Origin of the sequence: Cupriavidus sp. YAF13 (assembly GCF_052113425.1) — a bacterium.
In the GTDB taxonomy this organism is placed as follows: domain Bacteria; phylum Pseudomonadota; class Gammaproteobacteria; order Burkholderiales; family Burkholderiaceae; genus Cupriavidus.
Genome location: NZ_JBFRDD010000021.1, coordinates 57672 through 113264 on the forward strand (window position 1 = coordinate 57672; position 55593 = coordinate 113264).

The 55593-nt window shown below is 67.4% G+C and carries 54 protein-coding genes (2 of these 54 running past the window's edge); 30 read left to right on the forward strand and 24 right to left on the reverse strand.

The features are described from left to right. Together AB4061_RS18175 and AB4061_RS18180 are read left to right on the forward strand one after the other, a co-directional pair. Positions 1–161 carry the 3' portion of a hypothetical protein gene (locus AB4061_RS18175; RefSeq protein ID WP_441636150.1) on the forward strand. Its footprint begins 397 nt before the window's first position, so only the last 161 of its 558 coding nucleotides appear in the window; its start codon lies beyond the left edge, outside the window; its stop codon occupies positions 159–161. A gap of 113 nt (positions 162–274) precedes the next feature. Next, positions 275–1087 carry a DUF3047 domain-containing protein gene (locus tag AB4061_RS18180; RefSeq protein ID WP_441636152.1) on the forward strand — a complete coding sequence of 271 codons (813 nt, stop codon included), beginning with the start codon at positions 275–277 and terminating at the stop codon, positions 1085–1087. 79 nt (positions 1088–1166) lie between these two features. On the opposite strand, the gene AB4061_RS18185 is transcribed toward AB4061_RS18180, so the two are convergent. The 5 genes from AB4061_RS18185 to AB4061_RS18205 all read right to left on the reverse strand — a co-directional run bounded on the left by AB4061_RS18185 (position 1167) and on the right by AB4061_RS18205 (position 4844). Further along, on the reverse strand, positions 1167–1373 hold the full coding sequence (locus AB4061_RS18185) for a FitA-like ribbon-helix-helix domain-containing protein (protein WP_441636154.1): 207 nt from the start codon (positions 1371–1373) through the stop codon (positions 1167–1169). A 165-nt stretch (positions 1374–1538) separates the two neighbouring features. Further along, entirely contained in the window at positions 1539–2321 is a 783-nt protein-coding gene (gene pcaD, locus AB4061_RS18190; protein WP_441636156.1) for a 3-oxoadipate enol-lactonase, read from the reverse strand. A 7-nt stretch (positions 2322–2328) separates the two neighbouring features. Further along, the gene (locus AB4061_RS18195) at positions 2329–3315 is read right to left on the reverse strand and encodes a tripartite tricarboxylate transporter substrate binding protein (protein WP_183037122.1); all 987 of its coding nucleotides are present in this window, start codon (positions 3313–3315) and stop codon (positions 2329–2331) included. A 91-nt stretch (positions 3316–3406) separates the two neighbouring features. Further along, complete coding sequence (catC, locus tag AB4061_RS18200) at positions 3407–3685, reverse strand: muconolactone Delta-isomerase (protein WP_416051144.1); 279 nt, start codon at positions 3683–3685, stop codon at positions 3407–3409. A gap of 37 nt (positions 3686–3722) precedes the next feature. Further along, positions 3723–4844 carry a muconate/chloromuconate family cycloisomerase gene (locus tag AB4061_RS18205; protein WP_043352961.1) on the reverse strand — a complete coding sequence of 374 codons (1122 nt, stop codon included), beginning with the start codon at positions 4842–4844 and terminating at the stop codon, positions 3723–3725. A 116-nt stretch (positions 4845–4960) separates the two neighbouring features. Between AB4061_RS18205 and AB4061_RS18210 the strand changes: the two genes are divergently transcribed. Both AB4061_RS18210 and AB4061_RS18215 read left to right on the forward strand, forming a co-directional pair. Beyond that, positions 4961–5857: a LysR family transcriptional regulator gene (locus AB4061_RS18210; protein ID WP_441636159.1), complete on the forward strand. Its 897-nt coding sequence runs from the start codon at positions 4961–4963 to the stop codon at positions 5855–5857. A gap of 106 nt (positions 5858–5963) precedes the next feature. Further along, positions 5964–6548, forward strand: coding sequence for a hypothetical protein (locus AB4061_RS18215; RefSeq protein ID WP_441636161.1), 585 nt, complete (start codon positions 5964–5966; stop codon positions 6546–6548). 66 nt (positions 6549–6614) lie between these two features. Here AB4061_RS18215 and AB4061_RS18220 read toward each other — a convergent pair whose 3' ends face one another. Next, positions 6615–7319, reverse strand: a complete 705-nt coding sequence (locus tag AB4061_RS18220; protein WP_441636261.1) for a FadR/GntR family transcriptional regulator — start codon at positions 7317–7319, stop codon at positions 6615–6617. A gap of 426 nt (positions 7320–7745) precedes the next feature. Here AB4061_RS18220 and AB4061_RS18225 point away from each other — a divergent pair, with 426 nt between their 5' ends. The 14 genes from AB4061_RS18225 to AB4061_RS18290 all read left to right on the forward strand — a co-directional run bounded on the left by AB4061_RS18225 (position 7746) and on the right by AB4061_RS18290 (position 22827). Beyond that, positions 7746–8993 carry a branched-chain amino acid ABC transporter substrate-binding protein gene (locus tag AB4061_RS18225; RefSeq protein ID WP_441636163.1) on the forward strand — a complete coding sequence of 416 codons (1248 nt, stop codon included), beginning with the start codon at positions 7746–7748 and terminating at the stop codon, positions 8991–8993. Between the two features lie 117 nt (positions 8994–9110). Further along, on the forward strand, positions 9111–10052 hold the full coding sequence (locus AB4061_RS18230; protein WP_441636164.1) for a branched-chain amino acid ABC transporter permease: 942 nt from the start codon (positions 9111–9113) through the stop codon (positions 10050–10052). Between the two features lie 2 nt (positions 10053–10054). Beyond that, on the forward strand, positions 10055–11350 hold the full coding sequence (locus AB4061_RS18235) for a branched-chain amino acid ABC transporter permease (RefSeq protein WP_441636166.1): 1296 nt from the start codon (positions 10055–10057) through the stop codon (positions 11348–11350). Continuing rightward, entirely contained in the window at positions 11347–12105 is a 759-nt protein-coding gene (locus AB4061_RS18240; RefSeq protein ID WP_441636167.1) for an ABC transporter ATP-binding protein, read from the forward strand. The genes AB4061_RS18235 and AB4061_RS18240 overlap by 4 nt, the downstream gene beginning before the upstream one ends. Continuing rightward, on the forward strand, positions 12102–12836 hold the full coding sequence (locus AB4061_RS18245) for an ABC transporter ATP-binding protein (protein ID WP_441636169.1): 735 nt from the start codon (positions 12102–12104) through the stop codon (positions 12834–12836). Before AB4061_RS18240 ends, AB4061_RS18245 begins: the two co-directional genes overlap by 4 nt. Continuing rightward, the gene (locus AB4061_RS18250) at positions 12833–13657 is read left to right on the forward strand and encodes an SDR family NAD(P)-dependent oxidoreductase (RefSeq protein ID WP_441636171.1); all 825 of its coding nucleotides are present in this window, start codon (positions 12833–12835) and stop codon (positions 13655–13657) included. The genes AB4061_RS18245 and AB4061_RS18250 overlap by 4 nt, the downstream gene beginning before the upstream one ends. Before the next feature lie 58 nt (positions 13658–13715). Beyond that, on the forward strand, positions 13716–15905 hold the full coding sequence (locus AB4061_RS18255; protein ID WP_441636173.1) for an alpha-ketoacid dehydrogenase subunit alpha/beta: 2190 nt from the start codon (positions 13716–13718) through the stop codon (positions 15903–15905). A gap of 45 nt (positions 15906–15950) precedes the next feature. After that, positions 15951–16436 carry a VOC family protein gene (locus tag AB4061_RS18260; RefSeq protein ID WP_441636175.1) on the forward strand — a complete coding sequence of 162 codons (486 nt, stop codon included), beginning with the start codon at positions 15951–15953 and terminating at the stop codon, positions 16434–16436. Position 16437: 1 nt separating this feature from the next. Continuing rightward, a complete protein-coding gene (locus AB4061_RS18265) occupies positions 16438–17682 on the forward strand; it encodes a pyruvate dehydrogenase complex dihydrolipoamide acetyltransferase (protein WP_441636177.1) in 1245 nt (414 codons plus the stop codon). A gap of 10 nt (positions 17683–17692) precedes the next feature. Continuing rightward, positions 17693–19093, forward strand: a complete 1401-nt coding sequence (gene lpdA / locus AB4061_RS18270) for a dihydrolipoyl dehydrogenase (RefSeq protein WP_441636179.1) — start codon at positions 17693–17695, stop codon at positions 19091–19093. Between the two features lie 14 nt (positions 19094–19107). Next, complete coding sequence (locus AB4061_RS18275) at positions 19108–19848, forward strand: SDR family NAD(P)-dependent oxidoreductase (protein WP_441636181.1); 741 nt, start codon at positions 19108–19110, stop codon at positions 19846–19848. A 138-nt stretch (positions 19849–19986) separates the two neighbouring features. Further along, entirely contained in the window at positions 19987–21435 is a 1449-nt protein-coding gene (gene gabD / locus AB4061_RS18280) for an NADP-dependent succinate-semialdehyde dehydrogenase (RefSeq protein WP_441636183.1), read from the forward strand. A gap of 112 nt (positions 21436–21547) precedes the next feature. Beyond that, entirely contained in the window at positions 21548–22384 is an 837-nt protein-coding gene (locus AB4061_RS18285; RefSeq protein ID WP_441636185.1) for a shikimate dehydrogenase family protein, read from the forward strand. A gap of 140 nt (positions 22385–22524) precedes the next feature. After that, positions 22525–22827 carry a HigA family addiction module antitoxin gene (locus tag AB4061_RS18290; protein ID WP_441636187.1) on the forward strand — a complete coding sequence of 101 codons (303 nt, stop codon included), beginning with the start codon at positions 22525–22527 and terminating at the stop codon, positions 22825–22827. A 276-nt stretch (positions 22828–23103) separates the two neighbouring features. Here AB4061_RS18290 and AB4061_RS18295 read toward each other — a convergent pair whose 3' ends face one another. From AB4061_RS18295 to AB4061_RS18340, 10 genes are all read right to left on the reverse strand, one after another. Further along, positions 23104–24261, reverse strand: a complete 1158-nt coding sequence (locus AB4061_RS18295; RefSeq protein ID WP_441636189.1) for a CaiB/BaiF CoA transferase family protein — start codon at positions 24259–24261, stop codon at positions 23104–23106. Positions 24262–24394: 133 nt separating this feature from the next. Further along, the gene (locus tag AB4061_RS18300) at positions 24395–25150 is read right to left on the reverse strand and encodes a lipoyl protein ligase domain-containing protein (protein ID WP_441636191.1); all 756 of its coding nucleotides are present in this window, start codon (positions 25148–25150) and stop codon (positions 24395–24397) included. 65 nt (positions 25151–25215) lie between these two features. Then, on the reverse strand, positions 25216–25992 hold the full coding sequence (locus tag AB4061_RS18305) for an SDR family NAD(P)-dependent oxidoreductase (RefSeq protein ID WP_441636193.1): 777 nt from the start codon (positions 25990–25992) through the stop codon (positions 25216–25218). A gap of 132 nt (positions 25993–26124) precedes the next feature. Further along, entirely contained in the window at positions 26125–27237 is a 1113-nt protein-coding gene (locus tag AB4061_RS18310) for an acetoin dehydrogenase dihydrolipoyllysine-residue acetyltransferase subunit (protein WP_441636195.1), read from the reverse strand. Then, a complete protein-coding gene (locus tag AB4061_RS18315; RefSeq protein ID WP_441636197.1) occupies positions 27237–28253 on the reverse strand; it encodes an alpha-ketoacid dehydrogenase subunit beta in 1017 nt (338 codons plus the stop codon). The genes AB4061_RS18310 and AB4061_RS18315 overlap by 1 nt, the downstream gene beginning before the upstream one ends. Before the next feature lie 60 nt (positions 28254–28313). Continuing rightward, the gene (locus tag AB4061_RS18320; RefSeq protein ID WP_150992308.1) at positions 28314–29318 is read right to left on the reverse strand and encodes a thiamine pyrophosphate-dependent dehydrogenase E1 component subunit alpha; all 1005 of its coding nucleotides are present in this window, start codon (positions 29316–29318) and stop codon (positions 28314–28316) included. An 11-nt stretch (positions 29319–29329) separates the two neighbouring features. Further along, positions 29330–30454 (reverse strand): ATP-NAD kinase family protein, encoded by a 1125-nt coding sequence (locus AB4061_RS18325; protein ID WP_441636199.1) that lies wholly within the window; start codon positions 30452–30454, stop codon positions 29330–29332. Positions 30455–30715: 261 nt separating this feature from the next. Then, positions 30716–32740: a sigma-54-dependent Fis family transcriptional regulator gene (locus tag AB4061_RS18330; RefSeq protein WP_441636201.1), complete on the reverse strand. Its 2025-nt coding sequence runs from the start codon at positions 32738–32740 to the stop codon at positions 30716–30718. A gap of 263 nt (positions 32741–33003) precedes the next feature. Beyond that, a complete protein-coding gene (locus AB4061_RS18335) occupies positions 33004–33777 on the reverse strand; it encodes a haloacid dehalogenase type II (protein ID WP_441636203.1) in 774 nt (257 codons plus the stop codon). A 27-nt stretch (positions 33778–33804) separates the two neighbouring features. After that, complete coding sequence (locus tag AB4061_RS18340; protein WP_441636205.1) at positions 33805–34770, reverse strand: aldo/keto reductase; 966 nt, start codon at positions 34768–34770, stop codon at positions 33805–33807. A gap of 310 nt (positions 34771–35080) precedes the next feature. Between AB4061_RS18340 and AB4061_RS18345 the strand changes: the two genes are divergently transcribed. Further along, on the forward strand, positions 35081–36652 hold the full coding sequence (locus AB4061_RS18345) for a methyl-accepting chemotaxis protein (protein ID WP_441636207.1): 1572 nt from the start codon (positions 35081–35083) through the stop codon (positions 36650–36652). Positions 36653–36780: 128 nt separating this feature from the next. On the opposite strand, the gene AB4061_RS18350 is transcribed toward AB4061_RS18345, so the two are convergent. Further along, positions 36781–37563, reverse strand: coding sequence for an AraC family transcriptional regulator (locus tag AB4061_RS18350; RefSeq protein ID WP_441636209.1), 783 nt, complete (start codon positions 37561–37563; stop codon positions 36781–36783). A 115-nt stretch (positions 37564–37678) separates the two neighbouring features. Between AB4061_RS18350 and AB4061_RS18355 the strand changes: the two genes are divergently transcribed. The 3 genes from AB4061_RS18355 to AB4061_RS18365 all read left to right on the forward strand — a co-directional run bounded on the left by AB4061_RS18355 (position 37679) and on the right by AB4061_RS18365 (position 39874). Then, positions 37679–38557, forward strand: a complete 879-nt coding sequence (locus tag AB4061_RS18355) for an EamA family transporter (RefSeq protein ID WP_441636211.1) — start codon at positions 37679–37681, stop codon at positions 38555–38557. A 187-nt stretch (positions 38558–38744) separates the two neighbouring features. Beyond that, positions 38745–39332 (forward strand): helix-turn-helix domain-containing protein, encoded by a 588-nt coding sequence (locus AB4061_RS18360; protein WP_441636213.1) that lies wholly within the window; start codon positions 38745–38747, stop codon positions 39330–39332. 14 nt (positions 39333–39346) lie between these two features. Beyond that, positions 39347–39874 (forward strand): GNAT family N-acetyltransferase, encoded by a 528-nt coding sequence (locus AB4061_RS18365; protein WP_441636263.1) that lies wholly within the window; start codon positions 39347–39349, stop codon positions 39872–39874. A gap of 31 nt (positions 39875–39905) precedes the next feature. Here AB4061_RS18365 and AB4061_RS18370 read toward each other — a convergent pair whose 3' ends face one another. After that, positions 39906–40922, reverse strand: a complete 1017-nt coding sequence (locus AB4061_RS18370; protein WP_441636215.1) for an LLM class flavin-dependent oxidoreductase — start codon at positions 40920–40922, stop codon at positions 39906–39908. An 81-nt stretch (positions 40923–41003) separates the two neighbouring features. Here AB4061_RS18370 and AB4061_RS18375 point away from each other — a divergent pair, with 81 nt between their 5' ends. Next, complete coding sequence (locus AB4061_RS18375) at positions 41004–41663, forward strand: TetR/AcrR family transcriptional regulator (protein WP_441636217.1); 660 nt, start codon at positions 41004–41006, stop codon at positions 41661–41663. 15 nt (positions 41664–41678) lie between these two features. Here the strand turns inward: AB4061_RS18375 and AB4061_RS18380 are convergent, their stop codons facing one another. After that, entirely contained in the window at positions 41679–42119 is a 441-nt protein-coding gene (locus AB4061_RS18380) for a YbaN family protein (protein ID WP_441636219.1), read from the reverse strand. 309 nt (positions 42120–42428) lie between these two features. Between AB4061_RS18380 and AB4061_RS18385 the strand changes: the two genes are divergently transcribed. The 3 genes from AB4061_RS18385 to AB4061_RS18395 all read left to right on the forward strand — a co-directional run bounded on the left by AB4061_RS18385 (position 42429) and on the right by AB4061_RS18395 (position 44494). Then, the gene (locus AB4061_RS18385; protein ID WP_006157644.1) at positions 42429–42707 is read left to right on the forward strand and encodes a metal/formaldehyde-sensitive transcriptional repressor; all 279 of its coding nucleotides are present in this window, start codon (positions 42429–42431) and stop codon (positions 42705–42707) included. 99 nt (positions 42708–42806) lie between these two features. Further along, positions 42807–43766 (forward strand): CDF family Co(II)/Ni(II) efflux transporter DmeF, encoded by a 960-nt coding sequence (dmeF, locus tag AB4061_RS18390; protein ID WP_441636222.1) that lies wholly within the window; start codon positions 42807–42809, stop codon positions 43764–43766. Positions 43767–43981: 215 nt separating this feature from the next. Continuing rightward, entirely contained in the window at positions 43982–44494 is a 513-nt protein-coding gene (locus AB4061_RS18395) for a MarR family winged helix-turn-helix transcriptional regulator (RefSeq protein WP_441636224.1), read from the forward strand. A gap of 7 nt (positions 44495–44501) precedes the next feature. Here the strand turns inward: AB4061_RS18395 and AB4061_RS18400 are convergent, their stop codons facing one another. Further along, positions 44502–46766: a molybdopterin cofactor-binding domain-containing protein gene (locus AB4061_RS18400; protein ID WP_441636265.1), complete on the reverse strand. Its 2265-nt coding sequence runs from the start codon at positions 46764–46766 to the stop codon at positions 44502–44504. A 162-nt stretch (positions 46767–46928) separates the two neighbouring features. Between AB4061_RS18400 and AB4061_RS18405 the strand changes: the two genes are divergently transcribed. Further along, positions 46929–47681, forward strand: a complete 753-nt coding sequence (locus tag AB4061_RS18405) for a TetR/AcrR family transcriptional regulator (protein WP_441636226.1) — start codon at positions 46929–46931, stop codon at positions 47679–47681. A gap of 44 nt (positions 47682–47725) precedes the next feature. Here AB4061_RS18405 and AB4061_RS18410 read toward each other — a convergent pair whose 3' ends face one another. Genes AB4061_RS18410 through AB4061_RS18425 form a run of 4 tightly spaced genes read right to left on the reverse strand, consistent with a single transcriptional unit; the run spans position 47726 to position 51123 of the window. Further along, positions 47726–48367 (reverse strand): N-carbamoylsarcosine amidohydrolase, encoded by a 642-nt coding sequence (locus AB4061_RS18410; protein WP_441636228.1) that lies wholly within the window; start codon positions 48365–48367, stop codon positions 47726–47728. After that, positions 48360–49460, reverse strand: a complete 1101-nt coding sequence (locus AB4061_RS18415) for a 2,5-dihydroxypyridine 5,6-dioxygenase (RefSeq protein WP_441636230.1) — start codon at positions 49458–49460, stop codon at positions 48360–48362. Before AB4061_RS18415 ends, AB4061_RS18410 begins: the two co-directional genes overlap by 8 nt. Before the next feature lie 39 nt (positions 49461–49499). After that, the gene (locus AB4061_RS18420) at positions 49500–50342 is read right to left on the reverse strand and encodes an alpha/beta fold hydrolase (RefSeq protein WP_441636232.1); all 843 of its coding nucleotides are present in this window, start codon (positions 50340–50342) and stop codon (positions 49500–49502) included. Positions 50343–50370: 28 nt separating this feature from the next. Beyond that, entirely contained in the window at positions 50371–51123 is a 753-nt protein-coding gene (locus AB4061_RS18425) for a maleate cis-trans isomerase family protein (RefSeq protein ID WP_441636234.1), read from the reverse strand. A 381-nt stretch (positions 51124–51504) separates the two neighbouring features. Between AB4061_RS18425 and AB4061_RS18430 the strand changes: the two genes are divergently transcribed. From AB4061_RS18430 to AB4061_RS18440, 3 genes are all read left to right on the forward strand, one after another. Continuing rightward, on the forward strand, positions 51505–52659 hold the full coding sequence (locus tag AB4061_RS18430) for an FAD-dependent monooxygenase (protein WP_441636235.1): 1155 nt from the start codon (positions 51505–51507) through the stop codon (positions 52657–52659). A gap of 82 nt (positions 52660–52741) precedes the next feature. Next, entirely contained in the window at positions 52742–53248 is a 507-nt protein-coding gene (locus AB4061_RS18435; RefSeq protein ID WP_441636237.1) for a (2Fe-2S)-binding protein, read from the forward strand. Next, positions 53245–55593 carry the 5' portion of a c-type cytochrome gene (locus AB4061_RS18440; protein ID WP_441636239.1) on the forward strand. 708 nt of this gene lie beyond the right edge of the window, so the window shows 2349 of its 3057 coding nt (coding positions 1–2349); the start codon lies at positions 53245–53247; its stop codon lies off the right edge, out of view. The genes AB4061_RS18435 and AB4061_RS18440 overlap by 4 nt, the downstream gene beginning before the upstream one ends.

The following is a 55593-nucleotide window of genomic DNA, read 5'->3' on the forward strand; positions in this document are numbered from 1 at the left end:
CCGGGCATAGCTACGTGATGCAGATCGCCCGCGCCGAGTTCGACGCGATGCTGGCCCAGGGCTTTGCCTTGGGCAAGCATCTGGACGCGGGCTACCGCTACTACGCCGAGATCTTCGGCAATGCGCCGGCCGGCGCGCAAGGGCCGCAGGCAGCGCCCTAGTCACCAGGTGCGCCGCTAGCGCGAACGGCAACACGTCGCGCACACAAAGGCCCGGGCCGCTGCCTACAATGGAGACAATAAGAACAATGACGGCGACCATCGGGCAATCGATCATGACCCCCCATCTGGCTTTGGCGCATTCCACCCGCTCGGTGGCGCCGCGCGCTCACGGGCTGGCCGCCCTGCTAGCGTGCGGCCTGCTGCTGGCGCACGCTGCGCCGGCCCAAGCGCAGGCATCGGCAGCATCGGCGCCGGCCCCCGCCGCCCCCGGCGCCGCCTTCTCCGCCGGCACGCCCGGCGGCGCGTTGCCGGCCGGGTGGAAGAACCTGCCGGTGGCGCACGGCAAGACGTTGACCCATTACAGCCTGGTGGCGGAGGACCACGCCACGGTGCTCGAAGCCGACGCGGCCGCCTCCGCCTCGGCGCTGATGCACAAGGGCAACAACCTGGACCTGGAGGCCACCCCGCAGGTCAGCTGGCGCTGGAGGGTGGAACACCCGATCGATGCGGCCGACAACAGCGTCGCCGCCAAGGAAGACGCGCCGGCGCGCCTGGTGTTCATGTTCGATGGAGATACGGACAAGCTATCGCTGGGCGAGCGCACCGCCATCAAGCTCGCCAAGATGCTGGCGGGCGAGGAACTGCCCTATGCCACGCTGATGTACATCTGGTCCAACACCGCGCCGGTCGGCACGGTCATCGACAATCCCCACACCTCGCGGATCAAGATGATCGTGGTGTCAGGCGGGCCCGACGCCGCCGGCAAGTGGCTCGCGCTGAGCCGCAACGTGGAGCGGGACTTCGAGCATGCCTTCAAGGAAAAGCCCGGCAAGCTGATCGCCTACGGCCTGCTCACCGATACCGACAACACGGGAGGGAACGCGCGTGCCTGGTATGGGGATATCCGGTTCGGGGCGGCAAAGTAGTGAAAACGAGGGCCACCGCGTCAGGTCCGCCTTGGCCCTCGCCAACGTCACTTCGCCACAATGTCTTCAGCTAGTCGGCTCAAGTGCAGCGCGCGAAATCGGCATCCTCACCAACGTCCGGCATGCTCGCAAGTACTTCGGCCAAACTATTTCGCGTTGTTTGTCTCAGCGCCTGAATGAGAATCTCGCGGTGTTCCGCCTCTTCGCTGCGCCCATTTGCAGCAGCACGCTCGCGCAGTTTGTGCACCAGCAATTCGTCAACACCGCGAACCACAAGTCTGGCCATGCTCATATCCCCCTGATGCGTTGGCAAAACCATAGCAGATTTTGCCCAGCACACATCCTGCCAGGGTAGCGGGAGGGGATAGTTGAGTGGCCGGTCCTAGACCCGGCTGTCATGATATCGACGTTGCAATCGACGCGCGACTGCGTGAACGGCGTCCGGCAGGCCTCAGCCTGCCAGGAACCCGCGAACCGCCTGCGCAAACCCCTCCGGCTGCTCCCAGTTCGACAAGTGGGCCCCGTCCAGCTCCACGTAGCGCGCCCCGGCAATCCCTTGCGCCACTTCGCGCCCTTGTGCCGGTGTGGTGGCCATGTCATGCGTGCCGGCAATCACCAGCACCGGGCTGGCGATGCGCGGCAGCTGCTCGCGCAGGTCGGCGTCGCGCACGGCGGCGCAGTTGGCCGTGTAGCCTTCGGGCGATGCGTCCAGCAGCATCTGGCGCACCGGCGCGATGCGCGCCGCGTTGCCGGCCAGCCAGGCGGCGCTGAACCAGCGCGCCAGCACGGCGTCGACGATGGCGGCCATGCCTTGGCTGCGTACCGTCTGGATGCGCGTGTCCCAGCCGCTGGCCGGGCCGATGAGGGCGGCGGTATTGGCCAGCACGAAGCGGTCGAAACGCTCGGGGTGATTGGCAGCCAGCCACATGCCGGTCATGCCGCCCATCGACAGCCCGCAAAAATGCGCGCGCTGGATGCCGGCGTGATCCATGATGGCCAGCACGTCCTGCCCGAGTTTGGCAAACCCGAACGGCGCCGGGGACGGCAGGCCGGAGCCCCCGTGGCCGCGGGTGTCGTAGCGCAGCACGCGAAAGCGCGGCAGCAGGCTATCCATCTGCGGCGCCCACATCTGCATGTCGGTGCCCAGCGAATTGGACATGACCAGAACGGGTGCGTGGGGCGCCCCCTCGATCTCGTAGTGCAGCGCGATGCCTTGGTGGAATGCAGTGGTCATGGCGTTCTCAGTCCGCGCGGATGCCGCGTTCGCGGATCAGCTTGCCCCATTTATCGGTTTCGGCAGCGAGGTGCTTGCCCAGCTGCGCGGGCGTGCTGCCGATCGGCTCGGCGCCGATGGCGGCCAGGCGGGTGCGCACCGACGGCTTGGCCAGCGCGTCCACCATGGCCTGGTTCAGGCGCGCGACCACGGCGGGCGGCGTCTTGGCCGGGACGAAGGCGGCGAACCATGGCGACAGGTCATAGCCCTTGACGCCGGCTTCGGCCAGGGTCGGCACGTTTGGCAGCGTCGACGAGCGCTTGGCGGTGGTCACCGCAATGGGCGTGAGCTTGCCGGAGTCGATATGCGGCTTGGCCGAGGTGATGCTGTCGAACATATAGTCGACCTGGCCGCCCAGCAGGTCCGTCATGGCCGGGCCGCTGCCCTTGTAGGGCACGTGGAGCATCTTGACGCCGGTGAGCGAGGTGAACAGCTCGCCAGCCAGGTGAATCGAGGTGCCATTGCCGGCGGAGGCATAGGTGTACTTGTCCGGCGTGGCGCGCGCCGCGGCGATCAGGTCGGGCACCGTGGCGGGCAGCTTCTTGGCCTTGCTGGTGACCAGCACGTTAGGCACCACCGCCAGGAGCGAGACCGGCGCGAAATCCTTCACCGGGTCATAGCTGAGCCGGCCGTACAGCGCGGGGTTCACCGCCATGCCGTTGGCCACGATGATCAGCGTGTAGCCATCCGCGGGCGAGCGCGCCACCATCTCCGCGCCGATATTGCCGCCAGCGCCGGGGCGGTTTTCCACCACGATGGACTGGCCCAGGCTCCTCGACATTTCCTCGCCCAGCGTGCGGGCGATATTGTCCATCGCGCCGCCCGCGGGGAATGGCACGACCCAGCGGATCGGGTGATCGGGATAGGTGTCGGCGTGGGCGGCCGACGGCAGCACGGCCAGGGTGGCCAGCGCACAGGCGCAGGCGGCCCACGCGCGCAGGAATGGCAAGCGCATCAGAGTCTCCTCCAAATGGATTCGGAGTTGGTGTTGGAACGCGGCCAGCGGAGGCCGCGGCGGTATTCAGGGTAACGGCGCGCCGGCTGGCTTACTTGATCGACGACGGGTGCTTGGCCAGCGGCGTGACATGGATTTCCATGTACGGGAACAGCGGCAGGCTGGAGAGCATGGTGTGGAGTTCGTCGTTGGACTCGGCATCGAACACGCTGTAGTTGGCGTACTCGCCCACCACGCGCCACAGATGCGGCCACTTGCCCTGGCGCTGCAGGTCCTGCGAGTACGCCTTCTCGCGCGCCTTGATCTCGTCGGCCAGCGCGGCCGGCATGTCCGCGGGCATCTTTACGTCCATTCTCACCAGAAACAACATGCTTGAATCCTCGGTCTATGTTTGCTTGGGCAGCGCCTCAGGCGGCGCGGCGGTAATGGGCCAGCTTGTCTTCGTCCAGCGTCAGGCCAAGCCCCGGGCCAACCGGCAGGTGCAAGGCAAAGTCACGGTACTCGGGGCGGGCCGTCACCACATCATCCTTGAGAAGCAGCGGGCCGAACAGCTCGGTGCCCCAGGCCAGCCGCGGCAGCGTGGCAAAGCCGTGGGCAGCGGCGATGGTGCCCACGCTGCCTTCCAGCATGGTGCCGCCGTACAGCGCGATGCCGGCCGCATCGCCTACCGCCGCCGTGCGCAGCATCTCGAAGATGCCGCCGGATTTGGAGATCTTCAGCGCGAACACGTCCGCGCCGGCGATGCGCGCCAGTTCCATCGCATCCTCGGGACCGCACACGGCCTCATCGGCCATCACCGGCACCACGAAGCGCGCCGCCAGCCGGGCCAGCGCGCCGCGCTGCTCGCGCGGCACCGGCTGCTCGACGAGATCGATGCCGGCGGCTTCCAGCATGGCGATGCCGGTGGCGGCATCGGCTTCGTTCCAGGCCTGGTTGACGTCCACGGTCACGCGGGCACGGTCGCCCAGCGCGCGCTTGATGGCCGACACATGAGCCACGTCGTCGCGCACGCTGCGACGCCCGATCTTGAGCTTGAAGGTGTTGTGGCGGCGCTCGGCCAGCAGGGTTTCGGCTTCTTCGATATCCCGGCCGGTGTCTCCGCTGGCGAGCGTCCACAGGCAGGCCAGGTTCGGCCGCACCGCGCCGCCCAGCAACTCGGACAGGGGCAGGCCCAGGCGCTTGCCCTGCGCATCGAGCAGCGCGGACTCCAGCGCCGACTTGGCAAAGCGATTGCCCCGCGCCACCGAAGCCAGGCGCTGCATGGCGGCGTGGATATTGCACGCGTCGATGCCGGCCAGTGCAGGTGCCAGGTAGGTATCGATGGTCAGCTTGATGCCCTCGGGGCTTTCGTCGCCGTAGCTCAGGCCGCCGATGGTGGTGGCTTCGCCAATCCCCTCGATGCCGTCGCTGCAACGCAGCCGCACGATCACCAGGGTCTGGCGCTGCATGGTGGTCATGGCAAGCTGGTGCGCCCGGATGGTGGGCAGGTCGACCAGGATGGCTTCGACGGAGGTGACGGTTGCTTTCATGCTGGGTGTCTGCCAAGTATGGAATACGTTGAGAAGCAGTATGTGGCTTGACATCCAGGGTGTCCAAGACCGAGTATGTCCCGATCAATACCTTTTAAGTATGAAAGGATGGGATCATGGAGCTACGTCACCTGCGTTATTTCCAGGCCGTCGCGGCCGAACTCAACTTCACCCGCGCGGCTGAGCGCCTGCATATCGCCCAGCCGCCGCTGTCGCGCCAGATCCGCCAGCTGGAGGACGAAATCGGCACCGTGCTGCTGGACCGTTCCGCGCGCGCGGTGCGGCTGACCGAGGCCGGCCGCTTCCTGCTGGAGCAATCGCTGCAGCTGAACCAGCGCATCGACGAGATCGTGGAAGGCACGCGGCGCATCGGCCGCAATGAAAAGCGCTGGTTCGGCATCGGCTTCGTGCCATCGGTGCTCTATGGCTTCCTGCCGGAGCTGATCCGCCAGGTGCGCGGCTCCGACGCGGCCCTCGAGGTCGGCCTGTCCGAACTCACCACGGTACAGCAGATGGAAGCGCTCAAGGCCGGCCGCATCGATGTCGGCTTTGGCCGCATCGTGCTGGACGACCCCGCCATCACCCGCACGGTGGTGATGGCCGAGCCGCTGATGGCCGCCGTGCCCAGCGGCCACGCCGCGCTGAAGGGTCCGCCCATGACGCCGGCACAGCTGGCGGCCCACCCCTTCGTGCTCTACCCGGCGCGGCCCCGCCCCAGCTACGCCGATCACGTGCTGGCGCTGTTCCGCACGCAGGGCCTGCAGTTGCGCGTGGCGCAGGAGGCCAATGAGCTGCAGACCGCCATCGGCCTCGTGGCTGCGGGGCTTGGAATCTGCCTGGTGCCGGCATCCGTGCAGCGGCTGCACCGCGACGACGTGGCCTACGTGCCGATTGACGCCCCCGGCTTTACCTCACCAGTGATGATGAGCTATCGCAGCGACGACAGCTCGGCGCTACTGGCCGAGGTGGTCAGGCGCGTCGGCGAACTGGCCGGGACACCGCCATCGGCCTGAAATCCCGCCCCGGCCATAAGAAAACCCGGCGGCATCCCATGAATGGGTGATGCGCGAAGGCCGCTCGGTTTGTAGAGTGACTTTATAAAAAGGATACGGGGAAATCGTGCCATCGATGCACTCAGGGTCACTATCGGGCCGCGCCGCGCCACAGCGCGGCAGCAGGACAGCCAAGCCACGGCCGGGCAGCCTGCTCATTGCGCTGCTAAAAGCGTGCGGGGACACGCTGCGCAAGGCCTGGAGCAGCGAGCAAGGTGAGGTAGCACTCACCTTGCTCCACCCGCCCACGGCGCGCAACGCCACCTCCGGCCAGGCGCCGGACTGCGCCTGGCGCCTGCAACTCACCTACGCCGACACGCCGCTGACGCCGGGTGTGCCCCGGGTCACCGCCACCGCAGCGGTGCTGCGGGACGACGGCACCGACATCACCGCCTCACTTCCCCCGTCCGCATGGACCTGGCGCCAGGCTTCCGGCCTGTCGATGCGGGCCGGCTACGGCGCGGTCACGGTCGATACCGAGGGCCAGAGGCATGCCGTGTGCGTTTGCCCGCAGGGTGCCAGCGTGTCGGTCTCCGGCACCAGCCGCGCAGCCTGCCAGGCGATGGCATCGGGGGTGGAAGTGAGCGTGTTGCTAGCCAGCGGCGAGCGCTTGAGCCAGCGCTTCCAGCTGGGCCTGGCCGGGCTGGAATAAACCAGGCAAGCCCGGGCGGGACAAGAACGCGGACTGCCCATCGGCAGTTGCCGGCCGCCCCGCCAGTCACCCCTTGAGGTACATGTTCAGCCGCTTGGCGGCGTTGCGAAGGTGGGTCTCCGCCGCCTCCGCCGCCCGCTCGGCGTCGCCCGCCACGATCGCGTCGTAGATGGTCTTGTGCTCTTCCTGCACGGCCTCGACCATGTCCGCGTGATGGCTCTTGGTATTGCTCCTCGCCTGCCGGATCACGCGCCGCGCGCCGTGCTCCAGGTGTTCGCTCAACGCCTGGAAGTGCGGGTTGTGCGTCGCCTCGACAATGGCCTGGTGAAAGGCGAAGTCCTCTTCATCGCCCAGCCTGTCGTTGGCGATCTCGTACTCCATGCCAATCAGCGCGCGGCGGATCCGCTTGAGGTCTTCAGGCGTGCGGCGCATGGCCGCGAACCTGGTGGCCGCCACTTCGATCGTCACCAGCAGTTCCATCACCATGGCCAGCGAGTCTTTCTCGTCGATGGCCACATCCTGCATGCGAAACGCCTGGCGCTGGCTGCGCTCGGTCACAAACACGCCGCTGCCCGCCTTGGGCGCAACCAACCCCTCCGACTTGAGCTGCGACAGGGCCTCGCGCACCACCGCGCGGCTGACCGAGAACTGCTCGCACAGCAAGCGCTCGCTGGGCAGGCGGTCGCCCACGGCGAACTCGCCCGCCTGGATCGCCTGGATCAGGCGCCTGGCGATCTCGTCCGGCAGGTGTTTGGGCTCGGGATGGAACATGGTTCCCTCCGGGCGCTGGGTGGGCGGCGGCGCCGCGGCGCCGGGCACTGTCTTGTTCAATACGGGCTCCCTGGCGCCAGACAGCCTCTGGCTGGCGCTCGATTCTAAATTGGTCTTACAGGTCAATGTAGCACGTCTTAGCGCGCATGAAACGTGTGGAATGTACCAGCACGAAGCGGTGCCGGCACCCGTTATTCGTCCACAAGCCAAGCCCTTCAAGGGTATAAGCCCTTCGTTCCGCCACGCGGATACACATCCGATCGGACTCTCGGTAGAAACCCTCATGGCGCGCAAGTCGCCGTTGACGATCGCCGCCCATCTCCTTATAGTAAACCTGTCAGACCACTTTAACCACAGGTCAGACCACTATGACGGGCCAGTTTCGGCGCCCGCCAGATGAATCCAAACAATAGCCAGGAGACACCCATGAGCGGTAGCCGCATTACCCGTCCTTTGTTCGCAGCCGCGGCACTCTCCGTGCTGGCGGGCACGGCATCGGCGGCGCCGGTGAAGATTGCGCTGGTCGAGACGCTGTCCGGCCCGCAGGCATCCACCGGCCTGATGTTCCGCGCAGCGGCGCGCTATGCGATCGACAAGATCAACACCACCGGGGGCTGGAACGGCGAGCCGCTCCAGCTGGTCGAGTACGACAACCAGGGCGGCCCGGCAGGCGCGGCGGACAAGCTGAAGGCGGCCGTTGCCGATGGCGCCCAGATCGTCATGCAAGGTTCGTCGTCGGCCGTGTCCGGCCAGATCACCGAGGACGTGCGCAAGTTCAACCTGCGCAATCCGGGCAAGGAAATCCTGTTCATGAACGTCGGCGGCGAAGCCATGGAGCTAACCGGCGAGAAGTGCCACTTCTACCATTTCAAGTTCGCCACCAACGCGCAGATCCGCGTCAAGGCGCTGGTCGGCGCGATGAAGCCGCTCCATGCGCTGGGCACCCGCGTGTATTCGATCAACCAGAACTACTCCTGGGGCGTCGACATGGAAAAGGCCATCGGCGACTACGCCGGCGCCGGCGGCTACACGGTGGTGGAAAAGACGCTGCATGACGTGAACAAGGTGCAGGACTTCTCGCCCTACGTGGCCAAGATCGCTGCCGCCAAGGCAGACAGCGTGATCACCGGCAACTGGTCCAACGACCTGCTGCTGTTGATGAAGGCCAGCAAGGCAGCCGGCCTGAAGACGCGCTTTGCCACCGTGTTCCTCGACCAGCCGGGCAATATCGGCAACGCCGCCGACGTGGCGCTGGGCCACTATGTTGCCCACCCCTTCAATGCCGAGGCGGGTGGCGCCGACAGTGAGCGCTTCGCCAACGACTTCAAGGCCAGGCAGGGCCATATGCCCGCCTACATCGAGCCACAGACGGTGTTCGCGGTGGAGATGCTGGGCGAAGCACTGAAGACCGTGAAGCCGGAAGGCGGCAAGCTCAACACCAGCGCACTGGCCAAGGCGCTCGAAACCGCCAAGGTCAGATCGCCGCTGGGCGAGATGAGCATGCGCGCCGCCGATCACCAGGTGCTGCTGCCGATGGTGGTGTCCGTGGTCGCCAAGGATGCGAAGTTCAAGGTCGACGGCACCGACATGGGCTTCAAGCCGGTCAAGACCTTCTCTGCCGCCGAGGCCGCCACGCCGGCCCAGGCCAGCTGCAAGATGCAGCGCCCCAGCTGATTCCCCTGCCCAAGCCACCCTAGCAACATCAGCCACGCTCGCGCCGCTGCGGCGCGGGCGCTGGCAAGTACGGCCATGCGCCAGTTGGCCGCACAGCCTCGTTCCAAGGAAGCCTTCATGGAATACCTCGTCGTCTCATTGCTTAACGGCACCATCTACGGCCTGCTGCTGTTCATGGTTTCCGCTGGCCTGACCCTCATCTTCGGCATGATGGGCGTGCTCAACTTTGCCCATGCGTCGTTCTACATGCTGGGCGCCTACTTTGCCTATACGCTGCAGGGCGCAATCGGCTTCTGGCCGGCCATCGTGGTTTCGCCGATCCTGGTCGGGCTGGCCGGGGTGGCGGTGGAGCGCTTCTTCCTGCGCCGCGTCCATCACCACGGTCACGCGCATGAGCTGCTGCTGACCTTTGGCCTGTCTTTCATCATTGCCGAACTGATCAAGCTGTTCTTTGGCAACTTCCCGGTGGACTACCGCATCCCGGCGTCGCTGGACTTCGCGGCCTTCCACCTGGGCGTGTCCTCCTATCCCTTCTATCGCGTGTTCATGGGCGGCATCGCCGTGGCCATGTTCGCCGTGATCTACCTGCTGCTCACGCGCACCCGGGTCGGCATCGTGGTGCGCTCGGCGATCTACAAGCCGCGCATGGCCGAGGCGCTGGGCCACAACGTGCCGCTGGTCTTCATGGGCGTGTTCGGCATCGGCGCGGCGCTGGCGGGCCTGGCCGGCGCGGTGGCGGGCGCGTTCTACACCACCAACCCGAACATGGCGCTGGAACTCGGCGTGATGGTCTTCGTCGTGGTGGTAGTGGGCGGCCTGGGCTCGCTGGAGGGGGCCATGCTCGCCTCGCTGCTGATCGGGCTGATCACGTCGCTCTCGGTCGGCATCGATCGCAGCCTGGCCGACCTGCTGGCCTTGGCCGGGGCGGGCGCCTGGGCCGAACAAGCCGGCGGGCTGATGACCCTGAAACTCTCCAGCCTGGCCGGGACCATCCCGTTCGCGCTGATGCTGTTGATCTTGCTGGTCCGTCCGTCAGGCTTGATGGGCGAGAAGGAGTAACCATGACCAACCTCTCCAACACGCAGAAGACCTTGTTGCTGCTCGGCGTGGGCGCGCTGCTGGCGCTGCCGATGGTGCTATCGCAATCGCTGGTCAACGCATCCATCCAGATGCTGATCGCGGTGCTGTTCGCGGCCTCGTTCAACCTGCTGAGCGGCCAGGGCGGCATGCTGTCGTTTGGCCATGCGGCGTACTTCGGCATTGGCAGCTTTGCCACCGTGCACGCCATGAACGCCTTCGGCGGCAACGGCCTGCTGCCCACGCCGCTGCTGCCGCTGGCCGGCGGCGCCCTGGGCCTGGTCGCCGGCCTGGCCGCCGGCTGGTTCGCCACCAAGCGCACCGGCGTCTACTTCGCCATGATCACGCTGGCGCTGGCCGAACTGCTGCACTCGCTGGCGCCGCACCTGAAGGGCTGGTTCGGCGGCGAGGCGGGCCTGTCCACCATGCGCATGCCGGCGTGGGGCCTCACCTTCGGCGACAGCAACCAGGTGTACTACCTGACCCTGTTCTGGGTGCTGCTGTCGCTGGCGCTGCTGTACCTGTTCACGCTGACGCCGGTGGGCCGCCTGACGCTGGGCCTGCGCGAGAACGCCAACCGCCTGCGCTTTCTCGGCTATGACACGCACCGGCTCGGCGTGCTGGTGTTCGCCGTCTCGGCCATGTTCGCTGGCATCGCGGGCGCGCTGCAGGCGCTCAACATGGAAGCGGCCAACTATGTGGTGTTCGAGTCATCCGCCTCCGCGGCGGTGGTGCTTAACAGCTATATCGGCGGCGTGAAGATCTTCCTCGGCCCGGCACTGGGCGCGGCGGTGATGACCTTCTTCGGCTATGCGGTATCCGACCTGACGCGTTCGTGGCTGCTGTACCAGGGCATTGTCTTCGTGCTGGTGATGATGTTCTTGCCGACGGGCCTGGCCGGGCTGATCAAGTCCTTCGCCACGCACAGCAAGACCTATGGCCTGCGTGCGCTGCTGCCCATGGCGCTGGCATTCATCATCGGCACGTTGCTGCTCGCGGGCGGCACGGTGTTCACGGTGGAGATGCTGCAGCGCTTCTTCTCGCAAGACTACCGCTCCATGGCGGCCCTGAATGGTGGCGGCTGGCCCGCGATTGCGCTGTTTGGCCGCGAGTGGGATCCCATCTCGCCGCTGACCTGGCTGGTGCCCGCGGCGCTGCTGGTGGCAGGCATCGCCACGGCCCGCCTGGCCAACAGGCGCTGGCTGCGCCTGAAGGACGCCACCCCCGCCATCGACGCGCCCGCCACCGCGGCCACCAACGTCCGGAGGAACCCGGCATGAACACGCAAGCGATGCTCTCCCTGCGCGGACTGCGCAAATCCTTCGGCGACGTCGACATCATCCGCGGCGTGGACCTCGATCTCGTCAGCGGTGAGCGCCACGCGCTGATCGGCCCGAACGGCGCCGGCAAGTCCACGCTGTTCCACCTGATCTCCGGGCGCCTGCCCCTGACCAAAGGCGAGATCATGCTCAACGGCGAGCCGATCCACGGCCTGTCGCCGCAGAGCATCAACCATCGCGGCCTGGCGCGCTCGTTCCAGATCACCAATATCTTCGCGGGCCTCACGGTTTTCGAGAACCTGCGCCTCGCCGTCATGCGGCGCCACGGCCTGCAATACACGCTGTGGAAGTTCGCCCACAAGGTGCGTGCCGTGCGCGACGAGACCCAGCACCTGCTCGAACAGGTGCGGCTGGCCGGGCGCGCACAAACCATCGCCGGCGAGCTGTCGTATTCGGAGCAACGCTCGCTGGAGATCGCCATGACGCTGGCCTCGGACCCGAAGGTCATCATGCTCGACGAGCCGATGGCGGGCATGTCGCAGGAAGAAACCGACTACACCGCCGGCCTGATCCGCGAGATCGCGCAGGGCCGCACGCTGCTGATCGTGGAGCACGACATGGACGTGGTGTTCTCGCTCAGCGACCGCATCAGCGTGCTGGTCTACGGCGAGATCGTCGCCACCGGCACGCCGGACGAGATCCGCAACAACGCACGCGTCAAGGAAGCCTATCTGGGCGAGGAGGTCACGGTATGAGCGCGCAGTCCCTACAAAGCGCCGATCCGCTGCTGAGCGTGCAAGGGCTGCACGCGCACTACGGCAAGAGCCACATCCTGCACGGCGTGGATTTCCAGGTAGGGCGGGCCGAAGTGGTCAGCCTGCTGGGCCGCAACGGCTCGGGCCGCTCCACCACGCTCAAGGCCATCATGGGCCTGGTGCCGCCAAGCGCCGGCCACATCAGGCTGCGCGGGCGCGATCTGGCCGGCGCGCAATCTTATGCGATCTGCCGCAAGGGCATTGCCTATGTGCCGGAAGAGCGCGAGGTCTTCGCCAACCTGACGGTGGACGAAAACCTGCGCATGGGCGAGCAGCGCGCCACCGAAGGCGCGCCGCAATGGACCTTCGAGCAGATGTTCGACTACTTCCCGCGCCTGAAGGAGCGCCGCAACACCAAGGCCGGCAGCCTCTCCGGCGGCGAGCAGCAGATGCTCACCATGTGCCGCTCGCTGCTGGGCAACCCCTTGGTGATCCTGATCGACGAGCCCACCGAAGGCCTCGCGCCCAAGATCGTGACGGTGGTTGGCGAGGCCATCCAGGACATCCACCGCCGGGGCGTCTCGGTGGTGCTGGTGGAGCAGAAGCTCGCCATCGCGCTGAAGGTATCGAGCCGCGTCTGYGTGATGGGCCACGGACGCATCGTCTTTGAAGGCACGCCCGAACAACTCACTTCCAATACCCAACTTCTGAAGGACTGGTTAGCCGTATGAGCACCTCTTTGCCTATTGGATACCCGAACGCGCAGCCCTTTGCGCGCGCCAGCTACCCCGGCCTGGCCGGCAAGGTCGTGCTCAACACCGGCGGCGCCAGCGGCATCGGCCGCGCGATGGCGCATGGCTTTGCCCGGCACGGCGCGCGCCTGATGCTGCTGGACCTGGATGCGCAAGGACTCGCCAGCGCCAAGGCGGAACTGGAAGCGGCTTGCCCGGAAGCGCAGGTCGAAGTGGTACAGGCTTCGATCACCGACCCCGAGGCCGTGGAGCACGCCTGCGCCGCCACCGAGGCCCGCTTTGGCCGCATCGACATCCTGCTGAACAACGCCGGCATCTCGATGAACAAGCCGTCGCTGGAACTGACGCCCGACGACTGGCGCCGCGCCATCGAGATCGACCTCTCCGGCGTGTTCTTCTGCACGCAGGCGGCGGCGCGCCGCATGGTGCGCCAGGGCGGCGGCTCCATCCTGAGCACCGCGTCGATGTGGGGCCTGGCCTCGTCCGCGCGGCGCCTGGCGTACTGCGCCGCCAAGGCTGGCGTGGTGTCGCTCACCAAGTCGCTGGCGGCGGAATGGGCTGAGTACAACATCCGCGTGAACGCGGTCTGCCCGGGCTACACCAGCACCGCGCTGATGGAAACGCTGCTCGCCAGCAAGGCCATCGACGGCGAGGCGCTGCTGGCGCGCACGCCGCTGCGCCGCTTTGGCGCGCCGGAAGAGATGGCGGAGGTCGCCCTCTTCCTGGCATCGGACTCGGCCGCGTTCATCACCGGCCATGCGCTGGTCTCCGATGGCGGCTGGACCGCCGACGGCTTCTGAGCACGCAGTTCCCCAGCACGATTGAAAGCATCATCGAACGGTAATCAAGGATTCTCAAATGTCTGAACGTAGCGCCCTGCGCCCCGCCGCCGAATGGGTGGAACTGCGCACCACCGAGGAAGACTGGGCCAAGGCAGACCCGGCCCTGCTCGGCACCCTGCTGAGCCACCTGCACCTGATCCGCGGCTTCGAGGAGGCTGTGCTCGAACTCGCCGCCGAAGGCCTGGTCCACGGCCCGGCGCATTCCAGCATCGGGCAGGAAGGCGGCGCCGCCGGCTCCATCGTGCCGCTGACCGGCGCCGACCAGATCAACGGCTCGCATCGCGGGCATCACCAGTTTGTCTCCAAGGCGCTGGGCTACCTCGCGCCCAACGGCATCGATCCGCGCGCACCGCTGCCGGCGGACGTGCAAACGCTGCTGCAACGCACGCTGGCGGAAATCCTGGGCTTGGCGCAGGGCTATTGCAAAGGCCGTGGCGGCTCCATGCACTTGCAGTGGGCCGAGGCCGGCGCGCTGGGCACCAATGCCATCGTGGGCGGCGGCGTGCCCATGGCCGCGGGCGCGGCGTGGTCGCACCGGCATGCCGGCACGGATGCGGTCGCCATCACCTACTTCGGCGACGGCGCGGTCAATATCGGCTCGGTGCTGGAAACCATGAACCTGGCCGCCGCGTGGAAGCTGCCGCTGTGCTTCTTTATCGAGAACAACCGCTACGCCGTCTCCACCACGGTGGAAGAGTCCACCGCCGAGCCGCGCCTGTCCGCGCGCGGCATGGGCTTCAACATCCCGAGCTGGAAGGTCGATGGCATGGACCCGCTGGCGGTGTACCTGGCCACGCAGGAAGCGCTGGCGCATATGCGTGCCGGCAAGGGCCCGACGATCATCGAAGCCGATCTGTACCGCTTCTTCCACCAGAACGGCCCCTTCCCGGGGAGCGCCTTTGGCTACCGCACCAAGGAAGAAGAGCAGCAATGGCGCGCGCGCGATCCGCTCGAACTGATGGCGCGCCGCATGCAGGCGCGCGGCCTGATCAGCGCCGACGAGATCGCCGCGCTGCGTGAGCGCATCAAGCAAGCCATGCGCGACGCCATGGCCGCACTGACCGAAGCCGATCCTTCCGGCAAGCCGGGCAAGCGCCGCATCCGGCCTGAGCTGTGGCCGAGCCCGGACTTCCGCGATGTGGGCATCCGCGGCGACCTGAGCGAGCTGGCAGGCCTGCGCTGCGAGGACGAGGCCGGCTTCTCCGGCAAGCTGGACAAGCGCAAGTTCATCGACGTGGTGGCGGACGTCATGCAACGCCGCATGGAGACCGATTCGTCGGTGGTGGTGATGGGCGAGGACGTGCACCGCCTCAAGGGCGGCACCAACGGCGCCACCCGCGGCCTGCGCGACAACTTCCCGGACCGCGTGCTGGGCACGCCGATCAGCGAGAACGCGTTCGTGGGCCTGGGCGGCGGGCTGGCGCTGGACGGACGCTACAAGCCCGTGGTGGAGTTCATGTACCCGGACTTCATGTGGGTGGCGGCCGACCAGATCTTCAACCAGATCGGCAAGGCGCGCCACATGTTCGGCGGCGAGAGCGACGTGCCGCTGGTGCTGCGCACCAAGGTAGCGATGGGCACGGGCTATGGCTCGCAGCACTCGATGGACCCGGCCGGCATCTTCGCCACCAGCCCGGGCTGGCGCATCGTGGCGCCGTCCACGCCGTTCGACTACGTGGGCCTGATGAACACCGCGCTGGCGTGCAAGGACCCGGTGCTGGTGATCGAGCACGTGGACCTGTACAACGCCTCGGGCGTGGGCCCCGTGGATGACTTCGACTATCACCTGCCGGTGGGCAAGGCGGCGGTACGCCGCAGCGGTGGCGATGTCACTGTCATCACGTACCTGTCGATGGTCGGCCACTCGCTCGAAGCGGTGGCGCAAACCGGCATCGACGCCGAGGTGATCGACCTGCGCTGGCTGGACCGCGCCAGCATTGACTGGGACACCATCGCGCAGAGCGTGAAGAAGACCAACAACGTACTGATCGCCGAACAAGGCGCGCGGGGTACCTCCTATGGCGGATGGCTGGCCGACGAAATCCAGCGCCGCTACTTCGACTGGCTGGACCAGCCCGTGCAGCGCGTGACCGGCGCCGAGGCCGCGCCGAGCATCTCCAAGGTGCTGGAGCGCGCCGCCGCAGCCCGCACCGAGGAAGTGGCCGAGGGCCTGCGCCAGGTAATGCGCGACAAGGGCGCGGCGTGAGTCCCGATGCCCGCCTGGCCAACTGAACGAACCCAAGGAATACCAATGACCCTGAACGTGATTGTTCCCCTGGAGGTCGGCATCGCCGTGCGCGACCTGCCGCGCATGCGCCGCTTCTACGAGCAGGTGCTGGGCTTCGCCTTTGTCAGCGAAGTGGCCGTGCCAGCGGCAAATGCCATGCAGGCGGCCATGCACGCCGGCGGCTACACCGCGGTGCGCCTGCAGACCAACCATGGCGAGCGCATCAAGCTGCTGGCCCCCGTACAGCCGCCCGCGCCCGCGCCCGCTCCCGAGTACATCCTCGACAAGGCCAACGCCACCTACCTGACCTTTATCGTGGACGACATCCAGAGCGTGGTCGACAAGCTGCTCGCCGCCGATGTGGAATTCCTCACCGGCCCGCAGCGCATCGAAGTGCGCCCCGGCACCTACCTGGCGTTCTGCCGCGATCCCGAAGGCAATGTGCTGGAGATCGTGCAGTACGCGGATATCGCCGCCTACCGCCCCGACCTGCAACCAAGGACTGCCTGACATGGCCACCCTGCTACGCATGCCCGAGGTGGCGGCCAATGCCACCCAGGCCACGCTGCAAGCGTGGACCAAGAACGAAGGCGATACGATTGCCGTTGGCGACTGCATCGCCGAGATCGAAACCGACAAGGCCGTGGTCGAGCTCAATGCCGATTCGGCCGGCGTGCTCGGCCGCCGCCTGGTGGCGGCGGGCCAGGACGTGGAGGTGGGCGCGCCCATCGGCGTGCTGCTGGTCAATGGCGAAACCGGCGTGGATATCGATGCGCTGATCGCGGCGGCGGGTGGCGGCGCGCAAGCGCCTGAAGCCGTGGCGGCATCCGCTGGCGAGGCGCTTGCTGCTGCCACGATTGCTGCCACGACTGCTGCACCGCATGCCGCACGCATCTTCGCCAGCCCGCTGGCGCGCCGCCTGGCGGCGCAGCGCGGGCTGGACCTCGCGGCATTGCGCGGCAGCGGCCCCAATGGCCGCGTCGTCAAGCGCGATATCGAGCAGGCCGCCGCGGCTCCTGCCGTTGCCAGCGCACCTGCCGTTGCGCGCCCCGCCGCACCGCAAGCGCGGGCCAGCGAAGCGTTCACCGAAATCCCGCACAGCAATATGCGCCGCACCATCGCGCGCCGGCTGAGCGAGAGCAAGGCCACCATCCCGCATTTCTACCTCACGGCGGATTGCCGCATGGAGCAGCTGCTGGCGCTGCGCGCGCAGATCAACGCCGGTGCGCCGCGCAAGATCTCGGTCAACGACTTCATCGTGCGCGCCGTGGCGGTCGCCTTGCGCGAGGTGCCGGCGGCCAACGTGGGCTGGACCGATACGGCGATGCGCCAGTACCAGCAGGCCGATATCGCGGTAGCGGTATCCACGGACGCCGGCCTGATCACCCCCATCGTGCGCGCTGCCGATACCAAGCCGCTGTCCGTCATCAGCGCCGAAATCGCCGACCTGGCCGCGCGTGCGCGCGCTTCGCAACTGCRCCCCGAGGAGTACCAGGGGGGCAGCTTCAGCGTGAGCAACCTGGGCATGTTCGGCGTGTCCGAGTTCTCCGCCATCATCAATCCGCCGCAGGCCGCCATCCTTGCCGTGGGCGCCACGCAAGCGGTGCCGGTGGTGGAAGACGGCGCGCTGAAGGCCGGGCAGGTCATGCGCTGCACGCTCTCGGTGGACCACCGCGCCATCGACGGCGCACTGGCCGCGCAATGGCTGGCCGCGTTCAAGCGCCTGCTTGAAAACCCCTTGTCGATGCTGATCTAAGGACCATGACGTGGCGAACTCCTCATTTGACCTGATCGTCGTAGGCGGTGGCCCGGGCGGCTACGTGGCCGCCATCCGCGCCACACAGCTAGGCATGAAGACCGCGCTGGTCGAAAAAGAGCACCTGGGCGGCATCTGCCTGAACTGGGGCTGCATTCCCACCAAGGCGCTGTTGCGATCCGCCGATGTGCTGCGGCTGGTCAAGGACGCGGCGGCCTACGGTGTGCATGCCGCATCGCCTGCCGCCGACCTCCCGGCCATGGTGGCCCGCTCCCGCGCGGTGGCCGCGCAGCTCAACAAGGGCGTGGCCCACCTGATGAAGAAGAACGGCGTGACCGTGCTCAACGGCCACGGGCGGCTGGCGGGCAAGGGAACGCTGGAAGTCACCGCGCCGGATGGCTCGACAAGACTCGTTGCATCCGCCCACATCCTGCTTGCCACCGGCGCGCGCGCCCGCCAGTTGCCCGCGCTGCCGGCGGACGGCAAGACGGTCTGGACCTATCGCGAGGCGCTGGCGCCACCCGTGGTGCCAAAGCGCATGCTGATCGTCGGCGCCGGCGCCATCGGCATCGAATTCGCGAGCTTCTATCGCGCGGTGGGTGCCGAGGTGACGGTGGTGGAGATGGCGGAGCGCATCCTGCCGGTGGAAGATGCCGACATCTGCGCACAGGTGGCGAGCAGCCTGAGCCGGGAAGGCATCGTGCTGCATACCGGCACCAGCATCAAGAGCGCCGAGCGCAATGGGCAGGGCTGGTCCGTCGCGCTGCAAGGCGGCAAGTCCGGCGGCGCGAGCGTCGACGTCGACGTTGTGCTGGTGGCGGCGGGCATCGTCGGCAACGTGGAAGGCCTGGGCCTGGAGCAGACCGCCGTCAAGGTCGAGAAGACGCATATCGTGACCGACGGCTTCGGCCGCACCGATGAGCCCGGCGTGTATGCCATCGGCGACGTGGCGGGCCCGCCGTGGCTGGCGCACAAGGCCAGCCACGAAGGCGTGATCTGCGTGGAGCGGATTGCCGGGCTGCATCCGCATGCGCTCGATGCCACACGTATTCCGGCCTGCACCTACAGCCATCCGCAAGTGGCGAGCGTGGGGCTCACCGAGGCACAGGCCAGGGAGCGCGGCCAGCCGATCAAGGTCGGCAAGTTTCCTTTCGTCGGCAACGGCAAGGCCATTGCCATGGGCAGCACCGCGGGCCTGGTGAAAGTGGTGTTCGACGCAGGCAGCGGCGAACTGCTCGGCGCCCATATGGTGGGCGACGAGGTCACCGAGATGATCCAGGGCTACGCCATCGCGCAGACGCTGGAGACCACCGAGGCCGACCTGATGGCCGCCGTCCTGCCGCACCCGACCATGTCCGAGGCCATGCACGAAGCCGTGCTCGCGGCCTACGGGCGCGCACTGCATATCTGAACACGGGAGACAACATGTACAACTTCGATCAACGCACGCTGCTGCTGACCGGCGCCAACGGCGGCATCGGCCGTGAGACGGCCAAGCTGTTCCTGGCGCACGGCGCCAACCTGGTACTGACGGATCTGGACGAAGCCGGTGTCGCCGGATTTGCCAGCGAACTGGACCCGAGCGGCGAGCGCATCGCCACGCTGCGCATGGACGCCGCCAGCCCCGACGATTGCGAGCGCGCCGTGGCGCTCGCGCAGGCGCGCTTCGGCGGCATCGATTTCCTGGTACCGTCGGCAGGCTTGTACCAGGCCCAGCCTGTGGCCGGGATGAGCGACGCGCAATGGCGGCAGACGCTGTCGATCAACCTCGATGGCGTGTTCTATCTTGTGCGCCGCGCCATTCCCGCGCTGCGCGAGAACAGCGCCATCGTCAACCTGACGTCGGTGGCGGCGCACCGGGGCGCTTACTACAATGCGCACTATTCGGCCTCCAAGGGTGGCCTGCTCAGCCTCACCCGCAGCCTGGCGCGGGAACTCGGGCCGCGCACCCGCGTCAATGCTGTATCGCCGGGCGTGATCGAAACCCCCATGACCGCCGAGCTGATCCAGAAACGCGGCGCCGATTCCGTCGAGCAGACACCGCTCAAGCGCCTCGGCCACCCGCGCGAGATCGCCACCGCCATCGGCTTCCTGTGCAGCGACGCGGCCAGCTTTGTCACCGGCGAGGTGCTGCACGTCAATGGCGGGCTGTATATCGCGGGTTGAATCGCGGGTTGAATCGCGGCTTGAATCGCGGTTTGATCATCCGTCCGGCGGCCAAACGAGATCGCCGGATCCTGCTAACCTGCCGTCAGCGGCGCTGCGCCGAATCCCCCAACATCGCTACGGAACCGGAAACAGACCATGTTGCAACTCCAAGACCCCTCCCTGCTGCGCCAGCAGTGCTATATCGATGGCCGCTGGACCGATGCGCAGCGTCATATCGACGTGACCAATCCCGCTACGGGCGAGCGCGTCGGCCAGGTGCCGCTGCTGGGCGCCGACGAAACGCGCCAGGCCATCGAGGCCGCCAACCGTGCCCTGCCGGCCTGGCGCGCGCGTACCGCCAAGGAACGCTCCGCGCTGCTGCGCAAGTGGTTCGAACTGCTGCTGGCGAACCAGGACGACCTGGCCCGCATCATGACCGCCGAGCAAGGCAAGCCCTTTGCCGAAGCACGCGGCGAGATCGGCTACGCGGCCTCGTTCATCGAGTGGTTCGCCGAGGAAGGCAAGCGCGTCTACGGCGAGACCATTCCCGCACCGGTCAGCAACCAGCGCATCGTCGTCACCAAGGAACCGGTGGGCGTGTGCGCGGCCATCACGCCGTGGAATTTCCCCGCGGCAATGATCACGCGCAAGGCCGGCCCGGCGCTGGCGGCAGGTTGCACGATGGTGGTCAAGCCCGCCTCGCAAACCCCGCTGACCGCGCTGGCCATGGTGGCACTGGCGGAACGCGCCGGCATTCCCGCAGGCGTGCTGTCGGTCGTCACCGGCTCGGCTTCCGCCATCGGCGGCGAACTCAGCAGCAACCCGCTGGTGCGCAAGCTCACCTTTACCGGCTCGACGGAGGTCGGCCGTACGCTGATGGCGCAGACGGCGTCCACCATCAAGAAGGTCTCGATGGAACTCGGCGGCAACGCGCCCTTCATCGTGTTCGAGGATGCCGACCTGGATGCCGCCGTGGAAGGCGCCATCGTGTCCAAGTACCGCAACGCGGGACAGACCTGCGTCTGCGCCAACCGCCTCTATGTGCACAGCAAGGTCTATGACGCCTTCGCCGAAAAGCTGGTCGCGGCGGTACGCGCGCTGAAGGTGGGCAACGGCATGGAAGACGGCGTGCGCATCGGGCCGCTGATCGACGGCAAGGCCGTGACCAAGGTCGAGGAACATATCACCGACGCGATCTCCAAAGGCGCGCGCGTGCTGCAAGGCGGCAAGCGCCACGCGCTCGGGCAATCGTTTTTCGAGCCTACCGTGCTGGCCGACGTGAAGCCCGGCATGCTGGTCGCGCGTGAAGAAACCTTCGGCCCGCTCGCGCCGCTGTTCCGCTTCGAGACCGAGGACGAAGTCGTCGCCATGGCCAACGACACGGAATTCGGCCTGGCGAGCTATTTCTACGCACGCGATCTCGGCCGCGTGTGGCGCGTTTCCGAGCGGCTGGAGTACGGCATGGTCGGCGTCAACACCGGCCTGATCTCGAACGAGGTCGCGCCCTTCGGCGGCGTCAAGCAATCGGGCGTGGGCCGCGAAGGTTCGCACTACGGCATCGAGGACTACCTGGTCATCAAGTACACCTGCATGGCCGGCATCTGAGCCATCGCCATGCCCGCGGGACGGCGCGGCCGTCCCGCCTCCCGCGCCCGTCTTCCTCTCCCTTCTTCTCTCCTTTCTTCTCCCCCTCTTCCACGTTACCCGGAATCCCGCAATGCAGATCGATGGCAATACCCAGCTTGTCGGCATCATCGCCGCCCCCATCGCGCACGTGCGCACGCCGCAACTCTTCAATGCCTCGGTCGCCCGCCAGGGCCTGAACGCCGTCTGCGTGCCCTTCCATGTGGACGCGGCGCAATTGCAGGCATTCCTCGCCGGCGCGCCGGCCGCGCAAAACCTGCAAGGCCTGGTCGTCACCATGCCGCACAAGGAGGCGGTGGTGGCCATCTGTGGTGAACTGACCGATGCCGCGCGCCTGCTCGGCTCCGTCAATGCGATGCGCTTCGACCGCCAGAAGGGCTTTTGGGTCGGTGGCAACTTTGATGGCGACGGCTTCGTCGCCGGCCTGCGCGAACGCGGCCACAGCCTGTCTGGCAAGCGCGTGCTGCAGCTTGGCGCCGGCGGCGCCGGCAAGTCGATGGCCTATGCCATGGCCCGCGAGCAGCCCGCCGAACTGGTCATCTACAACCGCTCCGCCGACAAGGCGCAAGAGCTGGCGGCAAGCCTGAAAGCGGTGCTGCCGGCCGTCTCGATTCGTGCCGGCGATAACAACCCCGCCGGCTTCGATGTCGTTGTCAACGCCACCGCGCTCGGCTTGCGCGATACCGACGCCACGCCGCTCCCCGCTGCGCAACTGGACGCAGGCACGCTGGTCTGCGAGGCGGTGATCCGCGATGGCGATACCCCGCTGCTGAAGGCCGCGCGCGAACGCGGCTGCGCGGTGCATCACGGGCAATGGATGCTGTATGGACAGATCGTGGAGATCTCGCGCTTCCTGGGCGTTGCGCTGGCACCGGAGTTTGTCGAGCGGATCCTGGGGCCGGTGGACTGAGCACGAGCACGGCGGCATAACGAACGCCCGCCCTCTCCCCCGCCCCTCTCCCGCAAGCGGGAGAGGGGAGCAAACCGGTGGATGGCAAACAGCAACGCGACCGACGTCGAGATCGTCGACTACCACTAAAGGAGCAAACCATGGCACGAGAAATTCTGCTGGCCACGCCAGGGGAAATCCTGCAGTTGGACTGGCTTGAGCCGCTTGGGATCAGCCAATACGCGCTCGCCAAGGCAATCGATGTCCCGCCTCGGCGCATCAACGAGATCGTCAAGGGTGAGCGCGCCATCACCGCCGATACGGCCGTCCGGCTCGGCGTGTTCTTCGGCACCGATGCCCAAAGCTGGATGAACCTCCAAACCCACTACGACACCGAAAGGGCAAAGGAAAAGATCGGCGCGGAGAAACTGGCAGCTATCAAGGAGCATGCCGTCGCCGCTTAGCAAACCAGCGCGAAAAAAAAGCGATATCGCGCGATCAAGATTCGGTGTAGCCGTGCGGAGCGCCCCCAAGGGCGGTCCACACCAACCCGCGATGCGAAGCGAGCCGTCAAGGTTCACCTAGGCCGTATGGGGCGTCGCCCCATCCGGCGCGCCTTCTTTGCCTACTTTCTTGGCAAGACAAGAAAGTAGGTCGCCGCCCCGCAGGGGAGGTGAAACTGCCTTTGACTTTAAGCCTTTGACGTTGAACGGCAAGCAGTTACATCAGCAATATCAAACTCAAATCACCCCATCCCGCCGCAACCCGCCAATCACCTCCCCCSCCACCCCCCAAWCCCGCAACACCGCCTCACTATCCGCACCAGGCTCCGCAGGCGCCTGAGGCACCCCCGCCGGCGTGCGGCTGAAACGCGGCGCCGGCGCCGGCTGCATCACCCCGTCGATCTCAAGAAACGTCTCGCGGGCCCGGTTATGCGAATGTTGCGGCGCCTCATCCCAGTCAAGGACCGGGGCAAAGCAGGCATCGCTGCCTTCCAGCAGCTCGCACCACTGCGCGCGCGTGCGGGTGAGGAACAGCGCGGTCATGCGGGCCTTGAGCTCGGGCCAGTGGCGTTTGTCGAGCTGCTTGTCGAAGAGCGGATCGTCCAGGCCGCAGCGCTCGCGCAGCAGCGCGTAGAACTGCGGCTCGATGGCGCCCACCGCGACGTACTTGCCATCCGCGCAGGCATAGGTGTCGTAGAAATGCGCCGCGCCATCCAGCAAATTGTCGCCGCGCTGGTTGGTCCAGCGCCCGGCGGCCTTGAAGCCGTACATCATGGCGGACAGCAATGCGGTGCCATCGGTCATGGCCGCATCCACCACCTGCCCCTTGCCGGAGTTGCGGGCTTCGTTGATGGCGCACATCACGCCAAATGCCAGCAGCATGCCGCCGCCGCCAAAGTCGCCGACGTAGTTGAGCGGCACCACGGGCGGCTCCCCCGCCCGGCCGATGGCATGCAGGGCGCCGCCGATGGCAATGTAGTTGATATCGTGGCCGGCGGCCTGGGCTAGCGGCCCGTGCTGGCCCCAGCCAGTCATACGGCCGTACACCAGCGCCGGATTACGCGCCAGGCAAGGCTCCGGCCCCAGGCCAAGGCGTTCCATCACGCCAGGGCGAAAGCCTTCGATCAGTACATCGGCCTTGGCGATCAGGTCCAGCACGACCTCGGCCGCGCCAGGCTTGCGCAGGTCGATGGCCAGGGAGCGCCTGCCGCGTGCGGTCACGTCGCAGCGCGCCTTGCCCGCGCCGGTGGCCGGCGCCTCGCCCGGCTTGGCCGGGCGGGGGCGGTCGATGCGAATCACCTCGGCGCCCTGGTCGGCCAGCATCATCGCGCAGAACGGCGCCGGGCCGATCCCAACCATTTCCACCACTTTCAGTCCAGCCAACGGTCCCGCCATGTCCTGTCTCCGGTTGTCTGCTCCCGCGAGGGAAGCGTCTTGCCGGTCAGTTTGCCACGCTCGCCGGGATGTGGAATCGTCAATAACGACGAATACGCGAATACGCGAACACGCACGCAACAACGGCCTGGGCCTAGGCCGGGACCGTTGCCGCGAACGCCGGCGGCGTCGCGGCAAGCGCCTCGCGCAGCGCTTGGGACGTGCGCTCGGCAAGGTCGCCGGGTACCGGCCGGCCGCTGTCGGCCAGTGCCTGGGCCACGCTGACCACCTTGTCGGCACGGTAGTGGCGCCCGCTGCCGATGGCGGCCTCGAAATCGTTGGCGCGGCCATTGATCTCCTGAGGATCGGCGCTGACCAGCAGCACGGCGTGCGCCAGCACCACGTGCAGGCTGGCGTCGCCCGCGCCCGCCACGCGGCGCCAGTATTGCGCCGTGCCGGCAATCTTGCGGGCCTGCTCCGGCGGGCCCCAGGCCAGGTTGAAGCGGCCATCGCAAAACGACCCATCCACCGCTTGCCAGTGCGTCTGCAACCCAAGGCGGCTCAATGCGGCGGCCAGCACCTCGCACAGATGCAGATAGGCCGGCTCGGCATGGGTCCCGGCGCCGCCGCGCACCGGATAGGCCAGGCTCAGGTTGACGATGCCCGGGCCCTGCGGCACCAGCCCGCCGCCTGACAGGCGCAGCCAGACCGGGCAGCCACGCGCGGCAAAATCGGCGCGCGCGGCCTCCAGTTGCGCATGCCGCAGGTAGCTGCGCGGCACCACCAGCGAAACCGGCGCCTGCCACAGGTGCGCCAGCCAGCGGCCGGCGGATGCCTGCTCCAGCAGCGCCTGCTCGGCGTGCAAGGGATCGGGGTCGGTTGGATCGGGATCGAGAAATTCAAATCGCATGGCATGACCGGTAAGCGCCGGGACGGGACGCGCACATGCCGGGCCGCACCGCGGCCCGGTGCCGGTCAATGGAAGGTGAAGCCACCGTCGACGTTGACCGACTGCCCGGTCACATTGTCCATGGTCGCGAAGAACAGCGCCATCCGGCCCATGTCTTCGGGCGTCTGCGCCCGTCCCTGCGGGATCAGCGTGAGCTGATGACGCGCCCAGGAATCCTCCACCGATTCGCCGTCGGCCTTCCATTCGTCGGAGAGGCGATCCCACATATAGGTGCGCACAATGCCGGGGCAGATCGCGTTGACGGTGATGCCGTCGCGCGCCACTTCCTTGGCCAGGGCATTGGTGAAGCCAACCACCGCGAACTTGGAGGCGCTGTAGTGGGCAAGGTTGGGGAAGCCTTCCTTGCCGGCGATCGAGGCGACGTTGATGATGCGGCCCTTGTGCTGGGCTTTCATGTGTTCCAGCGCGGCCTGGCAGCCAAGGAAGGTACCTTTGGCGTTGACGTCCATGACGAAATCCCAGTCGCGCTCGCTGAGTGCATCGACGGGGTGGATGCTGATGACGCCTGCGCAGTTGACCAGGATATCCAGGCCGCCGAGCTGGTCGAGTGCTTGCTTGACCATGGCGCGGTGCATCTCGGGCTTTGTCACGTCGACCTTGAGGGTGCTCACCCGGCGGCCGAGCGCGCGCACGTCTTCCGCGGTCTCGCGCATGGCGTCTTCGAGAAGGTCGGCGATCAGGATGTCAGCGCCGGCTTTGGCGAGTGTCAGGGCGATGCCGCGGCCGATGCCGCGTGCACCGCCGGTGATGACGGCGACTTGTCCCGTCAGGGGGTGGTTCATGGGTGGTCTCCTTTGCGTGTTTTGTTGATTGTCTTAAGCGCGTACGGCACGAATGACATCGCGCGACGCGCTGGGTTTGCTCCCCTCTCCCGCTTGCGGGAGAGGGGAGCAAACCGGCGGGACTCCGCTTCGTCAGCCGCCGATATGCCGCTTGAGCAGCGCGTTGACCTCGTTGGCTTTCTCCATCTGGCTCATATGGCCGGCATCGTCGAACACCTTCACCGTCGCACCGGCTGGCGCGTTGGCCGCGTGTGATGCGGGGATGATCTGATCCTGCGCGCCCCAGATCACCAGCACAGGCTTGCCGGTATCGCCCAGCCTGTGACCGGGCAGTTCGGTTTGCCGGCCGCCACCGAACAGGCTGGCGCCTAGTGTGCCGAGCGCTTCCGTAATGCCGTCCAGCCGCTTGTACTTGAGCAGGTCGTCCAGCATCTGGCGGCTGACCAGCCCGGCATCGGCGAACAGCAGCTCCACCACCGGCTTGAGGTCGCGGCGGGATTGCGCGTTGACGAAGCCTTCGGTGTACCGGCTGTTGACCTCCTCGCCAAGGCCGGCCGGCGATACGAGCGCGACCGAGCGCACGCGTTGCGGCGCGTCCACCGCTAGCTGCGCGGCTACGCCGCCGCCCATCGAGTGGCCCACCAGGTGGGCCTGGCCGATGTCGAGTGCATCCATGAAATGCGCGACGAACCCTGCCAGCGATGCGAGCGTGGTGCCGGGCAGCCTGGGCGTGGCGTGTCCGTGCGCCGGCAGGTCCAGCGCGATGACGGTGTGCGCATCGGCCAGCGCGTCGAGGTTGAACAGCCAGTTGTCCAGGTCTCCGCCGAAGCCATGGATGAACAACACGGTGTCCGCGCCCTCGCCGCGCTTTGCGTAGCGCGTGCGGATGCCGTCGACTTCGATGAACTGATAGGCCGAGGCGGCGGCGCCCTCGTCTTGCTCATCGGCGGCGGGAGTTTCATAGGCGGCGACAAAGGCGTCGATGTCCGCGTCGCTGACCTCGGGCGGCGCCAGCACGCCCAGCAGCGCCTTGACCGGCAGGATGTCGCCCACGGCCGCCACCTTGCGGCGCAGGGTGCCGGCGTCCGGCGCTTCCACCGCGTTGGCGATCTTGTCGGTCTCCACGTCGAGGATGGGCATGCCGACCGTGATCTGCGCGCCTTGCTCGACCAGCCAGTCGTTGATCGTGCCTTCTTTCATCGACAAGCCCCATTTGGGCATGACGATCGGAGTGATCTCGGCCATCAGTGTTTCCCTCCTTTCACGGTCTTGCGCGCGGCATCGGCGATGTGCGCCGCGCTGGGGATGTACAGGTCTTCCAGCGCGGGCGAGAACGGCACCGGCGTATGCGGCGGGCAGACCATCTCGATGCCGGCCTTGAGCGCGCCGAAGGCGCGCTGCGCCACCTGTGCCGAGATGTCGGTGGCGATGTTGCAGCGCGGGCTGGCTTCATCCACCACCACCAGGCGGCCGGTGTTTTCCACCGACTCCAGCACGGTGTCGATATCCAGCGGCGAGAGCGTGCGCAGGTCCACGATCTCCGCTTCGATGCCTTCCTTGGCCAGCGTGGCCGCCGCCTCCAGCGCGCGGTGCACCATCAGGCCATAGGTGACGATGGAAACGTCCTTGCCGTCGCGCACGATATTGGCCTCGCCAAAGGGAATCGCGTACGAGTTCTCCGGCACTTCGCCTTCGAAACCATAAAGGTTCTTGTGCTCGCAGAAGATCACGGGGTCGTTGTCGCGGATCGCCTGGATCAGCAGGCCTTTGGTGTCATATGGCGTGCTGGGGCACACCACCTTGAGGCCGGGGATATGCGCGAACAGCGGCGTCAGCATCTGGCTGTGCTGGGCGGCCGCGCGGAAACCCGCGCCCACCATGGCGCGGATCACCACCGGTGTCTCGGCCTTGCCGCCGAACATGTAGCGGAACTTGGCCGCCTGGTTGAAGATCTGGTCGAAGCACACGCCCATGAAGTCGATGAACATCAGCTCGGCAATCGGGCGCATGCCGCAAGCCGCGGCGCCGATGGCCGCGCCCACATAGGCGGATTCGGACAGCGGGGTGTCCAGCAGGCGGTCGCCGTGCTTGGCGTACAGGCCCTTGGTCACGCCGAGCACGCCGCCCCAGGCGTCTTTCTCGCCGTCCGCGCCGGCGCCGCCGACGATGTCTTCGCCGAGCATGATCACGCTCGGGTCACGGGTCATTTCCTGGTCAATCGCTTCGTTGATCGCCAGCTTCATGCTTAATTTGCGGGACATGGTGTGGTCTCCTGATCGTGCTTTCTGTCGTTAGGTCTCGGAATGGCGGAGGTCGCGCGCTCAGTAGCTGACGTACACATCGGTCAGCAGGTCGGCGGGCGTGGGGAACGGCGCCGCCTTGGCCTGCTGCACGGCGTCCTCGATCAGTGCGGCAACCTGCTCGTCGATGGCCTTGAGTTCGTCCAGCGCGATCACGCCGGCCTGGGTCACGGTGGCGGTGAACTTCTTCAGGCAGTCCTTGTTGGCGCGGATGTCGTCGAGCTCGCCGGAGGCGCGATAGGTTTGCGCGTCGCCCTCGAAGTGGCCGTAGAAGCGGACCATCTTGCATTCCAGCAGGGCCGGGCCACCGCCTTCGCGGGCCCGCTTGATGACCTCGCCCGCCGCCTCATGCACCGCGAAGAAGTCCGTGCCATCCACCGTCACGCCGGGAATGCCGAAGCCGGCGGCGCGGTCCACGTAGCTGTCCACTGCCGTGCCGTAGTCGCGTGCGGTGGATTCGGCATAACCGTTGTTCTCGATCACGAAAATCACCGGCAGGTTCCACACCGCGGCCAGGTTCAGGCTCTCCAGGAACGTGCCCTGGTTGGATGCGCCGTCACCGGCAAAGGTGATGCCGATCTCGCCCTTGCCGCGGAACTTGGCGGCCAGCGCGGCGCCGCAGACCAGCGGCGCGCCCGCGCCCAGGATGCCATTGGCGCCCATCATGCCCTTGGACAGATCGGCGATATGCATGGAGCCGCCCTTGCCGTTGCAGGAGCCACCCTTGCGCCCGTAGATCTCCTTCATCATCGCCACCGGGTCAACGCCCTTGGCAATGCAGTGGCCGTGGCCGCGGTGGGTGCTGGCGATGCGGTCGCCGTCGCCCAGGTGGTGCAGGATGCCGACCCCGGCGGCTTCCTCGCCGGCGTAGAGGTGGACGAAGCCGGGAATATCGCCGCGCCCGAAGTCCACGTGCAAGCGCTCTTCGAAATCGCGGATGGTGCGCATCCTGCGATAAACGGCGAGCAGTTCCTGCTTGTCGAGGGGCAGCGTGTTCCCGGTGGTACCGGATGCGTTGGCTGTCATGTCTGTCTCCTTCATGGTTTTGTGGTGGCGGTAGAAAGCTCGGTGAGTGGCTGGGGTGGGGAATGCTGCTGTCGCCGAGGTGGCGGCGCGCGCCCGCCGCGCATCAATCCGGCGGCGGCGGCGTAGCGCATGCAGGCCGCCACGTCGATGCTCAGGAAGGCGCGCTCGCGCAGCGTCACGGTGACCTCGTCCTGCGGGCCGAACACCAGCTCGCGCTCGCCGTCCAGCGCGACGATGCCGGCGCGCTGGCGCACGCGGTGCGCTACACCGTCGGTCAGGCGCTCCCAGCCCGCGATGGGCACCGCGCGCAGCAGGCCCGGCGCAATCGGCGCGCGCAGCGCGAAGCGGCCTTCGCCGGGCGCGGCCAGCTCGATCGCCAGGCCGCCGGGCTCATGCCTGCCCACGGGTTCCAGCAAGCCGCCGATGGCGGACAGGCCAATCGCCTGCGGATCGGCAAAGGACACGTAGACCGCGCCCAGTGTCTCGGTCTTCCACAAGGCGCGCGCGCCGATGAAATGCTCGTGGGCGATCACCGCGTCGACCAGCGCGATGTCGTGGCGCACCTCGCCTTCGCCGGCAATCGTGATGTCGAGCCGCTTGTTGGCGGCCAGCGCATGCGCGGCGGGAATGCGGCCGCTGGCAAACAGCCCCGTGGCCAGCCCGGTGATGGTGGGCTCGCGCATTTCGGGGTAGGCGTTGTTGGTGCCGGTGGAGATGCCGGCAATCGGCACGTTGCCGCATTCGCGCACCACCGCGCGGTGGGTGCCATCGCCACCGAGCACGATGATGGCGGCAACGCCCGCCTCGCGCAGCATGCGTGCGGCCAGGAAGGTGTCGTCGACGCGCGCGGTGACCGGCATGTCAAGGTATTCCACGTCCGGCAGCGCGGCGTCCGGCCCCTGGCGGCGCGACAGGTGGCGCGCCAGCAGCACGCGCATGCCCTCGCGGTCCGGCATCATCAGCACGCGACCGACCCCGCAGGCAGCCAGCGCGGCCAGCAGGCGCAGCACGATATTGACGCGGTCGGCCAGTTGCAGCGTGTTGGCGTTGGCGATCACGCGGCGGATATCGCGCGCGGAAATCGGGTTGGCGATGATGCCGACCAGTGGCCGGTCGGCCAGCGCTTGCTCACCCATGCCTGTCTCCTGTCTTTCTGGTTATGACAGGCATATCGCAATGGCCGTGCCACCCCGCATCGGCACGCCGGAGACGGCAAAAACTCGGGATTACCCCAGGAAAAGACGGGGCGCGCAGGGACTTTGCGGGCCGTGCGCACGCCGCAGCGTGACAGGTGTCACAGCATCACGTGTACAGGGGGGTGAACAGGTGTAGCGGGGATCTCGCGCCGGGCAGGGAAGGCGGCGCGGGCGAGCCGCGCCGCCATGCTTGCCGGCTGGCTAGTGCGCCGCGTCGCGCTGGTTGGGCGACGCGATGCCGTAGCGCGCCATGCGTCGGTACAGCGTCATCCTGCTCACGCCGATCTGGCGCGCCACCGCGCTCAGGTTCCAGCCAGCCGCGCGCAGGTATTGCATCAGCAGCATGCCTTCCGGCGGCAGCTGGTGCGGGTCGAAGCCGGGGGCCGGCAAGGCCGGCGCGCTGGCGGCCTCAGTGGCCGCGCTGCCCGGCGGGACGCTGGCGAAAACCGCAAGCAAGCCCTGCTGCGGCATCCCCTCGCCAATCCCCTCCGGGAGATCCTCCACCTCGATGTGGCCGTCGTCACAGACCGCCCGCGCGTACTCCAGCGCATTGCGCAGCTCCCGCAGGTTGCCGGGCCAGCGGTGCGCGTGCAGCCGCGCGCGCGCCGCGGGCGACAGGCTCACGGTAGCTGGCTTGCCGCCCGCGTCCAGCATCTTGCCGATCAGCCAGTCCAGGTCCGTGCGCTCACGCAGCGGCGGCAGCATCAGCCGCGCGCCGTTGAGCCGGTAGTACAAGTCCTCGCGAAAGCGCCCGCTGCTCACCAGCTGGTCTAGCGGATGGTGCGTGGCGGAAATCACGCGCAGGTTGACCGGCACCGGGCGCGCCGCACCGATGGCAAGCACCTCGCCCTCGGCCAGCACACGCAGCAGGCGCGATTGCAGCTCGCGCGGCATGTCGCCGATCTCGTCGAGAAACAGCGTGCCGTCGTCAGCCTCCTGGATCAGCCCGCGCTTGGGCCGCGAACCCGCGCCCGAAAAGCTGTTGGGCAGGTGGCCGAACAGTTCGCTCTCGATCAGGGATTCGGGAATCGCCGCGCAGTTCACCGCCACGAAGGGGCCGTCGCGGCGCGTGCTGGCCTGGTGCAGGGCCTTGGCCAGGTACTCCTTGCCGCTGCCGGTCTCGCCGTTGATCAGCAGGTTGATGGGCGAATCCACCAGCTTTGCGGCCCGCAGCAATTGCTGCTGCAATGCGGCATCGCCACCGCACAGTGCGGCCAGCGGCGCCTGCAGCGGCGTAGCCCGCTCGGCGGTATCGCGCGCGCGCTGCCAGCGCAGCGCCGGCGGCATCACGCTCAGGTAAAGCTGCGCGCCGGTGCGCGCCAGCGCCAGCGCGCGCTGCTCGCTGGGGCGCGAATGCATGAAGCGGCCCAGCTCATCGAGCCGCGCCTCGAACAGCGACTCGAACGGCATGCCAAGCAGCGGCGCGCCACCCGGTGCCACGCCCAGCTCGGCCTCCAGCATCTGCTGCGCGCGGCGGTTATGGCCAACGATGCGGCCCGACGCATCGAGCGCGAGCAGGTATTCCGGGTTGACGTCGACAAATTCCGGTGCGGCGTTGAGCTTGAGGATCCAGTCTTCGCGGTGGCTGCGCACGAAGCTGGCGTTCTCGATCCGGCTGGCGTAGATGCGCACCATCTGCAGCGCCAGGCCCTGGCTGTCCTTGGCCTGCGGCGAGGTCAGCGCGGAAATGTCGAGGATGGCGCAGAGGCTGCCGTGCGAATCGAACAGCGGCGCGGCGGTGCAGGTCAGCGGAATATGGGTGGCGTCGAAATGATCCGCCTGGTGCACGGTCAGCGCCTGGCCGGTGGCCAGCGCGGTGCCCACCGCGCAGGTGCCGGCGCCGGATTCGCTCCATTGCGCGCCCAGGTACAGGCCGGCGTGGCGCAGGCGGGCATCGGCGTTGGCGTCGCCCAGGTAATCCACCGTCACGCCCTGCGCGTCGGTCAGCAGCACCACGTAGCCCATGCCGGCCACCTGGCTATAGAGCGTCTGCAGCCCGTGGCGGGCAATCCGCGCGAAATCGTCGATGCGCTGCTGGTGCTCGCGCAGCCGGGTCTGCGGCAGGATGCGCGCCTCTTGCATGCGCGCCGGATCCAGCCCGTACTGATGCACGCAGCGCCGCCACGAATTCTGGATGATGGTTTCCGGCGCACGCACCATCGGCGCGCCGGCGCGGGTGGTGAGCTGGACTACCGTGTCGATGTGCTCGCGTTGCCGCAGGTCCATCGTGGTCTCCTTGTCGTCTCCTGGCGCGCTGCCGTGCCGGCGCGCACCAACTCCCGGCTCTGGCATGGCCTCTGTGGCGCCGCAGGGTTGCGGCGTGGGCGGCCGGGAGTCCTAATGTATCCGACAGGCAGCGGCTTGGGCAAACCCGATCGCACTGGCCGGGCGCGCGAGGTGCGCGCCAAGTGCAGCCAGCGCTTCACGGCGGAAGGCCGCAAAGGCAGGCTTTCCCAAGCCGATGTGCGCTAGTTAGCGCGCGCAGGCGCTCAAACGCCCAGCCGCTGCGCCAGCGCCGTCAAGCTATCCACCACCACATCCCAGTCCGACTCGGCCGCCAGATCCTTCGCCTGGTTCGGCCCGTACTCCGTGGGCCGGTTGACATAAGCCGTCCGCATGCCATGCGAGCGGCCATGCCGCAGGTCATTGTTGTGCGCCGCAACCAGCATCACCTCCTGCGGCTGCAGGTCGAGGAAAGCCATCACGCCTTGATAGATCTCCGCCTCCGGCTTGAAGTGGCGCACGATGTCCGCGCTGAACACCGCGTCCCACGGCAGGCCGGCATGCTTGGCCGTGTCGACCAGGCACTGCACGCTGCCGTTGGAGAAGGTGGAGATGATGTAGCGCTGCTTTAGCCGGGTGAGGCCGGGCACGGTATCCGGCCAGCCGCAGAGGCGGTGCCAGGCGCGGTTGAGGTAGTCCTTCTCCGCTTCGCTGAGGTCCTCGATGCCGAACTGGTCAAGTAGCGCGTCGAGCCGTTCGCGGTGCAGCACGTCGATATTGGCCCACGGCCGCTCGCCCTTGCGCACGCGCTCCATGCCGGGCACGTAGCCGGCGCGCCAGGCGTCGGCAAAGGCGGTCCAGTCGGCCTCGATGCCCTTCTTCCGCCCGAACGCGGACAGGTCCGCAATCACGCTGGTACGCCAGTCCACCACGGTGCCGAATACGTCGAACACCAGCGCCTTGACCGCGCTCAGGTCCGCCGCCTTGCTGCCGGCGCTGTTGCCGGCGCTGTTGCCGTGGCGCATTCTGTTCTCATGCATCCCTTATCTCCTCCGGGGTAGGCCGGCTCACGCGCTGGCTTGGTCCAGCAGTGCGATATCGCCGGCGCTCAGTGGCAGGCGCGTGGCGGCAATCAGGTCGCCCAGCTGCGCCAGCGAGGTGGCGCTGGCAATCGGCGCGGTAATGCTGGGGCGCGCCATCTGCCAGGCCAGCGCTACCTGCGTCGGGTTGGTGGCGGTGCGTGCCGCGACGTCGTCCAGCGCCGCCAGAATACGCAGGCCGCGCGCGTCGAGATAGGCCTTGACGCGCTGGCCGCGCGCGCCGCTCTTGTCAAGGTCGGCCTCGGAGCGGTACTTGCCGCTGAGAAAGCCGCTGGCCAGCGCATAGTAGTTGAACACGCCCAGGCCTTCGCGCAGCACCAGCGGCTCAAGCTCGGCCTCATACTCGCTGCGGGTATAGAGGTTGTAGTGCGGCTGCAGGCTCTCGTAGCGCGGCAGGTTGTGGCGGCGGCTGGTTTCCAGCGCCTCGGCCAGGCGCGCGGCGCTGTAGTTGGAGGCGCCGATGGCGCGCACCTTGCCCGCCTTGATCAGGCGGGCGTAGGCGTCCAGGGTTTCCTCGAGCGGCGTGTCCCGGTCTTCGTCGTCATGCGACTGGTAGAGATCGATGTAGTCAGTCTGCAGGCGCTGCAGCGACGCGTCGACGGCGCGTTCGATATAGGCGCGCGACAAACCCTTGCGGCCCTCGCCCATGTCCTTGCCCACCTTGGTGGCCAGTACCACCTCGGCACGCTTGCCGCTGCGCTTGAACCACTTGCCGATGATCGCCTCGGACTCGCCGCCCTGGTTGCCCGGCACCCAGCGCGAGTACACGTCGGCGGTATCGATGAAGTTGAGCCCGGCGCCGACAAAGGCATCGAGCAGCTTGAAGGAGGTGGCCTCGTCGGCGCTCCAGCCGAACACGTTGCCACCAAATGCCAAGGGCGAGACTTCCAGCCCGGACCTGCCCAGTTTGCGTGTGGTGATGCTTGAGGTCATGCGTTTTGCTCCGCGGGTTGCATCGAGCCGCCCGTGATCCAGGCGCGGCGAAAGGCACATTGTAGGCAGGGATCGGAAAGCTTGCCGGGCGATGAAAAGCATCCCTTAAACCACTTACCTTTCCAACGTATCTCTCCAACTTATCTCTCCACCCATTCAAGTCCCAACGGTGATGGGTCGTTAACCGGCTGTGGCCAGGCTATGCACTGCGAGCGGATTCGTCTCGCCTGTGGCTCTCTGTCAACATCAAGGTCAGGCCGATGCCGCGCCGCCGGCGCAAACCGGCTGCCCATATCCGGTAAGCATGATCATGAATCGAATTTCGTTGAACGCCAAACTCTGGGCTGCGCTGGTGGCGATGTGGCTGGCCCTGCTCGCGCTGGGCACCTGGAGCGCCGTGCACACCCGCGCCACCATGATGGCCGAGCGCCGCGAGAGCCTGCAGTCGCTGGTGGCGACCGCCGAAGGCATCATCAAGCTCTACGTGGACCGCGCCGCCAAGGGCACCATGAGCCTTGAGGCCGCCCAGACCGCGGCCAAGGACGCGCTGCGCGTGATGCGCTTCGGCGACAAGGGCTACCTGTTCCTGCTCAACTCCAAGCCGCAGGTGGTGCTCAACCCCGGCCTGCCGGATACGGAAGGCAAGATGGTGGGCGACTTCAAGGATCCCGACGGCAAGCCGGTCTACCAGAGCATCGTCGATGCGGGCAAGGCGAGCGCGCGCGCCGGCGCCAGCCCCGATGACAGCTTCGTCACCTACCGCGGCCGCCTCCCGGGCACCGAAACGCCCGCGCGCAAGCTGACCTATGTGCGCTATGTGCCGGCCTGGGACTGGCACGTGGCCACCGGCGTGTTCCTCAAGGACATCGAAAGCAGCTTCCGCGACAACCTGATCTCCGCCGCAATCAGCACCTTGCTGATCGGCGCGCTGGTGTCGGCCTTCATGCTGGCCATCATGCGCACGGTGCGCAAGAGCCTGGGCGGCGAGCCGGCGTACGCCACCGAAGTGGTCACGCGCATTGCCGACGGCGACTTCACGGTGCCGGTGCGCATTCGCGCGGGCGACGAGCACAGCCTGCTGGCCGCCATGCAGCGCATGCAGCAGCGCCTGTGCGGCACGCTCGGCGAGATCCGCGGCGCGGCGGACTCGATCGCCTCGGCCACGCAGCAGATTTCCGCGGGCAATACCGACCTGTCGCAACGCACCGAGGAACAGGCCTCAGCGCTGGAGCAAACTGCATCGAGCATGGAAGAGCTGACGGGCATCGTGCGCCAGAACGCGGACAATGCGCGCCAGGCCAGCTCGCTGGCGGTCAACGCTTCCGATATCGCGCAACGCGGCGGGCAGGTGGTCAACCAGGTGGTGACCACCATGGGCGAGATCAACGGCGCCTCGCGCCAGATCGTCGACATCATCGGCGTGATCGAGGGCATCGCCTTCCAGACCAATATCCTGGCGCTGAACGCCGCCGTGGAAGCGGCGCGCGCCGGCGAACAAGGCCGCGGCTTTGCCGTGGTGGCGGGCGAGGTGCGCAGCCTGGCGCAGCGCTCCGCCACCGCCGCCAAGGAGATCAAGGGCCTGATCGACAACTCGGTGGCCCAGGTGGACAACGGCTCGGCGCTGGTCGCCAAGGCCGGCCAGACCATGGAGGACATCGTTGGCGCGGTCAAGCGCGTGACCGACATCATGGGCGAGATCAGCGCGGCATCGAACGAGCAGAGCGCCGGTATCGAGCAGGTCGGCCAGGCGGTCAACCAGATGGACACCGTAACCCAGCAGAACGCAGCGCTGGTGGAACAGGCCGCCGCCGCGGCCGAAGCGCTGGCCGAGCAGGCGCAATCCATGATGCGCTCGGTGGCCTCGTTCCGGCTGGCGGCTTAGGGAGCGGGACTGGGGAAAGGGAGCCGGGAGCCGGGAGCAAGCCAGACAGCAAGAATGAGCCGCGCCACACCGGCGGCGGGCTCTTTTCATTTCCTGCTGGCGCCCAACGTCCATCCAGGATTGGAAGCCTAAGCTCTATGCGCGGCGAAGTATTGGCTGGGCACCTCACCCAGGACATGCTTGAAGACGGTCGCGAATGCACTTGCGCTGCTGTAACCCAGCTCCATGGCAACGCGCGTGACAGGTTCGCCATTGCCCAGCCGAACCACGGCCGCGAGCAGGCAGGCTTGCTGCCTCCATTCGATATAGCTGACGCCGGTGTGCAGCCGAAACTGACGGGTAAAGGTGCGGCGGCTCATGCCGGTGCGCTGCGCCATGTCGTCGATGCCGATTTCCAGCGAGGGGAATGCCAGGAACTCACGGCAAGCGCGATCAAGACGCGGCTCCGCGGGCAATGGCGCATTGAGAGATAGCGCGGGCATGGCCGCGATCTCGTGCAACAACAAACCCATCAGGTAGCCGTCGCGCCCGCTGGCTGCATAGCGCGTGGGCACCTCCAGCGCCTGCTCCAGCAATTGCCTCAACAGCGGCGACACGTCGCAGACCTGGCAATGCGCAGGCAGGCCAAGGCGCTGCACGGCCGGCGCGCGGATGTAGGTGTTGAGCATGGTGACCGGGCCGCGCATCTGCATGGCGTGTGGCAGCCGGGACGGCACCCAGACTGCGCGCTGGGGCGGCACCACCCAGTTGCCTTCGTTGGTGAGTACCGTGATGACACCACGCGCGGCGTAGGCGAATTGCCCGCGATGATGGCGGTGCGATGGGAAAAGCTCGCCGTCCGCGTAGTCTCGTGCCGTCACGACAGCATCGCGCGGCGTGTTCTCGTAGGGATCGATCGTGATTTTCCGCATGGCCTGATTTTATTGCTTTTTGACCTGTAATCGAAAGCAGGCCATACGGATTTCCGGCAAATTTCCGTCGATGCCAGCGCTTTGCGCCTTGCGGCCAGGAAGAGACGCACCGACCATGCTGAAAAAACACCTGTTGCTGGCCGTCGTCGTGACGGCCGTCTGGGGATTCAACTTCCCCATCACCAAACTTGGGCTTGCCGGGATCGATCCACTGCTGTTGACGGCCATCCGTTTCACGCTGGCCGCTTTGCCGTGGGTGTTCTTCGTGAAACGACCGCAAGTGGCCTTCCATTGGCTAGCGGTCTATGGATTGATCTTCGGCGTGGCGATGTGGGCGTTGATCAACCTGGGAATCGCGATGGGCGTACCGCCAGGCAGCGCCTCGTTGTTGATCCAGTTCAGCGCATTCTTCACGCTGGGCTGGGGCGTGCTGTTGTTCCGTGAACGCCTGGCATTGCCCCAGTTGATCGGCATGGTGCTGGCTGCCATCGGGCTGGTGGGCATCCTGCTGGGCAGCCCCGGCAAGGCCACCACAATCGGTTTTAGTTTGGTGATGGTCAGCGCCGTGGCCTGGAGCATCGGCAACATCGTCATCAAGGTGTCCAAGGTGCGCGAGATCTTCGCCTTCGTGGTGTGGGCCAGCCTGTTCCCGCCGATTCCGCTGTTTCTGTTGACCTGGCTGCTGCATGGGCCGGAGCCATTTGCCGCGTTGCCCTCGCATTTGACGGGGGCCGCCATGTTTTCACTGGCGTTCCAGGCCTACGGCGCGACGCACTTCTGCTACTGGGGATGGAACCTGCTTTTGCGCGAATACCCGGTGTCGCGGGTTGCGCCCCTGTCGCTGCTGATTCCGGTGTTCGGCATCGTCAGTTCCCTGTTCATCATCGGCCAACGTCCCAGCGCCTCGGATGGCGTCTCGATCGCGCTGATCCTGCTGGCGCTTGCCGTCGGCATGAAGAAGGGCCGCATCCTGCCGGCAAGGCAGCCCGTTTAGCGCTGGCCCCTTGAAAGCCGAGTCGCAATGAGGGAGCCTTGAGCGGCGCCGACCCGGCCCGGAACGCGCTCGGATCTTTTGACTTCCGAGGTCTGAAATGCGCTATGCGCATTGGCAAGTTCCAGTTGCCTTGCATCGCGATGTGCGTCAGTTTACAGGACATTGTCATCCAGCATACTGGACACCCATGGACATCAACAATCTCATCGCCCGGCGCGTGCGAACGCTGCGCGACGCCCAGGGCTTCTCGCTGGCCGCCCTGGCTGAGCGCAGCGGCGTGAGCCGCTCCAACATCTCCTTGATCGAGCGCGGCCAGAGCAGCGCCACGGCCACGGTGCTCGACAAGCTGTCCGCTGCGCTGGGCGTCACCGTGGCGTCGCTGTTCGAGGACAGCACGCCGCAGGCCGAGCCGTCGCCCATGGCCCGTGCGGCGGAGCAGCCGGTGTGGACCGATCCCGCCTCCGGCTATATCCGTCGCAACCTCTCCCCGGCGGCACCCTCGCCGATCCAGCTGGTCGACGTGGTCTTCCCGGCAGGCAAGCGCGTGGCTTATGAAACCGCCGCGCGCGAAGCCGATATCCATCAGCAGGTCTGGATGATCGACGGGGTCATGGAAATGACGGTTGGCGACCAGCACTGGCGCCTGGAAACCGGCGACTGCCTGTCCATGCGGCTGGACCGCCCCATCGTCTACAAGAATCCCACCCGCAAGCCCGCGCGCTACGTCGTGGCGCTGGCCGCAATGCCCTTCACGCCAACCAGGAGAAACGCATGACCGGGAGCACCGGGATGACCGAAGCTATCACCGTGCGGCGCGTCGGCGCCGGCGAAGCCGCCGCTTGCATCGAGCCGCTGGCCGATGTGCTGATCGATTGCGTGGAGGGGGGCGCGTCGGTGAGCTTCATGCTGCCGCTGCCGCGCGAGAAGGCCGTGAAGTTCTGGCGCGGCGTGGCCGATGGCGTCGCGCGCGGCGAGCGCGTGCTGCTGATCGCGCAGGACGGCCAAGGGCAGATCCTTGGCACCGTCCAGATCATCCTGTCGATGCCTGACAACCAGCCCCACCGGGGCGACGTGGCCAAGATGCTGGTGCACCGCAAGGCCCGCCGCCGCGGCGTGGCGCAGCGGCTGCTGGCGGCCCTGGATGATGCCGCGCGCGAGGCGGGCAAGTCGGTGCTGGTGCTGGACACGGTGACCGGCGGCGATGCCGAGCGCCTGTACCAGCGCGCGGGATGGCAGCGCGCCGGCGTGGTGCCGAAGTACGCGCTGATGCCGGATGGCGCGTTCTGCGGGACGACGTTCTTCTACAAGCACCTCTGAGCGCGTCGGCGCCATCCGCACGACCGGCGCTTCAGATCATGACCTTGGCTGGCGGCGCCACCGCCCGCATGGCCTGCGCCGCGATCTCGAAGGAGCGCAGGCGGGCCTCGTGATCGTGGATCTGCGCGGTGAGCATCAGCTCATCCGGCTGCAGGTCCTCGATGAAGGCGCGCAGGCCGTTGCGCACGCCGTCCGGATCGCCCACCACCGAGCACGCCAGCGAGCGCCGGATATGCGTGGCCTCGGTCTCCGTCCACATCAGCTCGATGCTATCCACCGGGGGCCGGATCGGGCCGGGGTTGCCGCGCACCAGCGCCAGGAACTGCTGCTGCAGCGAGCTGAACAACCGGCGCGCCTGCGCGTCCGAATCCGCTGCGAACACGTTGAGCCCCAGCATCACATGCGGCTTGGAGAGCTGCGCCGACGGCTGGAAGGTCGTGCGGTACAGGTCCACCGCCTGGCGCATGAAGCCCGGCGCGAAGTGCGAGGCAAACGCGAAGGGCAGGCCCATCGCCGCCGACAACTGCGCGCTGAACAAGCTGGAGCCGAGCAGCCACAGCGGCACCTTCAGGCCTGCGCCGGGCACCGCCCGCAGGCGCTGGCCGGGACGCGGGTCGTCGAAGTAGGCCTGCAGCTCTTCCACATCCTGCGGGAAGGCATCGGCGGCGTCTTGCGTGGCGCTGCGGCGCAGCGCGCGGGCGGTGGACTGGTCCGTGCCGGGCGCACGGCCCAGGCCAAGGTCGATACGGCCCGGGAAAAGCGAGGCCAGCGTGCCGAACTGCTCGGCCACCACCAGCGGCGAATGGTTGGGCAGCATGATGCCGCCAGAGCCCACGCGGATGGTGGACGTGCCGTTGGCAACGTAGCCGATCAGCACCGCCGTGGCAGCGCTGGCGATGCCAGGCATATTGTGATGCTCGGCCAGCCAGAAGCGCTGGTAGCCCAGCCGCTCGGCGTGCTGGGCAAGCGCGAGCGAATTGCGCATGGCCTGGCCGGCGTCACCGCCTTCCACGATGGGCGACAGGTCAAGCAGGGAATAGGGGATCATGGCGAGCGACTGCGGCGCAGCAATTTATTGAACGATCACTATACTAATCACCACTGGCGTCACTGGCAACGGAAAAATATAATGACCACTATGAAAAAGAGTGTTTCCGGTGCGGGCCGCGGGCGGCCCAGGCAGTTCGATCGCGACGAGGCGCTGGGCCAGGCCCTGTCGCTGTTCTGGCGCTATGGCTATAGCTCCACTTCGATCTCCGCGCTCACCGAGGCCATGGCCATCACCGCGCCCAGCCTGTACGCCGCGTTCGGCAGCAAGGAGCAATTGTTCTACGAAGCCGTGGACCGCTATGCGGATACCCACGGCGCGCTGCTCTACGCGCCGCTGCAAGGCGCTGGCAGCGCGCATGACGCCGTGCAGGGCCTGCTTGCCGGCGCGGCCGCCTTGTTCAGCGCCAAGGGCAACCCCGCCGGTTGCTTCCTGATGACGGGCACCAGCTGCTCGGCCGACTGCGCCTATATCGAAGACACGCTGCGCCAGCGCCGCAAGGACAAGGAGCAAGCCCTGCAGGCCTGCATCCAGCAGGGCATCCGGCGCGGCGAACTGCCGGCCGGCACCGACGCACCAGCACTGGCCAAGTTCTTCAACACGGTCATGCAGGGGATGTCGATGCAGGCGCGCGATGGCGCGTCGCGCGCCGCGCTCGAAGCGCTGGCCGCTACCGCGATGCTGGCGTGGCCAGCGAAGGCGGCAAAGAAGGCCAGGCCGCGGGAAACCCAGGCGGCGTAGCTTGCGGGTGCGGCATCAGGGCGCCGGTTCGGGCCGGCGCCACAGCCACGCCAGCACGCACGCCATGCAGGCAATTGCCCCATGGGCCAGCCAGGGCCGATGCATGCCGAACAGCAGCACGGCGCTGCAGATGCTCATGGCCGCCGTGGCGCTCCACTTGGCGCGGCGGCTCACCATGCGGCCGTTGTGCCAGTTGTAGAGCATCGGGCCAAACACGCGATGGCCAAGCAGCCACGCATGCAGGCGCGGCGAGCCCTTGGCCGCGGCCCAGGCGGACAGCAGGATGAACTCGGTGCTAGGCAGGCCGGGCACGAACAGCCCGAGGATGGCCACCCCCAGGCTCAGCAACGCCAGCGCGGTCAGCAGCGCGCGTGCCGTGCGGGTACGCGCCAGCCGCAGCGGCGGATCGCTCGGGTTGGCGCCCGGCATCGGCGAAGCCGTATCGGCATCATCCAAGACTGGTCACCACGAATGTCGCAGTTGGCGCACAGCGGAAGCGGCGCCGCGGCAGCGAAAGCCTGCAGGCGGCGGCAACCGCTACAGCAACGGCAGAAGGCATGTGGCAGTTCTCTAGGTTCTGGCAAAGGGCACGACTGGCCCCATTGTCCACGTGGGAGACGCGGGTGGTCAACGCCTCTCATAGCGGGACGAACCGGAAGACTTGCCAGGTACCGGACAGCGGGCAAGACCCGGCCGCTTGCAAGGTCATCGTCCCTTCGCCGGCAGACAATATATACTCCCCCATACTATATTTGGGGCGAAGCCGTGAGCCACACAATCCGCGAGAAACAGAAGTTGCTGAACCGGGTGCGCCGCATCCGGGGTCAGATTGATGCCATCGAACGCGCACTCGAGGAGGAGCAAGGCTGCGTGGGCGTGCTGCAGCAAATCACGAGTTGCCGTGGGGCCATGAACGGCCTGCTGGCGGTGGTACTGGAAGACCACATCCGCACGCACCTTGTTGAAGCCGAGCCAGCCCATGGCGAGTCCGAAGGCGACGCCAGGGAGCAGCTCATCGAGGTCGTGCACAGCTACTTCAAATGAGTAGCCTGGCTCACTCAGTTTTTTGCCCGCTTCACGCTCGAATCGCCACGAAACTGCTCAAGCCTGCGGCTATTTGGGCAACAACCAAGCAGATCGACCATGCATACACATGACATCACCCCGTGGACTCATACCCACGTATTCGACTCAGGCAACAAGGCCGCCGAGCGAGGAACGCGCCTTGTCATGCTGATCACCGCTGCGATGATGGTTGTGGAAATCGCCGCTGGCCTCTGGTTCAACTCGATGGCGCTGCTGGCTGACGGCTGGCATATGAGTTCCCACGCGCTTGCCATCGGATTGAGCGCCTTTGCCTATGTTGCAGCGCGGCGCTATGCGCATGACCAGCGGTTCGCGTTCGGCACCTGGAAGATTGAAATCCTGGCGGGATTCGCCAGTGCGATTTTTCTTCTCGGCATCGCAGCCTTGATGGTCTTCGGGTCCGTTGAACGGATCTTCAGTCCGCAGGCAATTCACTACAAGGAGGCCATGGCAGTCACGGTCATCGGGCTTCTTGTCAATATAGGATGCGCGCTGATACTGGGCGATGCGCATGACCTCGGCCACGAACATGGGCACCAACATGGGCACGAGCATGGCCATGGCCGCCATCACCAGCATGACCTGAATTTGCGCTCGGCATACGTCCATGTGCTGGCAGATGCCGCGACATCGGTGCTTGCCATTCTGGCACTCGCCGGAGGCTGGCTGCTCGGGTGGCGTTGGCTCGACCCGGTGATGGGCATCGTTGGCGCCGGGCTGGTCGGCACATGGGCCTTCGGCCTGCTGAAACAAACCGGCGTCGTTTTGCTCGATCGCGAAATGGACCATCCGGTCGTCGATGAGGTGCGCGAAGTGTTGCAGGCTTTCGATCATGGCGACGAGGGTACCCGTGTCGCCGACCTTCATGTCTGGCGAGTGGGCAAGGAGAAATTCTCCTGCCTTGTCAGCCTGGTGACTCACGACCCTGCCCTGACGGCAGCGCGCGTCAGGAGCGCCCTTGCAGTGCATGAAGAGCTCGTGCATATCACGGTGGAAATCCACCGGTGCGCGGATTAAGCCGAAACGGACGAGACGGACAAAGCGGATTGCGCGCGCATTCAACGTTCGCGCCCCCCGCATCTGACGGTCCTTGCAGTGCCGCGTCGATGGGCCACCGCGGCGTCCCGGCATGAAGCCCGCGAGGGGCCGTGCACGCGCAAAAAACCCGCCGCGCGCGGCCCCACTCGGTATACTCTGAGGCACGTTTATCTCATGCCTGCAGACCGCCCATCGTGCCCAACTCCTCCGCGCGCAAGACCGCCGCGCAAAAACCCGCCGCCGCCGACTACGATTTCACCGAGCAAGTCGGGCACCTGCTGCGGCGCGCCTACCAGCGCCATGTGGCGATCTTCCAGCAGACCATTGCCGACTCGCAGCTGACCGCGGCGCAGTTCGTGGTGATGTGTGCGGTCAACGAGCGCGGCTCGTGCTCGCTCAGCGAAATCGTGCGGGCCACCGCCATCGACCAGGYCACCGTGCGCGGCATCATCGAGCGCCTCAAGGCGCGCGAGCTGGTGGCCGTCTCGCACGACACCAACGACCGCCGCAAGGTAGTGGTCACGGTGACCCCGGCCGGCCATGCCCTGATCGAGGAAACCGTGCCGTTCGCGCACAAGATCTCCGAGCAGACTTTCGGCGACCTCAATCCCGCCGAGCGGGTGGCGATCACCTACCTGTTGCGCAAGATGAGCGAGTTCGACGACCGCGACGAGCGCGGCAACGCACCGGACGGCGAGCCGGAGTAAGCCCGCCTCAGGCGGGCTGGCCGGCCAGCGCCGCGAGCACCGTCTCCGGCGTGAAGGGCGCGCGCCGCAGCCGCACCCCGGTGGCATCGAACAGCGCATTGGCAATGGCCGGCGCGCCGGGCAGCGACGCGGATTCGCCCGCGCCCATCGGCGCTTCCTCCTGGCGCGGCATCAGCAGCACTTCGATGGGCGGCAGCTCGGGAAAGGTCAGCAGCGGATAGCTGCCCCATTCGCGGCTGGCGACCCCGTTGGCGTCAAAGCGCACCTGTTCCTTGAGCACGCGGCCAAGCGCCTGCACCACATTGCCCTGCACCTGGTGGCGCACGCCGTCGGGGTTGACCATCAATCCGGTGTCCTGCGCCACCACCAGCCGCTCCACCACGATCTGGCCGGTATCGGGCGCGACCGTCAGGTCCACCACCCAGGCGGCCCATGCGGCGCCGAAGCCCGGGAATTTGCTGTGAATATAGCGGGCATAGGCCACGCCGCGCCCACGCAACAGCCCATCCACGCCCGGCTGGCCACGCGTGCCGCGTGCGCCTTCGCGCCAGCCGGCATGCGCCGCCAGCGCGCGCAGCAGGTCCGTGGCGCGCGCGTCGGGCAGGTGGCGCAGGCGGAAGGTCAGCGGATCGGCGCCGGCCTCATGCGCGAGCTCGTCGATAAAAGACTCGTGCGCGAACACGTTCGGCAGCGCGGACACGCCGCGCAGCCAGGAGGCGCGCACGATGGCTGGCGTGTCGTCGCAACCGATGCGCGTGGCGGCGTACTGGTAAGGCGGCACCGCGGTGCGGTCGCCCATCTGCAGCATGCGCGGCGCGTTGTCGACCACGCCGGTCAGCAGCAGCGCCAGCGTGGGCGCGTCGTTGGACGGATAGCGGCTGACGAAATCGTAGGCCAGCAACTCGCCGTCGGGGCCGATGGCGCCGCGCACGTCCATCAGCTGCGCCGCGCCCTTGGGCTCCCAGAGATGTTCCTGCTCGCGGCTGAGCTGTACCCGCACCGGGCGCCCCACCGCGCGCGACAGCAGCACCGCATCGGCGCAAACGTCATCGGCGCAGTTGCGGCCATAGCAGCCGGCGGCTTCCATCCGCACGATCTCGATGCGGCCCTCGTCCAGGCCGGTCAGGCGCGCCAGGTCGATACGCAACACATGCGGGTTTTGCGTGCCGGTCCAGACCGTGAGGCCATCCTCGCGGTAGTCCGCCACGGCGCAGGACGGGCCGATGGAGCCGTGCATCTGGTAGGGCCACGCGTAGCCGCGCGACAGTATCCGGTCCGCGGAGTCAAAAGCGCCTTGCGCATCGCCCTCTTCCACCAGCGTGCGGCGTGTCGCGGGATTGGCGCGCAGCGCGGCCTCGGTGTCTTCCGGCTCGCTGAGCGGGGGCAACGGCGGTGCCGGCTTCCAGTCCACGCGCAGGCGGCGCGCCGCCTGCATGGCCTGCTCCTCGCGCTGCGCCACCACGCCGATGAAATCGCCCTGCACCACCACGTCAATGACACCGCGCACATCGCGGATCGACGCGCGGTCGACGCTGTGCAGGCTGGTGCCGACAAAGCCGCCGCTATCGCGCCCGGCGTAGGGCGGGCGCACCACGCGGCCGTGCAGCATGCCGGGCACGCGCACATCATGCACAAAGGTGAGCTGCGCCGTGGCCTTGGCGGGAATGTCCACACGTGGCGCGGCACGCCCGACCACGCGGTATGCGCTGACCGGCTTGGTGGCAATAACGTCGGCCAGCGGCAGCTCGATATGCTCGCCGGCCAGCAGGTCGCCGTAGGCCAGGCCTTCGGCGTTCTCATTGCCTTCGCCGCGCAAGCGCAGGCGGCCATCTTCGGCGATCAGCGCTTCGGGCGCCACGCCAAGGCGCTGCGCCGCGCGCTCGCGCAGCCAGGCCATGGCCTGCGCCGCCGCGCGGCGCAGCGGCAGCGCCGAGATCTGGATGGTGGCGCTGGCAATGGTGGGGCCCTGGTTGGGCGTTGCCTCGGTATGGCCCAGCGTCATCGCCACGCGCGCCGCCGGCACCTCCAGCTCCTCGGCCACGATCTGCGCCAGCGAGGTGCGGATGCCGGTGCCCAGGTCAACATGCCCGTTGAAGGCCAGGATCTCGCCGGTGTCGCGCACCGCCACGAAGATGTCGGGCTGCGCGGCGATGTAGTCGGAGGCCGCGCCGGGCTGGCCGGGCGCGGGCCGCGGCGCGGCTTGCGGTGCGCGCGTCACCAGCAGCACGCCGCGCGCCTGCAGCAGGGCGTCGCGCTGCGCGCCCGGGGACATCGGCGCCGATGCGGGAAGAGAGGCGGACCGGGGTCCGGTGCCGGGTGTCGTTTCCATTCGTTCCATGTCTCAGGTAGGCACGCTGGCGGCCTGCCGGATTCCGGCGCCGCCCGCCCTGGCCGTTATACTGCCAGGCTCGAACAAGCAATACGTATCAAACATATGAGCACCCCGACCGCTAAGAAAAGCGCGGCAGCCGGAACCCGGGCCCGGCAAGCTCAGGACACCCGAGCCAAGATCCTCAAGGCCGCCATCAAGGTCTTCGCCTTGCGCGGCTACGAAGGCGGGCGCGTGGAGAAGATCTCTTCGCTGGCCAAGACCTACGACCGGATGATCTATTACTACTTCGGCAGCAAGGAAAAGCTGTTCGTCGAAGTGCTCGAAACCATCTACATCCAGCTCAACGAGGCCGAGCAGGCGCTCAAGCTCGACCCCGAGGATCCGGTGCGCGCGCTGACCCAGCTGATCGACTTCGTCTGGGGCTACTACCTCGATCACCCCGAGTTCGTCGCCATCCTGTCCAGCGAGAACATGAGCCAGGGCAAGCATGCCAAGAAGTCGAGCCGGCTCAGGGAGATCTCCAGCTACGCCCTGTCTGTGCTGGACGGCATCCTGGCGCGCGGCAAGGCTGCCGGGCTGTTCCAACCCGATGTGCTGGCCCGCGATATCTACCTGGTGATCGCGTCGCTGGGCTACTTCTACAACTCGAACCATCATACGCTCAGCGCTTTCCTGGGCGAGCCCATGATGAGCAAGCCGGCGCTGGAGCACTGGCGCGATGTGATCCAGCGTACGGTGCTGAGTACGGTTTGCGTGCCGGGCACCGGCATCTCCCCGGCTGGCGAAACGCCGAGCGAGACGAATGCGGCGGCACCCGCCGCCCGCAAGAAGCCGGCACGCGCCAAGCGCGCGTGAGCCTCGCATCCGGCGGTCATCGCGCATCGCCGGATGCCTTTCCCTTAAGCCGTGGCCGTGGCCGTGGCCCGCGCCAGCATCGCGAGCGCTTCGTCGCGCGGCATCACGGTGGCGTTCTTCTGCGCCATGTCGAACAGGTTGGCATCGTGCGGCCCGATGGCGCGGTCGCCCACGCAATCGGACAGCACCAGCGGGCGGAAGCCGTACGACATGGCATCGACCACGCTGGCGCGCACGCAGCCGCTGGTCACGCAGCCTGCCACCAGCAGCGTCTGCACGCCGCGCTGATTCAGCCACGCGGCCAGCGAGGTGCCGAAAAAGGCAGATGGCACGGTCTTGCGCACCACCAGTTCACCCGGGCGCGGCGCCAGCTGCGCGACGATGGCGCTGTTATGGCTGTCTTCCTTCAGGCCCAGCAGGCCGGGCACTTTCAGCGTGAAGATATTCTCATCGCTGTCGTCGTCGGCAAACACGATGCGGCTGTGCGCCACCGGCCAGCCCTGCTCGCGCGCCGTGGCCAGCAGGGGCACGGTGTTGGCGATGGCCTGGGGGATATTGCCGCCACCAAAGACGGCCGGGTCGGCGAAGCCGTTGACGAAGTCGATGATCAGCAGGCCGTAGGGTGCCTTGGGTTCCAGCGCGGCGCCGAAACCCTGGCGCTGGTAGGTCTTCACTTCGTCATGCATGGATGGCTCCCTTGGCGTCTCGTTGCTGCCTTTGCTGCTCTTGCTGCTCTTGCTGGTACTCGTGATCCAGCACCTTTCCTTGTTCGACCACCGCCTCGCCGTCCAGCCGCACCGTGCAGTGGCGCACGGGAATATCGATATGGCAGGCCGTGGCGCGGCTGCCGCCGGCTTCGTTGTTCGGGCCGAAGGAGCACAGGAAGTTGCCCTCGAACGCGCGCGCATCCATGCCGATGGTGGCCTCGCGGTCATACATGGCGAGCGTGGACCAGCGCGCGCGCGGCTGCAGGCCCCAGCCGATATGCGACATGGCGTAGGCCTCGGGGTCGTTGAACGAGGCCATGTAGTCGCTCAGCAGCTCGGCATCCAGGCCGCCTTCGATGCTGGTGACGTAGCCCTTGCTGACCGTGATGTCGATCGGCTCCTGCACATAGGACTTCATCGGCAGCAGGATGTCGCCGCGATCGAGCACGATGCGCCCGTTGGTACCGCCCTCGTCCGGCCAGGTCAGCACGAAGCCGCTTGGCCAGTGGTCCCAGCGGCCCGGCTCATCGACGAAGCCATACTCGCTGATGGCGGGAAACTCGCCCAGCGCGCAGCGCAGGTCGGTGCCGGCATCGGACGTGATGTGCATCTCCCGCGCGCGCGCCAGCCGCGCCGTGGCGGCTTTCACCCGGGTGCGGTCCCCTTCGGTGGGCACCAGCCGCACCAGCACCTCGGGCGGCTCCACCGCCAGCAGGATCTTGGTGCCGCCGGAAAGGATCTCGTGCTGCTCGGGCGAGAACAGCAGCGTCATCAGGTCCAGCACCAGGTCGCTGGCCTTGAGCGCGGCGATGGCGGCCGGGTTGCCCGTGAGCGGCGTGGTGCCGAGATACGCCAGCGCGTCTCGGCTCAGCGCCTTGTCCGCGTTGACCGGCGGCAGGTCCAGGCGGTTGACGATGGCACCCATCGCGGCGGCCGCCAGCTGCGCGGTGCGCAGCGTTTGCGCATGGGTGGCGGCGCCGGTCAGCACCGTGACGGTCTGTCCCGGCTGCAGCCGGGACAGCGTGAGCACCTGGCGCCAGGCCTGGGTCAGGTCGTGATCGCTTACTGGCATGTTCTCTCCTTTTCGGGTGAAGCAGGCGGATCAGCCGGGTCAGGCCGCAGCCTGGTCCTGCAGCAGCGGCGCACCGAGGAAATCGCCGAAGGCGCGGTAGAAACCCGCCTCGTCGTCCCACGGGATCATGTGGCCGGCATCCGGCACGCGCGCAACCTGCACGGCAGGCAGCAAACCGCGAATCTCCTCGATGTCTTCGGCGCAGATCACGTCGCCGCGGCCGGCCACGATCAGCAGCGTGGGAACCCGTACCGACGGCATGTCGGCATGCACGTCATCGCGGTGGAAATCCTCGAAGCTCGTCACGATGGCGCGCTCGTCACAGGTGTGCAGCCACTCGGCGCGCAGGCGCAGTTGCTCATCCGTCCACGTGGGGCAGAAGCGGCGCATGCCCTCGGCGTCGATACCGTGCCGCGCCAGCCGGATCGAATCCACATACCAGGGCAGTTGCGACGGATAGGCGCGCCGTCCCGGGCCCGACACGGGCGGGTCCACCATCACCAGCCGGGTCAGCCCGGCGGGATTGCCGCGCGCGGCGCGAACGCCGATACGCGCGCCCATCGAATGGCCGACGATGGCATAGCGCGCCAGGCCGAGCGCCTGCGCAAAGGCGGCCACATCCGCCGCCTGCGCGTCCAGGCCGTAGTCCAGCGCATCGCCGGCCTCGGACAGGCCGCGTCCACGCACATCCAGGATGTAAGTATCGAAGTGCTTGCCGAACTGCTCGCCGACAAAGCCCCAGGTGACCGCCGGGCTGGTGATGCCGGGCACGATCACCACGGCATCGCGCTGCGCGCGCGCGCCGGTACTGCCGCCGTAGCGCAGGTAGTGCTGGCGGATGCCATTGGCGAACACATTGCCGCCGTGGAGAAACTCGCTCATTGCTGGGCTCCCTTTACCGAAGGCGTGATCAATAGGCACCCGACAGCAGCGCACCGGCGCCGGGCACGACCGGCTCCAGGTCGAGCTGCTTGAGGATGRCGTAGGTGGTGGCAATGGCGGCCGTGATCACCGGCTTGCCGGTCATGGCTTCCACCTTGGCCACCGCCGGCAGCGACGGCATCTGCACGCAGGCGGACAGCACGATGGCATCCACATCCTTGGTGTTCATCTGCGCGACGATGCCAGGCAGCCTGGCCGGGTCATGGCGGCCGACTTCGAGGTTGTCGGGGATTTCCAGCGCGCGCCAGTCCACCACCTCGTAGCCTTCGTTGCGGATGTAGTCCACCACCAGCTCGGTCAGCGGCTTCATGTACGGCGCGACCACGGCGATGCGCTTGGCGCCGATCACCTTGAGCGCATCGATCAGCGCGCCGGCGCTGGTGATCACGGGCGCGTCAGCGCCGTTGGCTGCGGTATGGGCCTGCAGGCGCTGTTCCGAAACGCGATGGTAGCCGTGGCCCATGGCCATGATGGCCACCAGGCAGGCGTAGCCCAGCACGTCGACGCGAGCGTCGCTCAGCTCCAGCGCGCAGCGGTCGGACTCGGCATCCATCGCGGCCAGCTCCTCCTTGACCACCTTCTTCATGCGCATGCGGCTGGAATGGAAGGTGAAGCGTTCGGGGCGCACCTGCTGGCGCAACGTCAGCATCGCCGGGATCTCGGTTTCCATGGTGGTGTTCGAGCTCGGCACGATCTGGCCGATACGGAAAATTTTCTGCACTGTCGACTCCGTCATCTGTCTGTTCTGTCCACCCGCCCTGGCGCCCGCCTTAGCGGAGAAGCGCCCTGCACGGCCGGACCGGAGCCTTCAGCGGTCTCCGTGTCCTGCGAACGATTGTAGTGTACACACGCTATTTGCACAACAAGACGTTCGACCGGGCATGACGCACGATTTCAGTGCCTGCTTCATGAATCAACCTCTCATATGGTGCTTGTTTTCACGGTTTATGGGCATTGAATCGAGGCAGTCACTTTGGCATCAGGGTTTTCCATAGGAATGGCATGTCATTTCTTTACAAGCAAATTTCTAGTGTGTACACTCGATTTACCGATTGGCCAGACGGCCACTTCAGACCCACATCACACCGCCAGGAGAAATATCGTGCAAGGCAAACCACGGATCGCAGTGATCGGCGCCGGACTGGGGGGGACGGTTGCGGCCGCCCTGCTGCAGCGCGCCGGGTTCCAAGTCAGGCTGTATGAGCAGGCTCCGGCGTTCTCGCGCCTGGGCGCCGGCATCCACGTCGGGCCGAATGTGATGAAGATCATGCGCCGGCTGGGCCTCGAGGATGCGCTCAATGACATGGGCTGCCACCCGGACTTCTGGTACAGCCGCGACTGGCAAAGCGGCGAAGTGATCGCCCAGATCCCGCTGGGGCGTTACGCGCTGTCGCACTACGGCGCCAGCTACCTGACCGTGCACCGTGGGGATTTCCACGCCCTGCTGACCGAGGCGGTGGCGCCCGGCACGCTGCTGTTCGACAAGAAGCTGGCCAGCGTGGAAGACCTGGGCCACGTGGTGCGCCTGAGCTTTGCCGACGGCACGGTGGACGAAGCCGACATCGTGATCGGCGCGGACGGCGTGAACTCCCGCATCCGCGAGACCCTGCTGGGCGCCGAGCCGCCCAAGTACACCGGCTACGTGGCGCACCGCGCCGTGTTCCCGATCGCGCGTGTCAAGGGCTTCACCCATGACCGCTGCACCAAGTGGTGGTCCGACGATCGCCATATGATGGTGTACTTCGACACCAGCAAGCTTGACGAGATCTACTACGTCACCGGTGTGCCCGAGCCCACCTGGGACATGACCAAGAGCTGGCTGCCCAGCAGCATCGAGGAAATGCGCGCCGCGTTCGACGGCTGGCACGAAGGCGTGCAATCGCTGATTGAAGGCACCGTGGAAGTGACCAAGTGGCCGCTGCTGGAGCGCGATCCGCTGCCGGTGTGGAGCCGCGGCCGCCTGGTGCTGCTGGGGGACGCCTGCCACCCGATGAAGCCGCATATGGCGCAGGGCGCGGCCATGGCCATCGAAGACGCGGCCATGCTGACCCGCTGCCTGCAACAAACCGGGCTGTCGGACTTCAGCGCCGCGTTCTCGCTGTACGAAGCCAACCGTGCCGAGCGTGCCGGCAAGGTGCAACGGGTCTCGCACAACAACACGTGGCTGCGCACCAACGAGAACCCGGACTGGTGCTTCGGTTACGATGTGTTCAACGAGCCGCTGGTGGAAGCCGGGCGCGTGGCCGCCGCAGCCTGAGCCACGCCCCAGCCAGACCGCCGGGTGCCCCCCGGGCCCCGGCCCCGAGCGAGTGATGTTCTAAAAACGCCCCCAGCCCCCGATGAACACGCCCCGCCCCCTGTGCCTCCGGGTCAACCGGACCACGTACCAACTCGATGCCGAGGTCGATCCCGACACGCCGCTGCTCTACATCTTGCGCAACGACCTCGCCTGCAACGGGCCAAAGTACGGCTGCGGGCTGGGCCAGTGCGGCGCATGCGCGGTGCTGGTGGACGGGGTGGCGGCGCGCTCCTGCGTGATTCCCGTGAAAGCGGTGGCGCAACGCGCCATCACCACGCTTGACGGGCTGGCCACCGGCGGGCAGCCCGACCCGGTGCAGCAAGCCTTTATCGATGAGCAGGCCGCGCAGTGCGGCTATTGCCTGAACGGCATGATCATGACCGCCAAGGCACTCCTCGCGGAAAACCCCGACCCCGACGAAGCGCAGATCCGCGAGGCGCTGCGTTTCAACCTTTGCCGCTGCGGCACGCACGTGGAGATCCTGCGCGCGGTGCAGCGCGCTGCCGTGCTGCTGCGCCAGGCCGCCGGCCAGGATGGCGCGGCATGAGCGGGCGCGACGACCTCGTCATGGCGCAGGCCGGCCCCGGCGCATGGCAGCCGCCGCCCGAGCGGGAGTGGCTGGCAGGGCACGTTATCCGCCCGCCCGTGCTGGCATGGCAAACAGGCACGCTGCGCAGCGCCCGCCTGATCGACTGCGATGAGACGGCCGCGCGCGCCCTGCCTGGCGTTGCCACGGTATTGCGCCGTGGCGACTTTCTCGGCATTGCAGCCGATGCCGCGCCACAGGCGCTGCAAGCCGCCAACGCGCTGCGCGCCCGCTGGCAGGCACCGCCGCAAGCGGCAGCGTCGCGCATGCCGCTTACCCGTTCACTTGCCCGCTCACTTACCCGCCGTATCGTTGCGCAACACGGCGACGCCGAGCAGGCCATGGCGGATGCCGCTGGCCGCAGCGCGCAGGACTATCAATGGCCACTCGCCGGCCTGCAAGCCGCCGGCTGCACCGCGATTGCGGACTGGCGCGACAGCGCCCTGCGCGTGTGGCTGCCCAGCCGCCGCCCCGGCGCGTTGCGGGCCGAACTCGCCGCCCTGCTCGGCATCGGCGAAGACCGCATTACCTTGATCTGCTGGCAGGCTCCGGGCAACGACGAAGATCCCCTGTACGCCCACCACGCCGCCGCCGATGCCGCCCTGCTGGCGCATTCGGCAGGGCGTGTGGTACGCGTGCGCGTGGAGGCCCATGAACTTGGCGCCATGCAGGCCGTGGTCAACACCCATATCGAAAGCGCCTGGACGCGCGATGGCGAAATCGCCGCCTACGCCGTCAACAGCGCCGTGGACGCGCGCGGCAGCGCGGCGGTCATGCACGCGCCGCCGTTGGCTCTGTGGCTAACGCACACGCCAGCGCCGGTCTGCGAGATCGAGCCGGACGCATCCGCCCTGCACGGCGCAGGCGACGCGGGCGACGATGCCATCCTGCCACCCTACCGCTTTGACAGCCTGAGCGTCGCGCAGGCCGACCTGCCAGGACAGCCCCGCACGCCGAGCACGCCGGCGCAGGCAGCGCGCGCCCACGTGTTCGCGCATGAGTCGCACCTGGACGAGGTGGCCGCCGCAAGCGCGCAGGATCCCGTGGCCTTGCGGCTGCGCCATCTCGACGACGCGCGCGGCGCTGGCCTCGTGCGCCGGGTCGCGGCGCAGGCCGGCTGGCAGCCACGCGGCGAACGCGCGCAAGTGCTACAGAACGTACGGCGCGGACGCGGCTTCGCGTACGCCAGCACCATCGAAGCCGGGCTGGCCGATGGCGGCCAGCCCGTGCACAGCTGGTCGGCCTGGGTAGCGGAAGTCGAAGTGGATGCCACCACCGGCGAGGTCAGCGTCACCGGCGTCACGCTAGGACACGACAGCGATGCGGGCGAACAAGGCGGCGCCAATGCGGTGGCCTTGCAGCACGAAGCCGCGCGCGCTGCACAGCAACTCACCGTCGACGGCGGCCGCTTCGATAGCTGGCCCGCCGCCAACCTGCCCGCGGTACGCGATGCCAGCGTGCCGGCGCTTGCCGGCGCGCAACTGCCGGAAGTGCCTGAAGTGCGCATTGCCGGCGCGCTGAGCCCCGCCAGCGCCACGCTCGGCACGAGCGCGGCCGCCACCCTGCCCGCCGCGCCGGCCGTGGCCAACGCCATCTTCGACGCCACCGGCGTGCGCCTGCGCGAGCCGCCCTTCAGCGGCGAACGCATCCGGCTTGCGCTGGCCGCGCAGGCCAATCCCGATGACACGCCCAAGCGCGGCGCCGCCCGCAAGCGCAACTGGCTGCTGGCCGGCGCCACCGCCGCGGCCGGCTTGTTCGCCACGGCAATGCCATGGCGTGCGCCCATTGCGCCCGTAGCCCCGCCCGAAGCCGGCTTCTACTCGGCCGCCACCATCGAGCGCGGCCGGCTGGTAGCGGCGGCCGGGGATTGCGCGGTCTGCCACACGGCGCCCAACGGCGCGCGCAATGCGGGCGGGCAGGCGCTGGACACGCCGTTCGGCACCATCTACAGCACCAACATCACACCCGATGTCGAGACCGGCATCGGCAACTGGTCCTACGCGGCGTTCGAGCGCGCCATGCGCCAGGGCATTCATCGCGATGGCCGGCATCTCTACCCGGCGTTCCCCTACACCGCCTTTGCCAAGACCAGCGATGGCGATCTGCAGGCGCTCTACGCTTACCTGATGGCCGCCGAGCCGGTGCGCGCCAAGGCGCCCGAGACCGCGCTGGCCTTCCCCTACAACCTGCGCCCGCTGATGGCCGGGTGGAACCTGCTGTTCCACAGCCCCAAGCCCTTCGAGGCCAATCCGGCCCGCTCGGCGCAGTGGAACCGCGGCGCGTACCTCGCCGAAGGCCTGGGCCAC

What these genes read in the sequence shown, in the direction of transcription:
- AB4061_RS18260 (WP_441636175.1), top strand. Translation starts at nt 15,951, where the DNA reads ATGACCCTGAACGTGATTGTTCCCCTGGAGGTCGGCATCGCCGTGCGC.
- AB4061_RS18180 (WP_441636152.1), top strand. Translation starts at nt 275, where the DNA reads ATGACCCCCCATCTGGCTTTGGCGCATTCCACCCGCTCGGTGGCGCCG.
- AB4061_RS18375 (WP_441636217.1), top strand. Translation starts at nt 41,004, where the DNA reads ATGACCACTATGAAAAAGAGTGTTTCCGGTGCGGGCCGCGGGCGGCCC.
- AB4061_RS18205 (WP_043352961.1), bottom strand. Translation starts at nt 4,844, where the DNA reads ATGAAAGCAACCGTCACCTCCGTCGAAGCCATCCTGGTCGACCTGCCC.
- AB4061_RS18315 (WP_441636197.1), bottom strand. Translation starts at nt 28,253, where the DNA reads ATGTCCCGCAAATTAAGCATGAAGCTGGCGATCAACGAAGCGATTGAC.
- AB4061_RS18400 (WP_441636265.1), bottom strand. Translation starts at nt 46,766, where the DNA reads ATGTCCCCGGGCGCGCAGCGCGACGCCCTGCTGCAGGCGCGCGGCGTG.
- AB4061_RS18290 (WP_441636187.1), top strand. Translation starts at nt 22,525, where the DNA reads ATGGCACGAGAAATTCTGCTGGCCACGCCAGGGGAAATCCTGCAGTTG.
- AB4061_RS18185 (WP_441636154.1), bottom strand. Translation starts at nt 1,373, where the DNA reads ATGGCCAGACTTGTGGTTCGCGGTGTTGACGAATTGCTGGTGCACAAA.
- AB4061_RS18250 (WP_441636171.1), top strand. Translation starts at nt 12,833, where the DNA reads ATGAGCACCTCTTTGCCTATTGGATACCCGAACGCGCAGCCCTTTGCG.
- AB4061_RS18360 (WP_441636213.1), top strand. Translation starts at nt 38,745, where the DNA reads ATGGACATCAACAATCTCATCGCCCGGCGCGTGCGAACGCTGCGCGAC.
- AB4061_RS18285 (WP_441636185.1), top strand. Translation starts at nt 21,548, where the DNA reads ATGCAGATCGATGGCAATACCCAGCTTGTCGGCATCATCGCCGCCCCC.
- AB4061_RS18220 (WP_441636261.1), bottom strand. Translation starts at nt 7,319, where the DNA reads ATGTTCCATCCCGAGCCCAAACACCTGCCGGACGAGATCGCCAGGCGC.
- AB4061_RS18305 (WP_441636193.1), bottom strand. Translation starts at nt 25,992, where the DNA reads ATGAACCACCCCCTGACGGGACAAGTCGCCGTCATCACCGGCGGTGCA.
- AB4061_RS18410 (WP_441636228.1), bottom strand. Translation starts at nt 48,367, where the DNA reads ATGCATGACGAAGTGAAGACCTACCAGCGCCAGGGTTTCGGCGCCGCG.
- AB4061_RS18325 (WP_441636199.1), bottom strand. Translation starts at nt 30,454, where the DNA reads ATGGGTGAGCAAGCGCTGGCCGACCGGCCACTGGTCGGCATCATCGCC.
- dmeF (WP_441636222.1), top strand. Translation starts at nt 42,807, where the DNA reads ATGCATACACATGACATCACCCCGTGGACTCATACCCACGTATTCGAC.
- AB4061_RS18350 (WP_441636209.1), bottom strand. Translation starts at nt 37,563, where the DNA reads ATGCGGAAAATCACGATCGATCCCTACGAGAACACGCCGCGCGATGCT.
- AB4061_RS18340 (WP_441636205.1), bottom strand. Translation starts at nt 34,770, where the DNA reads ATGACCTCAAGCATCACCACACGCAAACTGGGCAGGTCCGGGCTGGAA.
- pcaD (WP_441636156.1), bottom strand. Translation starts at nt 2,321, where the DNA reads ATGACCACTGCATTCCACCAAGGCATCGCGCTGCACTACGAGATCGAG.
- AB4061_RS18415 (WP_441636230.1), bottom strand. Translation starts at nt 49,460, where the DNA reads ATGCCAGTAAGCGATCACGACCTGACCCAGGCCTGGCGCCAGGTGCTC.
- AB4061_RS18365 (WP_441636263.1), top strand. Translation starts at nt 39,347, where the DNA reads ATGACCGAAGCTATCACCGTGCGGCGCGTCGGCGCCGGCGAAGCCGCC.
- AB4061_RS18300 (WP_441636191.1), bottom strand. Translation starts at nt 25,150, where the DNA reads ATGCGATTTGAATTTCTCGATCCCGATCCAACCGACCCCGATCCCTTG.
- AB4061_RS18435 (WP_441636237.1), top strand. Translation starts at nt 52,742, where the DNA reads ATGAACACGCCCCGCCCCCTGTGCCTCCGGGTCAACCGGACCACGTAC.
- AB4061_RS18355 (WP_441636211.1), top strand. Translation starts at nt 37,679, where the DNA reads ATGCTGAAAAAACACCTGTTGCTGGCCGTCGTCGTGACGGCCGTCTGG.
- AB4061_RS18405 (WP_441636226.1), top strand. Translation starts at nt 46,929, where the DNA reads ATGAGCACCCCGACCGCTAAGAAAAGCGCGGCAGCCGGAACCCGGGCC.
- AB4061_RS18195 (WP_183037122.1), bottom strand. Translation starts at nt 3,315, where the DNA reads ATGCGCTTGCCATTCCTGCGCGCGTGGGCCGCCTGCGCCTGTGCGCTG.
- AB4061_RS18230 (WP_441636164.1), top strand. Translation starts at nt 9,111, where the DNA reads ATGGAATACCTCGTCGTCTCATTGCTTAACGGCACCATCTACGGCCTG.
- AB4061_RS18370 (WP_441636215.1), bottom strand. Translation starts at nt 40,922, where the DNA reads ATGATCCCCTATTCCCTGCTTGACCTGTCGCCCATCGTGGAAGGCGGT.
- AB4061_RS18235 (WP_441636166.1), top strand. Translation starts at nt 10,055, where the DNA reads ATGACCAACCTCTCCAACACGCAGAAGACCTTGTTGCTGCTCGGCGTG.
- AB4061_RS18240 (WP_441636167.1), top strand. Translation starts at nt 11,347, where the DNA reads ATGAACACGCAAGCGATGCTCTCCCTGCGCGGACTGCGCAAATCCTTC.
- AB4061_RS18275 (WP_441636181.1), top strand. Translation starts at nt 19,108, where the DNA reads ATGTACAACTTCGATCAACGCACGCTGCTGCTGACCGGCGCCAACGGC.
- AB4061_RS18330 (WP_441636201.1), bottom strand. Translation starts at nt 32,740, where the DNA reads ATGGACCTGCGGCAACGCGAGCACATCGACACGGTAGTCCAGCTCACC.
- AB4061_RS18210 (WP_441636159.1), top strand. Translation starts at nt 4,961, where the DNA reads ATGGAGCTACGTCACCTGCGTTATTTCCAGGCCGTCGCGGCCGAACTC.
- AB4061_RS18345 (WP_441636207.1), top strand. Translation starts at nt 35,081, where the DNA reads ATGAATCGAATTTCGTTGAACGCCAAACTCTGGGCTGCGCTGGTGGCG.
- AB4061_RS18335 (WP_441636203.1), bottom strand. Translation starts at nt 33,777, where the DNA reads ATGCATGAGAACAGAATGCGCCACGGCAACAGCGCCGGCAACAGCGCC.
- AB4061_RS18420 (WP_441636232.1), bottom strand. Translation starts at nt 50,342, where the DNA reads ATGAGCGAGTTTCTCCACGGCGGCAATGTGTTCGCCAATGGCATCCGC.
- AB4061_RS18320 (WP_150992308.1), bottom strand. Translation starts at nt 29,318, where the DNA reads ATGACAGCCAACGCATCCGGTACCACCGGGAACACGCTGCCCCTCGAC.
- catC (WP_416051144.1), bottom strand. Translation starts at nt 3,685, where the DNA reads ATGTTGTTTCTGGTGAGAATGGACGTAAAGATGCCCGCGGACATGCCG.
- AB4061_RS18225 (WP_441636163.1), top strand. Translation starts at nt 7,746, where the DNA reads ATGAGCGGTAGCCGCATTACCCGTCCTTTGTTCGCAGCCGCGGCACTC.
- gabD (WP_441636183.1), top strand. Translation starts at nt 19,987, where the DNA reads ATGTTGCAACTCCAAGACCCCTCCCTGCTGCGCCAGCAGTGCTATATC.
- AB4061_RS18310 (WP_441636195.1), bottom strand. Translation starts at nt 27,237, where the DNA reads ATGGCCGAGATCACTCCGATCGTCATGCCCAAATGGGGCTTGTCGATG.
- AB4061_RS18255 (WP_441636173.1), top strand. Translation starts at nt 13,716, where the DNA reads ATGTCTGAACGTAGCGCCCTGCGCCCCGCCGCCGAATGGGTGGAACTG.